The organism is Pseudoalteromonas sp. SR41-4 (genome assembly GCF_014163985.1).
In the GTDB taxonomy this organism is placed as follows: Bacteria; Pseudomonadota; Gammaproteobacteria; order Enterobacterales; family Alteromonadaceae; genus Pseudoalteromonas; species Pseudoalteromonas rhizosphaerae.
The window spans coordinates 115,344-167,342 of the sequence record NZ_JACJEI010000009.1 but is presented as its reverse complement, the minus strand read 5'-3'; the positions used below and the strand labels follow the sequence as shown (position 1 = coordinate 167,342).

At 40.6% G+C, this 51,999-nt stretch carries 42 protein-coding genes (1 of these 42 cut by a window edge); 14 read left to right on the top strand and 28 right to left on the bottom strand.

Annotation, left to right across the window (positions count from 1 at the left end; translation table 11 throughout):
* Positions 1–275: 275 nt before the first annotated feature.
* Positions 276–1,133: a tetratricopeptide repeat protein gene (locus tag H5180_RS09950; RefSeq protein ID WP_182758163.1), complete on the bottom strand. Its 858-nt coding sequence runs from the start codon at positions 1,131–1,133 to the stop codon at positions 276–278.
* A 100-nt stretch (positions 1,134–1,233) separates the two neighbouring features.
* On the opposite strand from H5180_RS09950, the gene H5180_RS09945 reads away from it, so the two are divergent.
* The gene (locus tag H5180_RS09945; RefSeq protein WP_182734636.1) at positions 1,234–2,544 is read left to right on the top strand and encodes a M20 family metallopeptidase; all 1,311 of its coding nucleotides are present in this window, start codon (positions 1,234–1,236) and stop codon (positions 2,542–2,544) included.
* Between the two features lie 16 nt (positions 2,545–2,560).
* Here H5180_RS09945 and H5180_RS09940 read toward each other — a convergent pair whose 3' ends face one another.
* The 4 genes from H5180_RS09940 to pomA form a co-directional block, all read right to left on the bottom strand.
* Positions 2,561–4,471 carry a DNA topoisomerase III gene (locus H5180_RS09940; RefSeq protein ID WP_145241111.1) on the bottom strand — a complete coding sequence of 637 codons (1,911 nt, stop codon included), beginning with the start codon at positions 4,469–4,471 and terminating at the stop codon, positions 2,561–2,563.
* Between the two features lie 72 nt (positions 4,472–4,543).
* Positions 4,544–5,026 (bottom strand): hypothetical protein, encoded by a 483-nt coding sequence (locus H5180_RS09935; RefSeq protein WP_145241113.1) that lies wholly within the window; start codon positions 5,024–5,026, stop codon positions 4,544–4,546.
* A gap of 138 nt (positions 5,027–5,164) precedes the next feature.
* Positions 5,165–6,085, bottom strand: coding sequence for a flagellar motor protein MotB (locus H5180_RS09930; RefSeq protein ID WP_145241115.1), 921 nt, complete (start codon positions 6,083–6,085; stop codon positions 5,165–5,167).
* Positions 6,086–6,087: 2 nt separating this feature from the next.
* Positions 6,088–6,855 (bottom strand): flagellar motor protein PomA, encoded by a 768-nt coding sequence (gene pomA, locus H5180_RS09925; protein ID WP_145241117.1) that lies wholly within the window; start codon positions 6,853–6,855, stop codon positions 6,088–6,090.
* A 301-nt stretch (positions 6,856–7,156) separates the two neighbouring features.
* Here pomA and H5180_RS09920 point away from each other — a divergent pair, with 301 nt between their 5' ends.
* The 4 genes from H5180_RS09920 (at position 7,157) to H5180_RS09905 (ending at position 12,820) form a co-directional block, all read left to right on the top strand.
* Entirely contained in the window at positions 7,157–7,399 is a 243-nt protein-coding gene (locus H5180_RS09920) for an exodeoxyribonuclease VII small subunit (RefSeq protein ID WP_145241119.1), read from the top strand.
* 3 nt (positions 7,400–7,402) lie between these two features.
* Complete coding sequence (gene ispA, locus H5180_RS09915; protein ID WP_182758162.1) at positions 7,403–8,290, top strand: (2E,6E)-farnesyl diphosphate synthase; 888 nt, start codon at positions 7,403–7,405, stop codon at positions 8,288–8,290.
* Between the two features lie 105 nt (positions 8,291–8,395).
* On the top strand, positions 8,396–10,261 hold the full coding sequence (gene dxs / locus H5180_RS09910) for a 1-deoxy-D-xylulose-5-phosphate synthase (RefSeq protein ID WP_182758161.1): 1,866 nt from the start codon (positions 8,396–8,398) through the stop codon (positions 10,259–10,261).
* Positions 10,262–10,657: 396 nt separating this feature from the next.
* Positions 10,658–12,820 (top strand): hypothetical protein, encoded by a 2,163-nt coding sequence (locus H5180_RS09905; RefSeq protein ID WP_179959160.1) that lies wholly within the window; start codon positions 10,658–10,660, stop codon positions 12,818–12,820.
* A gap of 124 nt (positions 12,821–12,944) precedes the next feature.
* Here H5180_RS09905 and H5180_RS09900 read toward each other — a convergent pair whose 3' ends face one another.
* The 14 genes from H5180_RS09900 to H5180_RS09835 form a co-directional block, all read right to left on the bottom strand.
* Entirely contained in the window at positions 12,945–16,031 is a 3,087-nt protein-coding gene (locus H5180_RS09900; RefSeq protein ID WP_182731835.1) for a ligand-binding sensor domain-containing diguanylate cyclase, read from the bottom strand.
* Between the two features lie 29 nt (positions 16,032–16,060).
* Positions 16,061–16,546, bottom strand: a complete 486-nt coding sequence (locus H5180_RS09895; RefSeq protein ID WP_145241127.1) for a phosphatidylglycerophosphatase A — start codon at positions 16,544–16,546, stop codon at positions 16,061–16,063.
* Positions 16,543–17,517, bottom strand: coding sequence for a thiamine-phosphate kinase (thiL, locus tag H5180_RS09890; protein WP_145241129.1), 975 nt, complete (start codon positions 17,515–17,517; stop codon positions 16,543–16,545). Before thiL ends, H5180_RS09895 begins: the two co-directional genes overlap by 4 nt.
* Before the next feature lie 44 nt (positions 17,518–17,561).
* Positions 17,562–17,972 (bottom strand): transcription antitermination factor NusB, encoded by a 411-nt coding sequence (gene nusB, locus H5180_RS09885; RefSeq protein WP_145241131.1) that lies wholly within the window; start codon positions 17,970–17,972, stop codon positions 17,562–17,564.
* 15 nt (positions 17,973–17,987) lie between these two features.
* Positions 17,988–18,452 (bottom strand): 6,7-dimethyl-8-ribityllumazine synthase, encoded by a 465-nt coding sequence (gene ribE / locus H5180_RS09880; RefSeq protein WP_145241133.1) that lies wholly within the window; start codon positions 18,450–18,452, stop codon positions 17,988–17,990.
* A 101-nt stretch (positions 18,453–18,553) separates the two neighbouring features.
* Positions 18,554–19,666 (bottom strand): bifunctional 3,4-dihydroxy-2-butanone-4-phosphate synthase/GTP cyclohydrolase II, encoded by a 1,113-nt coding sequence (ribBA, locus tag H5180_RS09875; protein ID WP_145241135.1) that lies wholly within the window; start codon positions 19,664–19,666, stop codon positions 18,554–18,556.
* 29 nt (positions 19,667–19,695) lie between these two features.
* Complete coding sequence (locus H5180_RS09870; RefSeq protein ID WP_145241136.1) at positions 19,696–20,349, bottom strand: riboflavin synthase; 654 nt, start codon at positions 20,347–20,349, stop codon at positions 19,696–19,698.
* A gap of 12 nt (positions 20,350–20,361) precedes the next feature.
* Positions 20,362–21,504, bottom strand: a complete 1,143-nt coding sequence (gene ribD / locus H5180_RS09865; RefSeq protein WP_182758160.1) for a bifunctional diaminohydroxyphosphoribosylaminopyrimidine deaminase/5-amino-6-(5-phosphoribosylamino)uracil reductase RibD — start codon at positions 21,502–21,504, stop codon at positions 20,362–20,364.
* A 1-nt stretch (position 21,505) separates the two neighbouring features.
* Complete coding sequence (nrdR, locus tag H5180_RS09860) at positions 21,506–21,955, bottom strand: transcriptional regulator NrdR (RefSeq protein WP_016708083.1); 450 nt, start codon at positions 21,953–21,955, stop codon at positions 21,506–21,508.
* A gap of 102 nt (positions 21,956–22,057) precedes the next feature.
* Positions 22,058–23,314, bottom strand: coding sequence for a serine hydroxymethyltransferase (glyA, locus tag H5180_RS09855; RefSeq protein ID WP_145241140.1), 1,257 nt, complete (start codon positions 23,312–23,314; stop codon positions 22,058–22,060).
* Between the two features lie 735 nt (positions 23,315–24,049).
* Positions 24,050–25,333, bottom strand: a complete 1,284-nt coding sequence (thrC, locus tag H5180_RS09850) for a threonine synthase (protein WP_182718314.1) — start codon at positions 25,331–25,333, stop codon at positions 24,050–24,052.
* Between the two features lie 18 nt (positions 25,334–25,351).
* Positions 25,352–26,278: a homoserine kinase gene (gene thrB, locus H5180_RS09845; RefSeq protein WP_145241144.1), complete on the bottom strand. Its 927-nt coding sequence runs from the start codon at positions 26,276–26,278 to the stop codon at positions 25,352–25,354.
* Positions 26,279–26,287: 9 nt separating this feature from the next.
* A complete protein-coding gene (thrA, locus tag H5180_RS09840) occupies positions 26,288–28,705 on the bottom strand; it encodes a bifunctional aspartate kinase/homoserine dehydrogenase I (protein WP_145241147.1) in 2,418 nt (805 codons plus the stop codon).
* Between the two features lie 230 nt (positions 28,706–28,935).
* A complete protein-coding gene (locus tag H5180_RS09835) occupies positions 28,936–29,301 on the bottom strand; it encodes a response regulator (protein WP_182731831.1) in 366 nt (121 codons plus the stop codon).
* A 283-nt stretch (positions 29,302–29,584) separates the two neighbouring features.
* Here H5180_RS09835 and H5180_RS09830 point away from each other — a divergent pair, with 283 nt between their 5' ends.
* Together H5180_RS09830 and rdgC are read left to right on the top strand one after the other, a co-directional pair.
* Positions 29,585–31,348, top strand: coding sequence for a HAMP domain-containing sensor histidine kinase (locus H5180_RS09830; RefSeq protein WP_145241149.1), 1,764 nt, complete (start codon positions 29,585–29,587; stop codon positions 31,346–31,348).
* Between the two features lie 121 nt (positions 31,349–31,469).
* A complete protein-coding gene (rdgC, locus tag H5180_RS09825) occupies positions 31,470–32,381 on the top strand; it encodes a recombination-associated protein RdgC (protein ID WP_182758159.1) in 912 nt (303 codons plus the stop codon).
* A 66-nt stretch (positions 32,382–32,447) separates the two neighbouring features.
* Here the strand turns inward: rdgC and H5180_RS09820 are convergent, their stop codons facing one another.
* Positions 32,448–33,287, bottom strand: a complete 840-nt coding sequence (locus H5180_RS09820; protein WP_145241153.1) for an HDOD domain-containing protein — start codon at positions 33,285–33,287, stop codon at positions 32,448–32,450.
* A 283-nt stretch (positions 33,288–33,570) separates the two neighbouring features.
* Here H5180_RS09820 and H5180_RS09815 point away from each other — a divergent pair, with 283 nt between their 5' ends.
* Positions 33,571–35,271: a dipeptidyl-peptidase 3 family protein gene (locus H5180_RS09815; protein WP_145241155.1), complete on the top strand. Its 1,701-nt coding sequence runs from the start codon at positions 33,571–33,573 to the stop codon at positions 35,269–35,271.
* A gap of 67 nt (positions 35,272–35,338) precedes the next feature.
* Here H5180_RS09815 and H5180_RS09810 read toward each other — a convergent pair whose 3' ends face one another.
* Together H5180_RS09810 and H5180_RS09805 are read right to left on the bottom strand one after the other, a co-directional pair.
* Positions 35,339–36,082, bottom strand: a complete 744-nt coding sequence (locus tag H5180_RS09810) for an ABC transporter substrate-binding protein (protein ID WP_182758158.1) — start codon at positions 36,080–36,082, stop codon at positions 35,339–35,341.
* A gap of 135 nt (positions 36,083–36,217) precedes the next feature.
* A complete protein-coding gene (locus H5180_RS09805; protein WP_145241160.1) occupies positions 36,218–36,613 on the bottom strand; it encodes an HIT domain-containing protein in 396 nt (131 codons plus the stop codon).
* A gap of 116 nt (positions 36,614–36,729) precedes the next feature.
* Here H5180_RS09805 and H5180_RS09800 point away from each other — a divergent pair, with 116 nt between their 5' ends.
* Complete coding sequence (locus H5180_RS09800) at positions 36,730–38,955, top strand: S9 family peptidase (protein ID WP_145241162.1); 2,226 nt, start codon at positions 36,730–36,732, stop codon at positions 38,953–38,955.
* 177 nt (positions 38,956–39,132) lie between these two features.
* Positions 39,133–40,770: a methyl-accepting chemotaxis protein gene (locus tag H5180_RS09795; protein WP_182734626.1), complete on the top strand. Its 1,638-nt coding sequence runs from the start codon at positions 39,133–39,135 to the stop codon at positions 40,768–40,770.
* A 70-nt stretch (positions 40,771–40,840) separates the two neighbouring features.
* On the opposite strand, the gene H5180_RS09790 is transcribed toward H5180_RS09795, so the two are convergent.
* The 3 genes from H5180_RS09790 to H5180_RS09780 form a co-directional block, all read right to left on the bottom strand.
* A complete protein-coding gene (locus H5180_RS09790; protein WP_182718306.1) occupies positions 40,841–42,364 on the bottom strand; it encodes a leucyl aminopeptidase family protein in 1,524 nt (507 codons plus the stop codon).
* 175 nt (positions 42,365–42,539) lie between these two features.
* A complete protein-coding gene (gene dinB / locus H5180_RS09785) occupies positions 42,540–43,592 on the bottom strand; it encodes a DNA polymerase IV (protein ID WP_182758157.1) in 1,053 nt (350 codons plus the stop codon).
* Positions 43,593–43,658: 66 nt separating this feature from the next.
* Positions 43,659–43,862, bottom strand: coding sequence for a hypothetical protein (locus tag H5180_RS09780; RefSeq protein ID WP_145241170.1), 204 nt, complete (start codon positions 43,860–43,862; stop codon positions 43,659–43,661).
* Between the two features lie 146 nt (positions 43,863–44,008).
* On the opposite strand from H5180_RS09780, the gene H5180_RS09775 reads away from it, so the two are divergent.
* The 3 genes from H5180_RS09775 (at position 44,009) to H5180_RS09765 (ending at position 46,659) form a co-directional block, all read left to right on the top strand.
* The gene (locus H5180_RS09775; RefSeq protein ID WP_145241172.1) at positions 44,009–44,440 is read left to right on the top strand and encodes a thioesterase family protein; all 432 of its coding nucleotides are present in this window, start codon (positions 44,009–44,011) and stop codon (positions 44,438–44,440) included.
* Positions 44,441–44,455: 15 nt separating this feature from the next.
* A complete protein-coding gene (locus H5180_RS09770) occupies positions 44,456–45,508 on the top strand; it encodes an aldo/keto reductase (protein WP_182758156.1) in 1,053 nt (350 codons plus the stop codon).
* 209 nt (positions 45,509–45,717) lie between these two features.
* Entirely contained in the window at positions 45,718–46,659 is a 942-nt protein-coding gene (locus H5180_RS09765; protein ID WP_182734622.1) for an ABC transporter substrate-binding protein, read from the top strand.
* Here the strand turns inward: H5180_RS09765 and H5180_RS09760 are convergent.
* The 3 genes from H5180_RS09760 to H5180_RS09750 form a co-directional block, all read right to left on the bottom strand.
* Positions 46,598–47,194, bottom strand: coding sequence for a fumarylacetoacetate hydrolase family protein (locus tag H5180_RS09760; RefSeq protein ID WP_149981213.1), 597 nt, complete (start codon positions 47,192–47,194; stop codon positions 46,598–46,600). The genes H5180_RS09765 and H5180_RS09760 overlap by 62 nt on opposite strands.
* A 121-nt stretch (positions 47,195–47,315) precedes the next feature.
* Positions 47,316–49,823 carry an exo 1,3/1,4-beta-D-glucan glucohydrolase gene (locus H5180_RS09755; RefSeq protein ID WP_182758155.1) on the bottom strand — a complete coding sequence of 836 codons (2,508 nt, stop codon included), beginning with the start codon at positions 49,821–49,823 and terminating at the stop codon, positions 47,316–47,318.
* Positions 49,824–49,839: 16 nt separating this feature from the next.
* The gene (locus H5180_RS09750) at positions 49,840–51,054 is read right to left on the bottom strand and encodes a sugar MFS transporter (RefSeq protein ID WP_259397251.1); all 1,215 of its coding nucleotides are present in this window, start codon (positions 51,052–51,054) and stop codon (positions 49,840–49,842) included.
* Between the two features lie 290 nt (positions 51,055–51,344).
* Here H5180_RS09750 and H5180_RS09745 point away from each other — a divergent pair, with 290 nt between their 5' ends.
* Positions 51,345–51,999, top strand: partial view of a GH1 family beta-glucosidase gene (locus H5180_RS09745; protein WP_145241184.1) — the start only. Its footprint extends 680 nt past the window's final position; only the first 655 of its 1,335 coding nucleotides appear in the window; its start codon is at positions 51,345–51,347; its stop codon lies off the right edge, out of view.

Here is a 51,999-nt window from a genome sequence, read left to right as displayed (position 1 = left end):
CTCGCTAAGCGTTGCTGTCTGCCGTCTCAGTGGGGTCGCATTATAGGGCGCGGCGAATTTTACGCAAGCGTTTTTTAAAGAAAACTTGAAATAAAGTGCTGTTCGTTCAATTTACGCGCTAAACACACTAAAACCCCTAGTCAACTGTACAAAATAACAACGACTTTTCCCTGAAAGGATCTTCAGTATTATCTATTATCGATATTTCGCAAGTTTTTGGCATAAAAAAAGCGCCATTAACTTCGGCGCTTTCCATAAAACAAAATAAAAACTTGTTAATAGAGGATACTGTAAAGCTTTCTTCTATATTTAGCCGCTAAACTATCACCATCCGATAAAGAGGCAATAATAGCTAAATAACTTACCTTGGCATCGGCAAAATTCAAATCTTTTTTCAACACTGTAAATAGTAACTCTAACGCTTGCTCTTTTTTGCCTGCTTGGTCGTATGCTGCACTTAGTTCAACTTTTAATTCAAGATCGTTAGGATACTTTTCAACTTTCGCTTGTAATGCTTTTAGCTCTGGCGATTCTTGTGCTTGAAGTGCTTGTGCGCACTTTGCTTGAATATTTGTAAAGTATGCATCTTGCTCATTTTCATTTACTGAAGCTAACAAAGCTTGCGCGTCATCCAGTTTATGAATTTGAATGCATATATCTGCCAATACTAATTTTATACGCGCATTTGTATTGTCTAATTCGTAAGCCTGCTTGGCAAAATTAAACGCTTGATTTAAATCCTGAGCGATCAGTGCTTGCTTGGCTTGTTCTAACAACATTTCATGAGGCTGCGGTAAATGTTTACTTAACGCTTCTCTGATTTGAGTTTCAGCTTGTGCACCGGCTAATACATCAACAGGTGCTGAATCTTTTAATAGCACTAAGGTTGGTAATGTTTGTAGTCCAACTTGCTGTGCTAGTTGTGCTGCGAGTGCTTGCTCTAAATCACAATCTAATGTGGCAACTAATATATAGTCACCATAATCTTTGGCTATTGTCTGTAAAATAGCTGCTTGAGATTGACACTCTGGACTTTGTGCTGAAAAGAAACTTAACAGGACTAGTTTTTGTTGTGATGTTTCACCCAGCACTTGTTGAAGATTTTGCGGATTAACATTTACCATATTATTCATTGCTATTGATTGCCATATCAGACTATTTAGGGTTTTATATGGAGGCAAACATAATAATTACAAGCCCAGAATCACAAGCGATAAATCAAAAAGGTCTTTTATGAAATTTCATAGTCTATACGCTGCACTTATACTGCTTAGTCCATTAGCAAGCTCAACAACCTTGGAGCTGAAGTTAGATAAAACGATGCCTGCCATTGAAAAGTTTTACTTAGATTTACACCAGTCCCCAGAACTTTCATACCATGAGCAAGAAACGGGAGAAAAGCTTGCCACCAAATTACGTGCGCTTGGCTATGAGGTGACCGACAATGTGGGTGGCTTTGGTGTAGTAGCCTTATATAAAAATGGTGATGGCCCGACAATAATGATCCGTACTGATACAGACGGCTTACCAATCATAGAACAAACTGGTAAATCATATGCTTCAACAGTCACTGTTATGAATGATGAAGGAGCAAACGTTGGTGTGATGCACGGATGTGGTCATGATATTCATATGAGTTCATTTATTGGTACTGCGCAACAATTAATGCTACATAAAGATGCATGGCAAGGAACCTTAATGATGGTGGCACAACCTGCAGAAGAGGTGGGAGGCGGTGCAAAAGCGATGCTCAAAGAAGGTTTATTTAGTAAATATCCGACTCCTGATCACGTTATCGCTTTGCATGTTAGTGCGAGTGTTCCTGCAGGACAAGTCAGTATGAAAAATGAGTACACCATGGCCAGTGTGGATTCAGTAGATATTACGGTTAAAGGTAAAGGTGGTCATGGTGCTTACCCGCATATGACTATTGATCCTGTTGTTATCGCATCACGGATCGTGTTGGCACTGCAAACAATTACCAGTCGCGAATTATCACCTCTTGAACCCTCAGTAATCACAGTGGGTTCAATTCACGGTGGAGCTAAACATAATGTAATTTCGAATGAAGTAAAGCTACAGCTGACACTTAGAAGTTATAATCCTAAAATTCGCGAGCAACAAATTGCAGCTATAAAACGTATAACTAAAGGCATTGCATTAAGTGCAGGATTGGATGAAAGCTTAATACCAGTGGTTTATGTACATGAAGATGAGTCAATCCCATCTACATATAACGACCCTGCACAAACTAATATTGTACGTAGTGCGATTAGCTCGGCGATTGGACAAAGTAATGTGCTTGAAACCGAAGCGGTTATGGCAGGGGAAGATTTTGGTTTATATGGCCGCACAGATAAAAACATCCCTATCACCTTATTTTGGTTAGGTGGTGTAGAGCAAGCTCAATATCAAGCGGCACAAACATCAGGGGCAACTTTACCTTCACTACATTCAAGTAAATTTGCACCTGACTATAAAGTTGCAATCCCCACAGGTATCACTGCGATGAGTAACGCTGCGGTGGCTTTGTTTAATCAATAATCTTAGCAATGGATGACTAAGCCGATTTTGTTTTTGGTTTAGTTTTTCTTGTAAAACGCCGCTTTTGCGGCGTTTTTGGTAATTGTGCAAATACGTTGCTATCACAATTTTTGGCAAGTTCCACAAAAGCCGCTAAATCCACTAATAAAGGATTTAAAAATTGTTGATAACTCATTTGTTGTTCTGCTATGTCGCCCAACGATGCTTCCCATTTTGCGGTTAGGTCTGGGCTGGCTAAACCATGCGGTAACGCACTGATCAATGCTTTACCTGTATCGGTTGCTAAAATGAGTTTACCTTGACGTCTTAAAAATTGTCTTCTAAATAATAACTCTAAAATACCCGCTCTGGTTGCTTCGGTTCCTAAGCCGTCTGTTTCTTTGAGTATTTTTTTGATTTCTGGATCTTTAACGTACCGACTAATACCTGTCATTGCACTTAGCAGCGTTGCATCATTGAAATGAGCTGGCGGGCTGGTCATTTTATCAATTACTTCGCCGCGTTCACACTGCAACTGTTGCCCTTTAATTAATGGCGGCAATATCTGCTCATCTTTTAATGCGGTTTTTCCCATTAACGCTTTAAAGCCTAAACTTACATCTTGTTTTGCGTTGGCTTTAAAGATACCACCATTAATTGTTATTTCAGCCTTTGTTTCATTGTAAATGTAGTCTGGATAAAACTGGATCAGATAATGACGGCTAATAAGACCATACACTTTACCTTCTTCAACGCTCAAACTTGCTGACTTTTGCTGCTTAGCGGTAGGAATAATGGCGTGATGCGCAGCCACCTTAGCATCGTTAAAACACTTACTGCGTTTACTCACATCTGCGCCTTGGCAATGAGTGTCATTTTGCCCGCCATTGATGGCAATTGCCTTTATTATACTGGCTGCTTCTTGGTGATGATCTTTGGGCAAGTAACGATTGTCTGAACGTGGATAGGTAATTAGCTTGTGACGCTCATATAAATTTTGACAAATATCCAATACCTTTTGTGCAGGCATTGAAAAAGCTTTCGCAGCATCAATTTGTAACGCTGACAAATTATACGGCAAAGGTGCTTGTTGCTTTTTCTGCTTTTGTTCAAGCGCAGTAACTTCACCTGATTGATTAGAAATTCGCGACGCAACATTCTCAGCAAGGCCTCGATGGAGCACTCGCCCCTCTTCATCTTGATAAGGTTCACACGCTTTGCTTGGTTGCCACTTTGCTGTAAACGGCTCTTTATTTTCGGTACTTAAATGAGCTAATACTTCATAAAAAGGTTTTGGCACAAAATTAGCAATCTCGTTATCACGCTGGACAACCAATCCTAATATCGGTGTTTGTACACGCCCTACTGATAATACATTACCAAACCCTGCTTTTTGACCTGCAAGCGTATAGGCGCGCGTTAAATTCATACCAAACAGCCAATCAGCTCGCGAACGCGCCAAAGCAGATACACTAAGTGGAATAAATTCACGGTTAGAGCGAACGTTTTGCAGCGACTTTTTAACCGCGCTAACATTCAAATCACTGATCAATAAACGTTGAATTTGCTGTTTTTTGGCTTGGCTAAGTTTAACTTGCTCAATCACCTCATCAACAAGTAATTGCCCTTCTCTGTCTGGATCACCAGCATGAACAAGTTGATCAGCTTGTTTGATTAACTTTTTAAGTACCGTAAGTTGCTTACGAGTTTTAGATTTTGCTTTTAACTGCCATTGCTGTGGGATAATCGGTAAGTCATCAAAGCGCCATTTTTTATATTGCTCATTATAATCATCAGGCTCTGCTTGCTCGAGCAAGTGACCTATACACCAAGAAACACAATCGCCATTAGCCACTTCAATATAGCCATCATGTTTTTTATGAGGCTTTGGTAGCGCATCGGCAATGGCACGACCTAAAGATGGCTTCTCGGCTATATAAAGTTTCATAGGGTACTATCAACAACTGGTTATTTAAACAGTAGTTTAGCACACGTAATTTAATCTACAAATAGTTAATGATTAGCTCTTTAAACTGCGATTTTTTCGCATAAATAAATACAACAGAGGAAGGTAGCACACAACGACAGTGCCAATATTGATTAACGGTAATAACGTTTTATATAGCATAGTGCTATACGATAAATCCCAAAGGTGGCGATCCACTAATCTAAATAATTGTAAGATAGGCGCACTAATTACAACCAATTGACCGATCACACTTTGCCAAAGATACACTTTATCTTTAATAGCCCAGTAAGCAATCAAAGCCATCCAAGCAATATCATTAAAAGCCCAAACTACATAACGCCAAATATAAGGGTCATCTAACTCTCTAAGGCTATTATGTATCAAGGTTCCATATAAGAAAAATAACCCAGTCACTAAAGTAAAACGCAAAGCGAGCCAGTCTTTGCGAAGATAAAAAACCAAAAAAGCTGGGCTTAAAAAAAACACCCAGCTTTTATTAAGTAATGATATAGCACCTAAAAACCAATCAGGCATGATTAGTCTGGCTTTTTATCATCGTCACCACTGCCATTACCCGGCATATAGCTATATTTATCAACGTTTTTCATCAGACACTCCGTTACACTTGTTAAAAAACTACTTTAAGCTAAATTAGGTACTTTGCCAAGCATCTTAACGCACATCTATCGGATCTGACTCCTTAGCCTTGCCTTGCATTATTGAAATTTCCACGCGGCGATTACGTCGTCTATCCGCATCAGAATCATTTGGAACAAGTGGTCGAGTTTCGGCATGACCGACAACAACCATTCTGGTTTTATCAAAGCCTTGCGCTTTTTGCATTTCAGTTGCAACCGCAACTGCACGCTTCGATGATAAGTCCCAGTTATTGGTATACAGCTCATTCGAAACTTGAAAATCATCAGTATGACCAGACACCGTAATTTCACCTGGCACATCTTTTAGTAACGCAGCTATATCACGAATGATTGGTTTAAACTTAGGTTGTAAAAATGCACTCCCAGATGGAAATGAACCATTTTCACGAATACGAATAATAATTTGCTGACCTAATGATTCCAACTCAACAGCACCATCCATGATTTGTTGTTCCAATTGCTGGGCTATCTTTTTAACTAACTCATTAACCTGCTCTTGATCAGCTGCAGAAATAGATTGTTCTGATGCTTGTTGTTGCGCTGTACTTTGTGACTCACCGCCACGCTTATTACCGCGTTGCTCTTGACGACCGCCAGCGGAGCTTTCATCACCAGCCTGAAACTCAAGCATTTGCTGGGTCATTTCGACAGTTTGCTGTTGAATGGTTTCGATTGGGGTAGGTTCAGGTTTACCTGGGGTGAACTCCATCGCGATAACGGATGTTCCTTTGGGAATATCTTTTACTTCTATTTTATTTTGTACACCAAAGGCAAACTTCATTGAGCCTGCGATTTGTTTAAATTTAAGTACATCCATTTCTGAAAACGCGAGTAAAAGTACAAAGAAGCACATCAATAGTGACATCAAATCCGCGAAGGTACCCATCCATGCTGGTAACCCGGGTGGTGGACACTTGCACTCTTGATCTGACATGCTTACTCCTCAGTATCCACTTTTCGTTTTGATTCAGCTAGGTAGTTTTTCAAAATACCTTCGATGACTTTTGGATTTTGGCCATCTTGTATACCTAATACCGCATCTAAAATTAGCCGCTGATTCATTGCTTCTTCGTCTTTACGCAATTCCAATTTTACTTGGATAGGAATTGCCACCACGTTTGCTAAAAACGCACCATATAATGTTGTTAAAAGCGCTACCGCCATCGCAGGACCAATCGCTTTAGGGTCATCCATATTCGACAACATCGCAACTAGACCAATCAAAGTACCGATCATCCCCATCGCAGGCGCAATATCGGCAAGCGCTTTAAACAAACCGGCCCCCGATTCATGACGAGTAGAAGTAAGAGAAATATCTTTTTGCAAGGTGGCACGAACAACATCAGCGTCATGACCGTCAACAAGCATATCAACCCCTTTACGCATAAACGCATTGGGTATTTCTGCTTCCTCTAGTGCTAAAAATCCGCCTTTACGGGCCGAGTCTGCAAGTTCAACTGCTTTTTCGATAAGCTCTTCAGGTGACTCTATTTTGAACATGAAGGCTTTAGCCGCGACTTTACCGATACCGAGGAATTGACTCATCGTATAGTTTGATAACACTATAAAAATCGAACCACCGAAAACAATAACCACCGATGGCGTGTTATAAAACATAGCCACTTCGCCGCCACTACTTAGTACCATTGACATAGCAATAAGACCAATAGCTCCGAGAATACCTATAATGGTTGCTAAATCCACTTACCCCTCCAGAGGAATCGATGCTTTGTTGCTACCAGCAACAAATTTTTATTATTAACAGCTTATCGGCAATCTATTGAATTACTTAAACCATTTAATGAAAAAAATGAAATGAAAGTTTTCAACCCTGTTTAGCATTTTAAGCTACCATTGATAACCTGCAAGGCTTAAGTAAAGGTATAAATAATTAAAAGTGGCAAGAAAACAATTAATTATTCAAAAAAAATGCATCACCCTTTGACCTAGTTTAGCATTCCCCCTAAAATTGGCCTCACATTTCTATCATCTAAGTTAAATCAGTATGGCGACGAAAAAACCAGAGAACCTAAGCTTCGAGCAAGCGCTTGATGAATTATCCTTAATCGTCACAGAAATGGAGCAAGGAGAGCTTTCCCTTGAGCAATCATTAAAACAGTTTGAACGCGGTATTGCTTTAGCCGGCGCATCTTCAAGTAAGTTACAACAAGCTGAACAAAAAGTAGCGATTTTAATGGGTAGTGATAGTCAGTCACCACTTACTAACTTTGATAATGATTTGGAATAACGGGTGTTAATAACAGAGCAAATAAAATGTGCTCAACAAGATGTTGAAGCCACTCTCAATCGGTATTTTGAGCAACCGCTCGATACCGAGCAAAGCATCAAACAAGCCACCCACTACAGCGTTTTAAATGGCGGTAAACGATTACGACCATTTTTAGTGTATGCCACGGGAAAAATGCTTGGCGCAAATAAACAAGATTTAGACGTGTTGGCTGCTGCTATTGAATGTATTCATAGTTATTCGTTAGTTCATGATGATTTACCCGCGATGGATGACGACGACCTGCGACGTGGTAGACCGACTTGCCATATTGTCTATGGCGAAGCTCATGCTATTTTAGCCGGTGATGCGCTGCAAACATTAGCGTTTGATTTAATTGCTAACCATTCATTTAACGTTCCTGCACAGCAACAGTTAAAAATGATTGCAGCACTTGCCAAAGCATCGGGTATTGAAGGTATGGTCAGTGGTCAAGCACTGGATATTGCAGCGACTGACAAATTAGTCAATTTAGCTGAGCTCGAACGTATCCATAAATTAAAAACAGGTGCTTTGTTAAATTGTGCAATTACTTTAGGTGCATTATGCGCAGCTGATACAAATCAACAAACATTATTACAATTAAAACAGTTTGGTGATGCAATTGGGCTGGCTTTTCAGGTGCAAGACGATATTCTTGATATCGAAGGTGATACCCAAGTCTTAGGTAAACCACAAGGCTCCGATGTTGCAGCAAATAAAGCGACCTACCCTGCTCTACTTGGGCTTACAGGTGCAAAACAAAAAGCACAATCATTACTAAAATGCGCACTCGATGCGTTAGCAGCAATAGATGCTGACACTTCTGAGCTAGAAAACTTGGCAAAATATATTGTTGAACGCGATTATTAATTCTAGGCTCTAGCTTGAGCAAGTAATGATGTACAAAATAACTAAAGAATCAGAGTAATATTACGCTATAATGACCTCTGGTTAGCGAAGGATGTATTAAAAATCATGACACTTGATAGTAGCAAGTATCCATTATTAGGTTTGGTTGACGAACCAGCCCAGTTGCGTGATTTAGCGCAAGACAAATTACCTGCTTTTAGTAATGAGTTACGTGATTACTTACTAAACTCAGTCTCGCAAAGTAGTGGTCACTTAGCATCAGGTTTAGGCACAGTTGAGCTTACTGTAGCGCTTCATTATGTATATAACACCCCTGAAGATCGCTTAGTATGGGATGTAGGCCATCAAGCATACCCACATAAAATTCTCACAGGGCGCCGTGATCAAATGCACACGATCCGCCAAAAAGACGGTTTACATCCGTTTCCATTTCGTGAAGAAAGCCACTACGACACTTTTAGTGTTGGCCATTCAAGCACCTCGATTTCTGCTGCTTTAGGCATGTCAATTGCGGCGCAAAAAGAAGGCAAAGGACGAAAAACAGTAGCGGTTATTGGTGATGGTGCGATTACCGCGGGCATGGCGTTTGAAGCAATGAATCACTTAGGTGATGTTAAATCTGACATGCTGATCATATTAAACGATAACGAAATGTCGATTTCTGAAAATGTCGGTGCACTAACTAATCATTTCGCTCGTATCTTATCAGGCAGTTTTTACACTAACATTCGTGAAGGTAGTAAAAAGCTGCTATCTGGCGTGCCACCAGTAAAAGAATTAGCCAGCCGCATGGAAGAGCACTTAAAAGGCATGGTTATCCCAGGCACCTTTTTTGAAGAGTTAGGCTTAAATTACATTGGCCCAATTGATGGTCATGATGTAAACATGTTGGTTGATACACTGCGCAATATGCGTAACCTAAAAGGGCCGCAGTTACTGCATATCAAAACCCAGAAAGGTAAAGGCTATAAACCAGCAGAAGCAGATCCAATAGGCTATCACGGCGTACCTAAGTTCGACCCTGCGATTTCCAGCCTACCAAAATCAAAACCAGGCGCTGCGACTTTTTCTAAAGTATTTGGCGATTGGTTGTGTGACATGGCAAGTCAAGATGAAAAGCTTATGGCAATCACCCCGGCTATGCGTGAAGGCTCAGGCATGGTGCGTTTTTCAAAAGAATACCCTGAGCAATATTTTGATGTTGCCATTGCCGAGCAACACGCGGTTACTTTAGCCGCAGGTTTTGCCTGCGAAGGCTTAAAACCAGTTGTCGCTATTTATTCAAGCTTTTTACAACGTGCCTACGATCAGCTTATTCACGATGTTGCTCTGCAAAACTTACCCGTGTTATTTGCAATTGACCGTGCTGGTATTGTTGGTGCTGATGGCGAAACTCATCAAGGCGCATACGATTTAAGCTTTATCCGTTGTATCCCCAATATGATTATCATGGCACCGAGTGATACTAATGAATGTCGGCAAATGCTGTACACTGGTTATCGTTGTAACAGCCCTGTTGCAGTTCGTTATCCTCGTGGTAGTGCTGGCACAACTGAAATCTGCGAGCAAATGACTGAGCTTGAAATTGGTAAAGGTCGTGTGATTAAACAAGGTGCTAAAATCGCAGTCTTATCCTTTGGTACTTTACTTGAAAACGCTCAACAGGCAGTCAATGAATTAAATGCCAGCCTCGTTGATATGCGTTTTGTTAAACCTCTTGATAGCGCACTAATCGACACTTTATTAGCCGATCATGACGTCATTGTAACCCTTGAAGATAACGCGATTGTTGGTGGTGCAGGCTCTGCTGTTAATGAATATTTAGCAGCTATCAAAGCAACAGTAAGCATCCTTAATTTAGGTATTCCTGATGAGTTCATCAAGCATGGAACACAAGAACAAATGCATGATGAAATGGGCTTAGGCTCACAAGGTATACTCGATAGCATAAAAAACTTTATTACTAAGTAACCAACGTTTAAGTTAATAAAATAACAAAGGAGCGTAGGCTCCTTTGTTATTTATTTTCAAACATTTAAAAAAATCTCACTTTTTTTCAACTTTCTTGCATCCAATTATTTCCCTGCCACGTTTATTCACTGAGGTTAGCTCGTGAGCAAAGTGTTCACGCTTTTATATAATATCAATCGACTTAAATATTTAGCCTTTCTAGCGTGCTAAATAAAGCGCTAACGGCGTTATGAATTTTTCATGTAGAACAACTACATATAAAAATTTATGCCTTGTTATCACTCTATTTATCCGTCGCTATAAATGACTAACAACTTAACACGATTGGTATAAGCTGTTTTAAGCCAAGCTCTTTGTATGTTCACATTTGATGGAATATTTAAGAAGGTACAAGTTATGAAAACGTTAAAATCAGGCGAAAGCACCAAATCTATTCACGCACAATTAATGACCAGTAAACTTTGTTTGTCTGCGCTTACTCTAGCAATTTTGATTGGCTTAACCGGCTGTAGTGGCGATGATGGAAAAGATGGCGCTGTAGGCCCGCAAGGTGAAATGGGCATGGACGGCGTCGATGGTAGTAATGGCGCTGATGGGACAAATGGTAGCGATGGCACGAATGGATCAGATGGTACTCCAGGATTTGCAGCAGCAACTTTTATTTTGGCTAATAATGGTGCTGATAATGCAGGCACCGTTGATTTGATTAATCAAAATGCTGCAAAGTTAAAAACATTTAATAGTGGGGCAAATGAAGGTGTTGCATTTGATAGCTTAGGTAATTTAATTCAAGCCAGCGATTCTGGTAATGGCGCTCTTAGCACCGTTTGCCAAGTATTAAGCCGTGCCGATGGGGGTATGTTTGACAGTAATCGTGATCGTACCATTACCGGCAGCAACACTACGTTAGTCAATCCCAAAGGTATTCATATATCAAATAAGCGCGGACTCATTTTTGCCGCTGACTTTAATGCCATGCAGATCACTGTCTTTGGTGCTACCGCCGCAGGAAATGCAGCGCCTTTAGCTAGTACAGTTACAGACGCAAAACCGTGGGATGTAACATACGATGATATAAACGATCGCTTATATGTGGCACTCACTAATGGTGATGTTGCAGTATACGATAATTATGTAGATGGTGGCTTTACCGCTATGGCAACTCGTACAATCACACCCAGTGATGCAAGCGGTAACAAAGTTTCCGTTAATATTCATGGTATCGTTTATGATGCTGATACAAATAAATTAGTACTTTCTGACGTCGGCAGTGCCAGTGATGCAACCGACGGCGCATTATTTGTGATCAACAACGCATCCCTTGCTACTGGCAATACCACGGTTGCTCGCAGTATCGCTGGCCCTGCTACTATGCTTGGTAACCCTGTGGATATCAGCCTGACTGGTAGCGACTTACGCGTTGCAGAAAAATCTAATGATGCAATTCTGGTATTTAGCAATATCTTTAATGGTGTCAGTGGTGACATTAGTCCAGATAGCGTCACCGCAACGATTAAGCCAGAGTCAATAACCGCAACAGTGATGCATAATGATATGCCTGATGTATCTGACAGTTATATGACTAATATGCCATTGATGGGTATTGCTGTAAGTAGTAATCCAAGCGCGGCAGGCCCTACAACAGGACAAATTTCACGTCTAAATGCACAGTTAACAAGTGAAATTGGCAGTTATAATGCAAGTCAAACAATCGAAAGTGTTGCCTTTGATAAAGCCGGTAACAGCTATGCGAGCTTTGATAACAGCACAACCTCTGTAGGTGGAATTGTTATTTCCAATAAAGTCGCGATGCACCGTGATGGCGAGGTATTTACACTAAGCCAAGATTCTATCATCAGCGGCAGTAATACCGGCCTAATCTCGCCAAAAGGTATTGATGTAGCATCAGACAGTGGGATGATTTTTGTCGCTGAAAACAATGCCACAACACCGGGAATATTAATATTCTCAACATGTACTACGGGTGATGTAACGCCCCTTTTGACGCTCACAGCAAGCGGTGGTGCACGTCCATGGGATGTTGACTATGATGTCACTACTGATAGAGCATTTGTGGCATTAACCAATGGGACTATTGCTGTTTTTGATGAAGTTAAAAGCAAGCTAATGGCGGGTATGAGCACTGTAACCGGGGAAGATCGCTTAATTACACCCGCAACAGCAGGAGTCGCATTCCCAGCCCCTACCAATATACATGGCATTGATTACGATCCACTAAGTGACTCATTAATTGTCTCAGATGTAGGCAGTGCCGCTGACGCCACTGATGGTAAATTGTTTGTATTAAATAATGCAGGAACCGGATCAGGTTTGAACAATGTCAGTGTCAATATCGCCGGACCTGCAACCATGCTCGGTAATCCTGTCGATATTATGTTTACCGGCAATCATTTATACGTAGCCGAAAAATCAAATGGCTTAGTCATGCGGTTTGATAATATTCTCAATAGCCCCAGCGGTGATATTGCAGCCAGCGTAAGCTACTCATTCACAGCTCCTGAGTCTGTTGCTATTTTACCAAGCTGGCTAAATCGCTAACCATCAAGGACAGTTAAATTAACTGCCTTTAGTTGGCCTCCCAATGCCTTAACTTTTCGAGTTAAGGCATTTCTTATCTTTAACTAACAGCAGTCTTAGAATAAGCAAACGCATAATTAGCCAATTAGCGCATCCACACTTTGATATCTGCTAAACCATTGGCTTGTAATACGCTCAGTTGTTGCTCAACATTATTGGTTTGCTCAAATTCAAAGGCATCTAACTGTTCATCAAAGGTGATGTTTGCAATACCATCGCCACCGCGCTTTTTAACTTGATGTAGCGCGATATCCGCTAAGTTGACAGAGGTTTCCCAACCAATAACCTGACCACCTAATAATGGTAATGGGTAAAATGAAAAGCCAATCGATGCAGTCAAGTTTATACTGTCACCACTGGGCAACTTAAATGTGTGATCAGCAATTACTTTACACAGCTGTGCAACATAACTGTCGATTGCAGTGCGTTTAAAGTCACGTAGCAGTAACAAGAATTCATCACCACTCCAACGGGCAACATAATCGGATCCTTGCGTACGAGAGTTAAGCAATGCAGCCATTTGCTGCAAACAACTATCACCACCAATCGGTCCATAAGCGTCATTAATGCGGCTAAAATTATCAAAATTAATGATTAGCAACACCAAGGATTTCCCCTGCGCTTGTAATGATTGTGAGTTACGCTGGAAGTGCTCTATATCTTTTGGTAGTTGATCAAATAAGAAGCGGCGGCTTCTCAGCCCAGTAAGTTCATCAGAGTGACTCATAAGCTTTAGCTGAGAGTTAACTTGATTAAGCTTATCATTAGCTTGGCGCAGCTCCCCGGTGCGTTCTGTGATTAAACTTTCAAGCGCGGTTTGCTTACGGCGTTCTTGCTTTCTAAATACCCAAAACACTAAATAAAATAATAAAATAAAACTACCAGTGATCAACAGCCGAAAATAAATTGTTTCATCAAACCGTCTTGGTACTACAAATGAATATTCCGTACTTTGCGCTTTTTGCCAACCTTCACCTTGTCGTTTAGCCTCAAGTTGAAACAAAAATGCACCAGGCGGTAAATTGGTATAAATAGCTTCACGGCGGGTATTAGCATAACGCCAATCGCTGTCTAAACCAGTTAAACGATAGCGAAACTCAATACTGGTCGGTGCATAATAGTCTATCGCAGTGTATTTAAGGGTGATATCACGCTCATCGATTTCTAATTCAGGATTACGCCCTAATGCAGCTGTTGCAAGTTTACGTATCCCAGTATTTAAACTCTCAACCTTTGGCTGTAATGGTTTAACGCCAAACAGCTCAATATCTTTAGGGATCTCCACGACCCCCTGTAGGCTCGGATACCACATTGAATTGCCTAACTCCGCCACAGCATCATGGCCAAGGCCGGTACAACACTGGCTGGCCTTACCGTCTAGTTGACGATCGTATGACGAAATAACCTGCTCTACTTTTAAGCTTTCAATATCGTTACTAAACTGCTCAACCGGCATTCGGTAGACACCTTTCATGGTACTAACCCATATGCGCTTGAGCTTTTCATCATAACGTAAACTAAAAATAGAACCGTAAGGTAAGCCATTGGTAGCATCTAACTGACGCCAATGCCCTTGTGTGCTTCGATAAAATAAACCATCATTTAATGAGCCGATTAATATACCAACTCCATCAATGTTTAAGATGCTTGTAACATAAGCACTTTCAAGACTCGTTTGATCGCCAATTTTTTCAATACCACGATCAGTAAAGTAGTAAGCGCCTTTGCTAGTGCCAATTAAACCAAAATTAGCTTCATCAACGACATAAGTAATAAACTTACTGCCTAAAAATGCGTTATAAGCAAATGGGGTTAAACCACCGTAACTAAGCCGATACATACCCCGGCCAGTACCAAGCCAAAAGCCTCCTTTGCTGGAGCGACTAATCGCAAACACCGGGTTATCTTTTAAAGCACGTCCAGGGACAGTGAACAAGGTGTTGTTTTCATAAATATACACACCACGTCCAGTGGCGATATATAACCGTGAGCCATCAAACTGTAAATCATGCACGGCTGCACGTCCGTATTGATTACTTGGGATTTGATTGATAAAGTTTTTATCTAAATCAAAGTAGCCTACACCACTGCGGTTAGCGACCCACAATCTCCCATCGGGCGCTTGGCTAATGGCCATAACCGCTTCGGTCATTTGTGATATAGCTGAGTGACGTTCTATTCTGCCTTCGTGCGCAAGCCATAATCCTTCACTAAAACTCGCAAGCCAAATATTATTATCATTATCGCGATATAAATCAGCAAACCAAATACTTTGGTCAAGTTGGCTCGGCTCAACCCATTGCCAATCGCCGGAGTTGTCTCGAAACAGTAAGCGCCCATAGGTCGAAATCCACAGTGCTCCATTTGAGTCACTCATAAATTTATAAACCGCTGAGTTATTCGCATTGGGAAGTGGAAAAGGCCTTAACTCGTCATCTAAATCTAAAAAGTAAGCACCGAGCTCTGACGCTAAATATAAGTTTCCTTCCAGCCATGCTAAATCGTGAATAATCGTTTGTGCTAAACGCTCAGGTATCGATACCTTAGCAGTTAGTTCTAAGCGTAACTTTGCAAAATCAGAGGAGGAATTAGTTAACCGTAGCAAGTATCGTTCATTCACCAGCCAGATCCCTTCTGGCGATAATGCCAGCTGACTGACAGTACCAACAATCTGCTTTACTGAACTGGCACTCATCACAGGGACTAGTAAGTCATGCACTGCGCTGACATTGATCTGATTGCGAGATACAAAGTACAGGCCATTCGCTGCTATCCAAATACTGCCTTTCGCATCTTCGATAACATCGCGTACAGGGCCTTTTACACTAAACTCTTGCGCTGCCATAGTGGTGGGATCGATGACCACAATACCATCTTTAGTACCAATCCATAAATAGCCTTCGCTATCGACAAGTAATTTATTAATGCCGTTACTGGGTAAAAAATTACTATTTAAGGTATTGTAATTAGTGAATGTATTGCCATCAAAGCGACTGAGGCCAAACTGAGTTCCCAGCCACATATAGCCTTGCTTATCTTGCACGACACTTTTAAGTGACTGCGATGGTAAGCCATTTTGCATATTCCATTGTTTTACAACATAGTCGGTAATTGACGCCTTACTTGGCATACTGCAGAACAGCACAATAATAACCAATAAAAATCGCATCATAACGTCAATACCTCGTTGCAAAACTAAGGTTAAAAGGGCAAATAACCCATTTTAAACAATGCCTGAACACAAATTAAAGAAAATATACCAGCTAAAACATCATCCGCCATAATACCTACACCACCATGAACCCGCTTATCAAGAAAGCGAATAGGACCTGGTTTAGCGATATCAAAAAAACGAAATAACAAAAAACCCACTAACAAAGACTGCCAACTTAATGCAGCTCCGATCATGGTAATGTAAAATCCGGCAACTTCATCCCATACAATCGCGGGATGATCATGTACGCCCAGATCATCAGCGGTTTTGCCACATGCCCATATACCAAAAATACTAATAACCACCGCAAATACAATTTGTAACCACAGCGGGAAATACATAGTAGTAAAAATAAACGGTAGCGCAGCAAAGGTACCAAACGTACCCGGCGCTTTAGGCGCTAACCCTAAACCAAAGCCCAAACCAAAAAATTGATGAGGGCGCTTTAAATTAAATAATGCAGGTTTATTCAAACCGACTCCTTGGTGAAGTGTTCAAAACCAGCATCATCATATGCTAATTTTTCGCCATCGAGCATCAGCTCAACTTCGCCTTCACCACTTTTTATTTGTCCAATGCAGGCTGCATCTACACCATATTGGCGCAATTTCATTTCCAGCATACTTTTATTGCTATCAGGTACCGTAAATAACAACTCATAGTCATCGCCATAATTGAGGATAAACGGCAGTTGTTGATCTCGTTCTAAAGTAGCACGCAATGCATCCGAGGTTGGTATTTTATTCACATCAATACAAGCGCTAACTTGCGACAGAGCTAAAATATGTCCAAGATCTGCCAATAGACCATCTGAGATATCAATCGCTGATGATGCTAAACCGCGTAATACTTGCCCCGCAGCAACACGCGGAGTTGGGTAATCAAATCGTTGATTAACGTACCTTAAGTGCTCTGGAGCAATCTTAATATCTTGCTTACGAGCTTCAATCGCAAGCCCGGCATCACCTAGCGGCCCTGTAACATAAACCCAGTCACCTACTTTAGCACCGCTTCGGCGCAGTGCTTTACCTGCAGGCACTGTACCTTTAGCACAAATAGTAATTGTTAACGGCCCTTGCGTGGTATCGCCACCAATGATTTGCACATTAAAATACTCTGCGATTTCATGCATGCCTTCGGTGAATTCTTCCAGCCACTCAACATCAATATTTGGCAACGTTAAAGCAACCGAAACCCACGTAGGCTCAGCCCCCATAGCAGCTAAATCACTTAAGTTTACGGCAAGAGCACGATGGCCTAATGCACGCGGATCGATGTCATCAAAAAAATGTACGCCTGCTACCAGTGTATCGGTGGTAATCGCTAACTGACAATTTTCAGGAACAGTAACCAATGCACAATCGTCACCAATCCCTAAATTAACATCGCGACGAGTTATGCCACGACCTTTAAAGTAGCGATTTATTAATTCAAATTCCTTCATACACAAAAAAGCCGGCCTATGCCGGCTCTCCTTTTACGGTCGCATTACTTACGTAAATGCTTTACCGCTTTATCAAGTACACCATTAACAAATTTATGGCTGTCTTCAGCGCCAAATATCTTAGCAAGCTCAATACCTTCGTTGATAGCAACCTTATAAGGTACATCTTCACGGAATTTCAGCTCATAGCTGCTTAAACGTAAAATAGCGCGTTCAACTTGGTCTAACTCGTTAAATGGACGAGTTAAATGTGGCGATACTGCTTCGTCTAGTTGCTTATGATTTATAGCAACACCACGCGAAAGATCTTTAAAGTATTCAACATCAATTTTAGTCACATCGTTTTCGATCAACATTTGTTGTTCGATATCGGCAATGGCATTGCCACTTAATTGCCAAGAATAAACGGCTTGAAGTGCTAAAATACGTGCTTTACGTCTTGCTGCTGGTTTCACAAAAATTCCTTAAACTTAAATTTTATCTAACACATTAACCATTTCAAGTGCGCCTAAAGCAGCTTCGCCGCCTTTGTTGCCCATCTTAGTGCCAGCGCGTTCAATCGCTTGCTCAATGCTTTCAGTGGTTAATACGCCAAATGCAATCGGGATATCATACTCAAGCGACACTTGCGCTAAGCCTTTATTTGATTCGCCAGCGACAAGATCAAAATGTGGTGTACCACCTCTGATCACAACGCCTAAAGCGATGATTGCATCATACTCTTTTTTTGCTGCAACGCGTTTCGCCGCTAAAGGTAATTCTACCGCACCTGGTACATAAACTACGGTAATATCATCATCAGATACACCACCAGTACGTTTTAATTCATCAACAGCACCAGCTAATAGACTACTACCAATAAAGTCATTAAAACGAGAAATAACGATAGCGAATTTCTTGCCAGGAGCGTATTTATTACCTTCAATAATTTTCATTCGATAACCCTAAAAAATAAGTTCAAGCGGTTGCGATTGCGCAAAAATTGCTGCGCATCATACCATATAAATAAAATAATAGCCTAGTTTAAGCGTTGTGCTTATTGTGGCTCTACGTAGTCAACCACTTCTAAGTGAAAGCCCGATAACGCATGGTACTTTTTAGGTAAGCTCATCAAACGCATTTTTTCAATGCCCAAGTCAGCTAAAATTTGTGACCCTACGCCTACGGTGCGTGAAGTACCTTGGAATTTACGATGCGCGACCGTCTCACCAGCATCTTCTGCAGCAAACGCTTTGACTGTCGCTTCTAGTTCTTCGGTGCATTCTTGCTTACCTAGAATAACTAACACACCTTGATGCTTTGCAATATAAGCCATGGCATCTGACAAGCCCCAGCTTCTATCGGCACTGCGATCAGATAACAAAATATCATTGAAGGTACTTTTTAAATGAACCCGTACTAAGGTTGGTTCATTAGTTTTAACCTCACCATTTAACAGCGCATAATGTAACTGGCCGTCAATGGTATCTTTATAAGTAACTAAATCAAACTCACCATGTACGGTTGGCAACTTACATTTTGCCACTTGCTCAATGGTGGTTTCATTCATGTTACGGTATTCAATTAAATCAGCAATAGTGCCAATTTTGATATTATGTTGCTCAGCAAATACTTCTAAATCAGGACGACGCGCCATGGTGCCATCAGCATTAAGAATTTCCACAATTACTGATGAAGGCTCTAAACCGGCTAAGCGGGCTAAATCACAACCGGCTTCAGTGTGACCGGCACGCGTTAATACGCCACCTGGTTGTGCCATAATAGGAAAGATATGCCCAGGTTGAACGATATCACTTGGTACAGCACCTTTGGCAATCGCAGCTTGCACAGTACGAGCGCGATCAGCAGCAGAAATCCCCGTAGTCACACCTTTCGATGCTTCAATCGACATCGTAAAGTTAGTCGAAAATGCCGCACCATTGTTTTTTACCATTAATGGTAAGTCAAGTTGCTCACAGCGCTCTTGAGTCATTGTTAGGCAAATTAAACCACGACCATGAGTGGCCATAAAATTGATCGCTTCAGCACTAATGTGCTCGGCTGCGATAATTAAATCGCCTTCATTTTCTCTGTCTTCATCATCCATTAAAATAACCATTTTACCGGCTTTAATGTCATCAATAATTTCTTGTGCGCTGTGTAAATTCATAATCTGCTCGTGTAAGTTGTGGAGTGCGTTTATTTAATAAAACCGGCTTGGGCGAGTAAACTCATTGAAATATCTGAACTAGCTGGCTGCTCTGCCCCTTTGATCAAACGCTCTAAATAACGCGCGATTTGATCTACTTCTAAGTTCACTTGCGTGCCTACTTTAAAATCAGCAATAGTTGTTTGCTCACTAGTGTGCGGCACAATTGTCAGTTTAAATTTATTATCAGCTACTGCATTTACTGTTAGGCTAATACCATCAATGCATACCGAGCCTTTATAAGGAATATATTTCATTAGTTGTACATCGGTGCTTAACCAGTACTCAACGGCACGCGCATTAGGCGTAATTGCGGTAATAGTCGCGATGCCATCAACATGCCCTGAAACTAAGTGACCACCTAAACGAGATACTGGCTGCATGGCTTTCTCAAGGTTTACAGTTTGCCCTTGTTTATAGTGAGCAAATCCCGTTAAACTAATCGTCTCATTTGATAAGTCAGCGCTAAATCCATCACTGTGCTTGGCCACAACCGTTAAGCAAACCCCATTAGTTGCAATGCTATCGCCTAAATTTACATCGGCCATATCAAGGTTATTACTTTTAATGCGGATAGCTAAATCGCCTTGCTTTTGTTGTAACTCGCTAATAGTGCCCGTTGCTTCGATGATCCCAGTAAACATAGTGGTTACTCTTTAGTTATTTGGTTTAGATGAGGCTTTGCGTGGTGTCGCCGTGATACGAATATCGTCACCGATACACACACACTCATTAATTGATAAATTAACAACGTCCTGCATACTTGTCAGCTCTGTAAAGTTTAGTAAGCTTTTGCCGTCATTCCCTAACAACTTCGGCGCCAGATAAACAATATATTCATCAATTAAATTACATTCAGTCATTTGGCCCGCTAAGGTTGCCCCTGCCTCTAACCAAATATGATTAAACTGTTGCTGCGCTAAAAGTTTCATGGCAGCCACTAAATCAACTTTATTATTTTTTTCTGGTACTACAATATGGCTTACGTAATGAGGCCATTGCTGTGATTTATCAAGTTCAGTGGTAAGAATAATTACTTCACTGGCAATGCTAAATAATGCTTGCTCAGGTGTTAAACGATTTTGTGAATCAATAATAATACGTACAGGTTGGCGTACAGGTAATTGCGTTGGTAACGGCTCTGGCAGCTCATCAACACGAACATTGAGTTTTGCATTATCAACTAATACTGTGTCCGCGCCGGTTAAAATAGCGCAGCTTTGTGCGCGCTGTAGTTGCACATCTTGGCGAGCCTTAGGGCCCGTTATCCACTTACTTTGACCGTTTTTAAGTGCCGTTTTACCATCAAGGCTTGCGGCCATTTTGCAGGTAATAAATGGCATACCTTGCTCCATGCGCTTTAAAAAGCCACGGTTTAACAGCCTTGCTTGTTGTTCTAACAAACCTGACGCAACCTCAATGCCCGCGTCCGCTAAAATAGCTAAACCTTTACCGGCTACCTGCGGGTTTGGATCAACCATAGCAGCAATTACTTTTACTACGCCAGCAGCTTTTAAACCTTCGGCACACGGCGGTGTGCGACCAAAATGGCTACAAGGTTCAAGCGTGACATAAGCAGTTGCACCAAAGGCTTGGCTACCCGCCATTGCTAATGCATTCACTTCAGCATGGCCTTGGCCGGCAACTTGATGAAAACCTTCACCAACAATAACGTCATTTTTTACTAATACACAGCCAACGTTTGGGTTTGGGGTGGTAGTAAAGCGTCCTTGTTTGGCAAGCTCAATCGCTCGGGTCATATAAGAGAAATCTTGTTCGCTAAACTGATATTGGTTCATATCACTCTCCCAAACGGGCAATTTCTTCACCAAATTCACGAATATCTTCGAATGAACGGTATACCGATGCAAATCTGACGTAAGCGACTTTATCGAGTTTTTTCAACGCTTCCATAATGCATTCGCCAATCAAGTGACTGGAAATCTCACGCTCGCCGGTGGCACGTAATTGCGATTTAATAATATTGACCACTTCATCAACTTGCTCGGTACTGACGGGGCGTTTTTCTAATGCGCGGTGTAGACCATTAAGGAGTTTATCTTCATTGAAAGGTTCACGGCTACCGTCTTGTTTGATCACCCGAGGCATTACAAGTTCTGCGCCTTCAAAGGTAGTAAAGCGTTCATGACATTCATTGCATTCACGGCGTCGCCTTACTTGGTGGCCACCTCCCACTAAACGCGAGTCAATCACTTTGGTATCTTTTGCGGTGCAAAATGGACAATGCATAGGTATCAGCTTCCGTTAAAAACAAAAAAGGCCGCTTTTAGGCGGCCTTTATAATAGCAAAAAACTAAGCTATTGTGATCTAAATTACTGTTTGTAACTCAATTAAGCGTAAACAGGTAATTTTTTACAGATTGCTTTAACTTTCTCTTTTACTTGTGCTTGTACTGACTCATCGTTGATGTTGTCTAGTACGTCACAGATCCAGCCAGCAAGCTCTTTAGACTCAGCTTCTTTAAAACCACGGCGTGTGATTGCCGGTGAACCAATACGTAAACCAGACGTTACAAACGGTGAACGTGGGTCATTTGGTACTGAGTTTTTATTTACGGTGATATTAGCATTACCTAAAGCCGCATCTGCGTCTTTACCAGTGATGTCTTTATCAATTAGATCAAGTAAGAACAAGTGGTTTTCTGTTTTATCAGATACGATCTTATAACCGCGCTCTTGCATTACTGCAACCATAGCTTTAGCATTTTTCACAACTTGAGTTTGGTATACTTTAAACTCTGGTTGTAATGCTTCTTTAAATGCCACTGCTTTGGCAGCGATAATGTGACATAAAGGACCACCTTGGCCACCAGGGAATACTGCACTGTTAAGCTTTTTATAAATAGCTTCGTCGCCACAAGCAGAAATAATCAAACCACCACGTGGGCCGGCTAATGTCTTATGCGTAGTTGTAGTAACAACATGTGCATGTGGTACTGGGCTTGGGTAAACACCAGCAGCAATAAGGCCTGCAACGTGAGCCATATCAACAAACAAGTAAGCGCCTACTTTGTCAGCGATTTCACGGAATTTAGCCCAATCAACAATACCTGAGTATGCTGAGAAACCACCGATGATCATTTTTGGTTTGTGCTCAAGTGCAAGTGCTTCAACTTGTGCGTAATCAATCTCGCCAGTCGCTTCGTCAAGTCCGTATTGGATTGCGTTATAAAGCTTACCAGAGAAGCTTACATGTGAACCATGCGTTAAGTGACCACCATGAGCTAAGCTCATACCTAACACTGTATCGCCAGCATCTAATAAAGCTAAGAACACAGCAGCATTTGCTTGTGAACCTGCGTGAGGCTGAACGTTAGCATAATCTGAACCAAACAATTCGTTTGCACGGTCAATCGCTAGTTGTTCAACCACGTCAACATGCTCACAACCACCGTAGTAACGCTTGCCCGGATAACCTTCAGCATATTTGTTTGTTAGCTGTGAACCCTGCGCTTCTAGTACGCGTGGGCTACAGTAGTTCTCAGATGCGATAAGCTCGATGTGTTCTTCTTGGCGAGCAGTCTCTTTAGTGATTGCTTCAAATAACTCTGGATCGAAATCCGAAATATTCATGCTACGTTCTAACATGGGGGCTCCTAGGGCAACGTGTATGGTATTTTGAAGGCTGAATTATACGCTGAAAACGTCAATTTGCCTATGGTGTAAAGATGAACATATTTAAACAGGGATTGAATTTAATTCACAGTGTTTTTGTAATGATATTTTTTTATTAAAGCATCAGAAATTTTAATGAATAAAAGCAAATAACATTTACATTATTTATACCTCAATCTGTTGCATTCGCGATTGTTTACACTATTATGATACCAATGTAATCATGGATGATGAACTAATTTACTATGCTAGCTAAACCTATTTACGAATCAATTCCTTATTGTTATGTCATTGTTGGCGGACTTTGCATTTTACTTTTCAGCACTGTTTTACCAACAGCCATTGGTATTTTTTTATTCTTCAATGGTGCCAACATTTGGCGATTACGCTCAAATTCACGGCGTAAAGATCATAAAGTAAATCGCATTAAAGTTAACAAACACTTTTATTATTATGAATTTAAACCATTTATTTTATTTATGTGCGGATTACTCCTAATCCATTGGGTAGCGAATGAATTAGTTATACTTGCAGGGATTATGATCTGCCTTATAGCCATTTTAATTTTTTGTTTACGAGTGCTAAACCGCCGTTCACGTTCAATAGTTTAATTTTCCATTACTGCTATTAAGTACAATTTAAAGCAATAAAAAACGACATTGCTTTCACATATGCCGTTTATTTTTAGTTTTACTGAGCGGGTAAAAACTAACCTAGTTTAGCTAATAATATTTCACGCAGGATATCGTAATCATCTGCGATATCCTCGGCTAAGCATGGTTTAGCTAATGCATCAGCTAGTGGTTTTGGCATTTCAAGTTCAATATTTAAAATCTCTTCAACACTTTCTTTAAACTTAGCCGGATGCGCTGTTGCCAGAAAAATACCAGCAGAATCAGTTGCTAAGTTAGCTTTTAGGCCCTGGTAAGCAATCGCTGTATGTGGTTCTGCAACATAGCCTGTTTGATGAATTTTTTTCATCACTGCTTGGGTATCATTTTCATCAACACTAGTTGAATAAAAATCATCATAACTAAACCATTTGTTATCAAGCATGGTTTGTACACGTGGCCAATTATTAGGTTTACTCACATCCATGGCATTAGACAATGACTCGATTGTGGCATTAGGCGCCCAGTTTTTATCAAGGATAAAGCGCGGTACAGTGTCATTTTGATTGGTTGTAGCGCTAAGTTTAGCGACCGGTAAACCAATCACCGCACCGATCATCGCCGCACATACATTACCAAAGTTACCACTAGGTATTGAGATATGTGCTTTGGCGCGCTGCTCTTTTGGTAATTGCGCTATTGCTTCAAAGTAATAACATACTTGTGCAACAAGGCGACTTATATTGATAGAATTAGCTGAATTTAAACCTAAACGAGATTTAACTTCATCATCTAAAAAGGCATTTTTAACCATCGCTTGGCAATCATCAAAGCTACCATCTACAGCGTAGCAATGGATATTATTACCCAAAGTAGTAAACAATTTTTGCTGTGCTAATGAGATTTTACCTTTTGGATACAGGATAACCACATCAATATTTGGCTTGTTATAGAACGCATGCGCAACAGCTGCCCCAGTGTCCCCTGAGGTTGCTGTGAGTATTGTGGTTTTTTCACCTTGGCTAAATTGTGCCAAGCACTCAGCCATAAAGCGACCGCCAAAGTCTTTGAATGCAAGCGTTGGCCCATGGAACAACTCTAAACAATAAATATTGTCTTCAACTTCAACTAATTTAACAGGAAAGTTAAAGGCATTTTGCACCATTTGTGCAACCGTATCAGCAGGTAATTCATCACCAATCAAATGCGATAAAATCTTACTGCTACGAGTAACAAAGTCCATATCGAGTAAACTATCAACATCAGCTAAAGGCGCGAGCGATTCAGGGAAAAATACTCCTTGATTACGTCCTAAACCTGTTTTAACTGCTTCAACAAACGACACTTTTTGAGAATCATCTTTTAAATTATGTAATTGCATTATTAGTTCCTTAAATTCTTATAGCTGACGCGTGCCGGCGTTATCGAGTTTACAAATGTGACAGAAGCCTTGCTCATTAATATAGTTTTGTTCAAGCCACTGTGCGCATTGCTGTGCAGCTTCAAGCGTTTTGCACACGGTAAATAATGTAGGACCAGCACCTGAGATACTGACAATCTCAGCACCAAACTCTGGCAGCGCCGCTTTAGCTTCACTAAAACCATTGATCAGTGGCGCACGATGCGGCTCCGCTATTTCATCACTCATGATGGAGAGTGCTTCATCAAATCGGCTAGTTAACAATAAAGTACTAAACGCTGATAAGCGCTGCGCAAATTCAACGCTCGCATGCATACTTAGCTGTTTTGGTAACACTGAACGCGCTTTAGCGGTATTAAGTGAAAAACCAGGAAAAGCCGCTACGTAATACCAACGCTCATCAACCGGTAAAGCAATTGATTTATTTGGAATTAAATCACCAGTAAGCTGCAAACCACCCAAGTAACACGGAGTGATATTGTCGTAATGACGACCGCCACTGACAATCGCTTCAAAATCAGCCATTAATTCAATTAACTGCACTTGGCTCAGTGCAGTACCTGCAAACTGATCCAGCGCCGCAAATGTGGCTACTACAGAGCAAGCACTTGAACCAAGACCCGAGCCAATTGGTAAGTTCTTTTTTAATTCCAGTTTAACGCTTGGCATGGTTGGCGCTACATGTTCACGAAAATGCACTAAACACTGATACGCTAAATTTTCACTGGCATCGCTTGGTAGTTTATCTGCGTAATCCCCAGAGCATATAAATTCGTCAAGCTCGCTAGAACTTACCGCAACAACATCACCTAATAACGTGCCATCAATAGGAGCAAGCGCAGCACCTAAGGCATCAAAACCAACTGCAAAATTACCGATTGAGGCTGGAGCATATACTTCGATCATTATACTCTCCTAGCGCGATAACGTTTTTAAAATGTCAGCAAATACCCCGGCCGCAGTCACTGCTGAGCCGGCACCATAACCACGAATAACAAATGGACGTGGTTGATAGTATGCACTCAAAATTGCTAAGGCATTTTCGCCGTCACGAATAACAGCCAGAGCATGCTTTTCATCTACCGCTTCAATACCTACTTTGCAGTGGCCTTGTTTGATAGTACCAACATAACGCAACACTTTGCCTTCACTTGCAGCACTTTGAATACGGTCATTAAACGCAGCATCTAAACTTGGCAATTTAGCCATAAATTCGTCAACGTTATCACCTTGGGCAAAACCCAAAGGAAGCACTGATTCAACTTCGATATCGCTCAACTCTAATTTCATACCTGCTTCGCGGGCAATAATTAATAACTTACGCGCGACATCAGTGCCCGATAAATCATCACGTGGATCTGGCTCAGTAAAACCACTCTCTTTTGCTTTAATGGTTGCCTCAGACAGTGATAAACCATCTTGCAATGCGCCAAACATATATGACAATGAACCGGATAAAATTCCGCTAAATTCAAGTAACTCATCGCCAGCACCAAACAGTGACTGTAAGTTATCGATTACTGGAAGACCTGCACCGACATTTGTTTCGTATAAAAACTTACGATTATTTTTTTGCGTTGCTGTAATTAAATCTTGGTAATAAGCATATGAACTTGTATTGGCTTTTTTATTTGCAGCCACAACGTGGAAACCGGCATTCAAAAAGTCTACATACTGAGCCGCTAAAGCATCTGAAGACGTACAATCAACCAGCACTGGATTGATTAAATGATTTTGCCTAACAAATTGTTCAACCAGTTTGAGGTCAAACGGTTGTTCTGATGCTGCCAACTTTTGCTGCCAATCGTCAAAAGCAATTCCTTCGCTATCAAGATGTAATTGACGTGAATTAGCAACACCATACAAGTTTAGTTTGATATTACGTTTTTCAAGCCATGCTTGCTGACGCTCTAACTGCTTAATAAGTTCTTGGCCAACTAAACCACAGCCTAATAAAAATACATCAATTGATGGGATATGAGTGAAGAAGTTTTCGTGACACACTTTTACAGCATCATTACACAGCTCGCCGTCAATCACTGCTGAAATTGCACTTTCAGTTGAATCCTGGGCAATAGCGACAATGTTAACTTGTGCTTGGGCAAGTGATGCGAAAAATTTAGCAGCTAAGCCTTTATGAGCGCGCATATTATCACCCACTAAAGTAACGATTGCTAAATTACGCTGCACTTGTACAGGTTCAATTAGTCCCGCCTGTGATTCAAGCTCAAACGCAGTTTGCAATGCCTCAAGAGCCAATGGCAAATCTGATTCATGGACACAGAAGCTGATACTAAATTCACATGACGATTGAGTGATCAGTACAATCGAAACATTATCGTGAGCAAGGGCATTAAAAACTTTTGATGCCATGCCTACTTTACCTTTCATGCCGGGGCCTGAAACCGTTAGCATCGCAAGATTTTGTAAACTAGATAACGCTTTTACCGGCTCCGATGACACATTATCATTACTGATCAGTGATCCTTGTGCATCCGGATTATGGGTATTTTTAATTTCACACGGCACGCCAGCTTTAGCGCACGGTAGAATTGTTTTAGGATGGAGAACTTTGGCACCAAAGTAAGAAAGCTCCATAGCTTCTTTATATGATAAAAAATCAACTTTAGTGGCTTTTTTGATATAACGCGGATCAGCACTGTACACACCATCAACGTCAGTCCAAATTTGACATACTTCAGCTTCTAAACACGCTGCGGCAATTGCGGCTGAATAATCTGAGCCATTACGTCCCAGTGTAGTTAGCTGGCCTTGTTCGTTGCTAGCTGTAAAGCCAGGCATAATATAAATAGTCGCAGGATTAGCTTTTAAAGCCGTTTGAAAACGAATTTTACTCGCCACTAGATCAGCTTCTGCATCAATATGACCATTAGTTGATGCAATACAATCGGTTGCTTCGAGGTAGTGGGCGTTATGTGAGCTTAATAGACACTGCATCAGTGATACACTGATGCGCTCACCAAAACTAATAACATAAGCACGCACTTGATCTGGACAACATTGGATGAGTTTGACACCCGCTAGCTTATTTTGCAGTTCGTTTAAATCAGGCCAGTTTTGAACACTACCATATTCAGCTTCAACGGCTGCTTTTAAGCTTTGGCAACGCTCAATTAATGCGTGCCACTGTGTATCATAATCAAGTCCTTGTTCAGCAGCGCTTGCCAGTGCAACCAATGAATCGGTCATGCCACCTGGAGCCGATAGCACCAATAACATTTCGTCTTTTAATTGTGCTTTAACTAACTGTGCTACCTGTTGTAGGCAGGCAAAGTCAGCAAGTGACGACCCACCAAATTTTAATACTCGCATTTTTTATGTTTCCTCATCCCATAAAACGAAAAAAGGCCTGTGTTCGTTGTGAACACAGGCCTTTAAATTTGTTGCACCGACCTATGCCACTATCCAGTAAGAATGGTGGTTGTAATAATAATGGTCAATGCGTGATTATTTGTTTTCATAGCCCTTAGACTGCCTTAAACAGGGCTATTCTGTCAACCCCAAATAAAAAGATAAATTATGCCTTTTGATTATAAAGAAATCTAATGAATGCCAAATTTATGCAGTATTTCATTTAATCTTGTTTTATCTATCGGCTTATCAACGAAGGCTATAGCTCCCAACTTAGCGACGCGTTGTTTCATTTCAAGTTGAATATCTGCCGAAATTACCAGCACAAAGCATTCAATTTTTTGTGCTTTAATACCTTCAAGAACTTGTACTCCATCAACTTCGGGCATAGTTAAGTCAAGACACAGTAAATCGAAGTTATGTATATGCATTAACTCTAACGCTTCACGGCCATTTTTTGCTTGCATAATATCTGCTGAGATACACTCATTTAAACAGCGTATAACTTGTTTGCGTGCTACTGTTGAATCATCACACACCAGTACGGAAAAATTCATAATATAGACAACTAAAAATACGGATAATAGATTACTGAGCAGACAACTTATCACTCAATAAATAACGATGTTGTAGTAATGTTGTGATTTTATAACACAAAAATTTAACAGCGATAAGCTTAAGTTTTTGCTAAAAAAAGAAAAATTAACAATGTTTGTACTGTTAAATAAGATTATTTTATTTATTTTTAAACATTTATTAGCTAACTTTAATACTGAGTGTACTCGTTGCTAGGGTATTAATTAAGCTTTGTAAAAAAAATAAAGGAGCTATAGGCCACCGATGCTACAAAAAAGCCTATCAAAAAAGCTACTTACCAGCGTGTTATCCGTCTACTTTTTATTAACTTTTGTAGTCACGTGCGGGCAAGTTATTGCAGAATATGTAAACACGAAAGATTATATACGTGACGAACTGACGACCTTACAAAAAACATTTAGTCGTAGTTTAACCCGTGCTATTTGGGAGCTAAACACTAAACAAACCATCACCACAGCAGAAGGCTTATTAGCAATTCCAATGATTGAAGGTATTATTGTACGTGATGATAGCGGCGAGATAATCTCACAATTAGGTCGCTCACTCGATATTCGCGAGCTATATAGCCAACAATTAGTACAAGAAGAAGCGATTATCGAAGATACTCCATCTGGCTTATTCGGTTATACCTTTCCATTGATCTTTGAATTTTCTGGCCGCGCCACCCAAGTTGGTGATGTCACGCTATTTTCGAGCCGAGAAGTGGTATTTAGTCGCATTATGATCTCAATTTATTTTTTAATTGGCAATGCGATGATCAAAACTACATTTTTAATCATCTTATTCTTAATGGCATTTAGAAAACTACTCACTGAACCTCTAGCACAACTAACAGAGCAAATTGAAGATCTTCAATTAGATGACCTCGAAGGTCAACATATCGAAATTGAAACAACTGAGCACAACGAATTAAAAGTAATGGAACAATCATTCAATAAGTTGATCGATAAAGTTGTGCAATACCGCAAAGAGCTTGAACAAACTCAAAAAGCATTGATAATAAGTAACGAAAAGCTCGATCAGCAAAATCTACAACTTGAACAAGAAGTGGCACGTAAAACATCAAATTTAAGTCAAGCTATGATGGATTTACAGCAACAAAAATACGAGTTGGAAAAACAAAAACTAACGCTCACCGAAGAAGTTGATTTGCGTCGCCATACTGAGCAAGAGCTACTAACTAAACAAACTGAAATGCAACGTTATGTTGATGAACTCAATATGGCGCAAGAGCGTTTAGTCAGCTCAGAAAAAATGGCCGCTTTGGGTGGTTTAGTTGCCGGTATTACCCACGATATCAATACCCCGGTCGGTATAGGGGTTACTGCCACATCCTTTTTGCAAGAGCGTTTAATACAAATTGAAAACGCTTACAAAGAGAAAACACTCTCGCCTAAAGCACTTGAGGAGTTTATTAATGATGCCAAACAAAGTACTAGCCTATTAACCACTAACCTAGACCGTGCTTCAGAGCTGGTTGCCAGCTTTAAGCAAATTGCGGTTGATCAAGCCAGTGAAGCTGTGCGCACTATCAACCTAAAAGAATATCTAGGTGAAATTATTCGCTCATTACACCCTAAGATAAAAAATACCAGTCATCATATTAATTTAGATTGCCCGGTAGATTTAACCTTAAATCTACCTGCTGGTGCTATCAGTCAAATTTTTACCAATTTGATTATGAATTCATTGATCCACGGATTCGATGGTGTCAGCAATGGCATTATAGACATTGCTATTAAAGATGAAGATGACCAAGTGATTATCGACTTTAAAGATAATGGCAATGGCGTTACCGAACAGCAACTTGAAAAACTGTTTGATCCGTTTTTTACGACTAAACGCGATCAAGGCGGCAGTGGTCTGGGCACACACATTACTTTCAATTTGGTCAAGCAAACCTTGAGCGGCGAAATCGATGCGACAAGCTCACCGGGGAACGGCTTGCATTATCATATTAGTTTCCCTAAAGACATGCCAAAACCTTTGTCTATATTTAATAACTAATGCGCCGAGACTGTTTGCCTAACACTTTGCTTAATTGCTAAACGTTTGGCCAATCAGTCATTTGCGCATCAGCTTTTTATTGTTATGATTGGGTAAATTTACCGAATGGATCAATCTCCCTATGTGGTTTAGTAACCTTATTTGTTACCGCTTTAAGCAAGACGTGTCGTACACCCAAGAAGACTTTGAGAAAGCCTTAGAGCAAGATTTATTTCGCCCTTGCGGTAGTCAAGATTTAAGTACATTTGGCTGGACCAAAGCCTTTGGTAAACATGGTGATACCCTTTCCCATTTCTCGCAAAAGAGTATTTTGGTTTGTGCTAAACGTGAAGAAAAAGTACTTCCTGCATCCGTTATCAACGATATGGTTGCTGAAAAAATAGAACTTATCGAAGCAGAAGAAAATCGCCCTGTTAAGAAAAAAGAAAAAGACGAGCTCAAAGAAAATATCCTCCATAGCTTATTACCGCAAGCCTTTAAAAAGTCGAGTTTACAGTTTGCCTTTATTGACCAAGAAAATGGCTGGGTAATCGTCAACAGTGGTAGCTTTAATAAAGCAGAAGAGTTACTAGCACTACTTCGCAAATCACTAGGTACATTGCCGGTAGTTCCTGCATTTGCAAACTATGACTTAGATGTGTTTTTAACGGACTGGTTAACTAACTTCAGTACACCTGAGGGCTTTGCTATTGGCTCTGACGCAGAGCTTGAAGAAGCAGACGATAGCGGTGCTCAAGTTAAGCTTAAAGGCCATGATTTAGCCTGTGATGAAGTTAAATCGCACCTTGAAAGCGGTAAGCGAGTAACAAAACTTGCACTAGATTGGCAAGAGCGCCTGAAGTTCATGCTGCAAAATGATGGCTCTATTAAGCGCTTAAGCTACTCTGAAACATTAAAAGAAGAAAACGCCGACATCCCTAAAGAAGATATGTTGGTCAAACTTGATGCTGACTTTATTCTCGCCTCTGAAGAAATTAAACTAATGCTAGAAGAACTTACGGCTGGTTTAGGTGACGTGGAAGATTTAGCCTAAATTTTGACTAAGTTTTAAATACTAAAAAAGCGCCCTATTGGCGCTTTTTTTAACTGACGAATTAACTTAACTAAATACCGATTTCACATCATCGAGCATATCGTTATATTCATCACTTGAGAAGATATCAAGTGATGGGATCACACCTTTATCAATATAAGTTTGTAATGCTGCAGACTTATCTGAAACTTGTAAAATACCTTCCATAATCGCGCCAATACGAATGAAATCAACATAGCTAATATGCTCTGGGCGATAGTTAGGATTGGCCCAGCTTTCTGCTACTTCAACAAATTCATCAGTAAACTCCCAAGCACGCATGATGGCTCCCCCTACTTTACCGCTAAGCTTTTGAATCGCATGCGCTAAAAAGCTTGGATTGGCAAATACTTCCGGGTGACGTTCCGCTTCAGTCAAAATAGGCAATACACCAATATTATAAACTAGTGATGCCAGTGTAATGGTGTCACGATTCAATGAGGTCTGCTTGTTTTTCTTAAGGAAAAACTCCATCACAGTAATTGAGTGACATGCTACTTTTAAGGTCTTCTGCCATGCCTTATCCATGTAACCTTTGATCAGCTCATTATTTGAAACAAACAGTTGCTCCATCGCCATTGCTGTTGCGATATTTTTGATTTGACGCAGACCAATACGCGTTACCGCTTGATTTATATTAGAAACTTTAACTGTTCGCCCCATAAAAGCACTATTTGCGACTTTTATCATCCGTGCTGCTAATGCCGGATCATGAGAGATCACATCAGCCATTTGCGCTAAGTTTACATCTGGATTATCGGCAGCTTGACGTACACGAACCGCAACCTCAGGCAAGGTGGGTAAAACTAACGTGTCATTATTTATACGATCAACCAAAATGGTCAGTAGTGCGTTTTCTGTTGACATAAATGTGCCATCCTTTTGTATTGATTTGTTAATACACCCAAACCATGGAATGTTTATTTTTTATAAATACAGTATTGTCTAAGTTACCGCTAAAGTTAAGAAAATTACAGAAATTATATTAGTTTATTTTTCTACTACACTTTATATCCCTTCGCTAAGACCATCACAACACAGGAAACTTGCTATTTACGCATAAGATTTGCTTTAATGCTGGCATAACAAGGAAGCGAAATACCCTCTCAAGGGTATCTATAATTAAACTTACTTTTTAACAGGCAATATAATGACTCTCAATAAAATTAGCCAAGCACTTATTCTCACCGGTGCCGTTTTTCTTAGTGCATGTTCAGACCAAGCCAGCGCACCTAAAGCGTCAACTGACGCAGCAGCCTCAATTAAGCAAGTACAAGATAGCGGCCCACAACTTGTTAACGCTGACACTAGTCGCCTTGATATCTATACCGATTTTAGTTTAACGACTGATTTATCACATTTAAGCGACAACCAAAAAGCGTTAATAGCAAAACTTATTGATGCGTCTAAAATTATGGATGATCTATTCTGGCGCCAAGCATTTGGTGAAGATAAAGCGGCATTTTTAGCCAAAATCAATGATCCTAAAGTACAAAAATTTGCCGATATTAACTATGGACCATGGGATAGATTAAATGGCGATCAAGTCTTTTTGTCAGGCTATGAAGATAAAACAGCCGGAGCTCAATTTTATCCAGCCGATATCACTAAAGAAGAGCTAAACAAGGCTGACGTAGCAGATAAAAATGGCCTGTATTCAGTCATTAAGCGAGATGAGCAAGGCAAGCTATATAGCGTTGCCTATTCGGTTGAATATGCTCAAGCCCTTGAAAAAGCGGCTAACTTATTACGTGAGGCGAGCAAGCTTGCCGATGATAAAGAGTTTGCTAGTTACCTGAATTTACGTGCAGATGCACTACAAAACGATGATTATCAAGCATCAGACTTTGCTTGGATGGACATGAAGAACAACCCCATCGATATCGTTATTGGTCCAATCGAAACCTATGAAGATCAATTGTTCGGCTCTCGCGCAGCCTTCGAATCGTATGTATTAGTGAAAGATTTAGCATGGTCAGAGCGCCTTGCTAAATTTGCAGCATTTTTACCAGAGCTACAAAAAGGCCTCCCTGTTGATGGCAAATACAAACAAGAAGTGCCAGGCTCTGATGCGGACTTAAATGCATATGATGTTGTTTACTACGCAGGCCATTCTAATGCTGGCAGTAAAACTATTGCTATTAACTTACCAAATGACGAACAAGTACAACTTGAAAAAGGCACTCGCCGTTTACAACTGAAAAATGCTATGCGCGCTAAGTTTGATAAAATATTGGTGCCAATCGCTGAGCAGTTAATTGTTCCTGAGCAACGTAAACACATTACTTTCGATGCATTTTTTGCCAATACCATGTTCCATGAAGTCGCTCATGGTTTAGGGATAAAAAATACTATCACAGGTAAAGGCACTGTTCGTCAGTCTTTACAAGAACATGCCAGTGCTTTAGAAGAAGGCAAAGCCGATATCTTAGGCTTGTACATGGTTGAGCAGTTACTCAAAAAAGGTGAGATCACAGAGGGAACACTTGAAGATTATTACATCACTTTTATGGCCGGTATTTTCCGCTCAGTGCGTTTTGGCGCATCAAGTGCCCATGGTAAAGCAAATATGATCCGCTTTAACTTTTTCGCAGAAGAAGGTGCATTCTCTAAAAATGAGCAAGGCCTTTACAGCGTAAATATGGAAAAAATGGGCCAAGCAATGGCCAAGCTATCTGGTTTGATCTTAACCTTACAAGGTGATGGTGATTATGAGAAAGTTGATCAACTGATTGCCACACATGGTGATATCAAAGTGGAACTTGCTAAAGATTTAGAAAAACTAAGCCAAGCTAATATCCCTGTAGATGTCACATTTAAACAAGGTAAGAAAGAGTTAGGTTTAGAATAATATAATTAATACTAAAAAGGCGTTTTAGGGGCTCACCTAAAACGCCTTTTTTAATTCAATATTGCTATTACGGGAATGCTAAACCATATTTTTCACTCATTTTTTTTACTTCACCATTAGCAATCATATTATTTAATTCTTTATCGAATAAGGTAATAAACTCATTTAAATTACGTTTTTTTGAAAAACCAAAATAGCCTTTATTAACAATTAATGCCGGTTGTAACTGTTTAACTTGATTAGCTAAACTTAACTGCTTAATAACGGGCTGTGCGGCTCTTGGATGAGTCACTATAATATCGACACGGTCATGAATTAATTGCAAAAAACTGGCTTCTACAGTACCCACTTCAGAAACCTCCAACTGACTTTTATATTGCTCAAAATCGTCACCATAGTTCCAACCTCTTGTTAATCCTACCGATAACTCTTTTAATGTCTCTAAATTATTATGCCACTGGAATTCATTACTATTTTTGACATAAAAAACCAGCGGATCTTGATAGAAAGCAGCCTCACTATAAACCATATATTGCTCTCTAATAGCCGACTTATAAGGGCCTATAAATGCATCAGCTTTGCCAAGTTCAATCATTTTTAGCGCCCGTTTAAATGGCAAAATATCAATTTTAATTTGGCAACCTAAACGCAGGCAAATCTCACCTGCGATGTCGGCGCCTAAGCCTTCTATTTGACCTTGTTCATTTTTTTCAAGTACCGACGGAAAGGTGGTACCAACAAAGTAAAATGTATTTGCTGCACTGTGATGCGAAAATACAATTAACAAGGTAAACAATACAAAAGCTTTCATCCGTTAGTTTGCAATCCTTATATACTGAATGTAATAAACAGCCACGACTTAGTGACCCTAAGCATAGTCTATTTTCACCCAACTAAAAGTCATAATTCCATGATAAAATTCTGTTATATAAACACTCAACCACGATTAAAAATGTGTTTTTAAACGTGCCAATTGCTCTTCACTGTAAGGCACGGCGGGATACTTCCCCCATACTGGCGCAGGCCATGCGACATCGGTTTTATAGCGGGCAATATGATGAATATGTAACTGTGGAACCATGTTACCAAGCGCTGCGACATTAAGTTTATCTGGGTTAAGTACCTCCTTGAGGAGCCGACTTAACTTCGCTGACTCTTGCATTAGCAATAGCTGTTCAGACTCGCTTAGATCAATGCTCTCTTTTAAATTCGCTTTACGAGGCACTAAAATAAACCACGGGTATTGACTATCATTCATAAGTAACACTTTGCATAATGGCCAATCGGCCAGTTCAATACAATCACGTGCAAGTTCTGGGGCTAAAGAGAATTCAACGGTCATTTTTATTCCTTACAAATTAAGTGCATTACATTTTCGCTACTTTATAGCATTTAGTTGCAGTTGCCCACGCTTGGCTTTACCATCGTTGCAGTTTTTATTCGAGCGAAGGTAAACACGTGTTAAAAAAAATTAAACACCTCTCATACTTGCTACCTTTGGTGGCAACAGCCATCACAGTGCAAGCTAAGCCTCTTACTTTAGAACGTATTTTTGATGATCCAAGTTTAGCGGGTAAAGCACCTGTACAGCTTAAGTTTTCACCAGACGGTAGCCGAGTTACCTACCTGCAAGGTAAAAGCGACGATTACAACCGTTATGATTTATGGGAATATAATTTAAAAGATAACAAAAATCGTATTTTAGTCGACTCTGCCAAACTTTTTTCAGGCCCCGAAAACCTCTCAGACGAAGAAAAAGCACGCCGTGAGCGCCAACGTATTTTTGGTAAAGGTATTTTAGAATACAAATGGTCTAAAGACGGTAAAGCCTTGTTATTTCCACTTAATGGTGACCTCTATTATTACGAGCTAGGAGCAGGAAAAAGCCGTAAACTGACCGATACTGAGGCATTTGAAACCGACGCACGCTTTTCACCAAAAGGAAACTTTGTCTCGTTTGTCCGTGAACAAAATCTTTATGCGCTAAATCTTAAATCAGGTAAAGAAATTCAGCTGAGTAAAGATGGCGGCGGTGTGATCAAAAACGCCATGGCGGAGTTTGTCGCGCAAGAAGAAATGGGCCGAATGACAGGTTATTGGTGGTCTGGTGATGAATCAAAAATAGCCTTCACTCGCATTGACGAAAGCCCAGTTAAAGAAGCTATCCGCAATGAAATTTACGCTGATGAAGTGAAACTGTTTAACCAACGCTACCCATTTACCGGCACTAATAATGTAAAAATTCAACTTGGTGTGGTTAAGCTCGATAATCAAAAAACTGATTGGGTTGATTTAGGTAAAGACGAAGACATTTACATTGCCCGTGCAAAATGGTTAGAAGATGACAAAACCCTATCATATCAGTGGCAAAACCGCTCACAGCACAACTTAGAATTGCGCTTTTATAACAGCGAAACAACAGAGCAAAAAGTCGCCTTAACAGAAACTAGTGATACCTGGATCAACTTACATTTTGATCTACAGTTTTTGAAAGACAAAAAACATTTTGTTTGGGCCTCTGAGCGCAATGGCTTTAAGCATTTATATCTATATCGTACCAATGGTAAGTTAGTGCGTCAGATCACCGATGGTGACTGGGTGGTTGATAGCTTAAAAGGTATTGATGAGAAAAAAGGCATTGTCTACTTTGCCGGACGCAAAGACACGCCTTTGGAAAGCCAGCTATACAGTGTTCCACTGTTTAAAAAGGGAGATATTAAACGTATCACTGAGCAAGGTGCTTATCACAATGTGGTAATGGCAAAAGACAGTAAAACTTTTATTGATAACAGTTCATCGGTCAACAAGCCAAACTCAGCTGCACTGCGTAAAGTAAACGGTGAATTTGTTACTTGGTTAGAACAAAATAAACTTGATGAAAACCATCCTCTTACCCCTTATCTTGCTGATCTAGCTGAGCCTGAATATGGCACTTTGACTGCTGATGATGGTCAAGTGATGCACTATCGTTTATTTAAACCTGCAACGGTAAATGATGGTAAAAAACACCCTGTTCTTGTCAATGTCTATGGCGGCCCGCACGCACAACGCGTAACCAATAGTTGGCGCAGCAAAAACTTATATTTCCAATATATGGCACAGCAAGGTTATGTAGTGTTCCAATTAGATAACCGTGGTTCGTATAATCGTGGTAAAAAGTTTGAAGATGCCATTTACAAACATTTAGGTGTGGTTGAAGTGGCTGATCAAATAAAAGGCGTCGAATTTTTACGTACGCTTGATTATGTTGACCCACAACGTATTGGTATTTATGGTCACAGTTACGGTGGCTATATGGCATTAATGACCATGTTTAAAGCTGGTGATTATTTTCAAGCAGGCGTATCTGGAGCGCCAGTGACTGATTGGGCACTGTATGATACTCACTATACCGAGCGTTATTTAGGACATCCTGATACAAATGCCAAAGGCTATGCAGACAGTGCGGTATTTCCATACGCAGATGGCTTGAAAGGGCCATTAATGATCTACCATGGTATGGCCGACGATAACGTATTGTTTACCCATGCCACTAAGTTATTTAAACAATTGCAAGATAACGAAAAGCAATTTGAAATGATGACTTATCCTGGTTCCAAGCACAGCTTACGGGGTAAACAAGTGCAAACTCACTTGCATCAAACAATCACTAACTTCTTTAATCGTCATTTTGATGTAGAGTAAATCAGTAATGACCGCATAACGGCTGATTGAAAAATCAGCCTTTTTTTTGACTTAATGATAATCCTATTTATTTAAAAACTTTAGACCAAAACAAGGGACTGTTAACTAGATTTTAAAGTAATATTTACTACGCTTAATATATGCGCGCCTTCTGCGAGCACTTCTAAAGGATTTTTTATGTCGTACCTACGCCGTTTTACTATTTTTCAGCGCTTAGCTATTTTGGTAAGTTTGGTCGTTGTTGGTTTACTTTTTTTAAGTATTACTAGTTTAACTCAGCAATATGGTTCACTCAAAGCAGGCCAATATACGAAAACTAAAAATCTGGTTGAAGCTGCTTATAGCGTTATTACCCATTATCATTCATTACAACAAAGCGGCGAACTCACCGAGCAACAAGCCCAACAAGGTGCTCTAGCTACAATAGCTAGTATTCGCTATGACAATGACAATTACTTCTGGATCAATAATTTTCAGCCAGCCATGGTTATGCATCCTTTTAAACCAGAATTAAACGGTAAATCACTCAGCAACAGTAAAGACCCAGATGGCGTACCGTTATTTGTTGAAATGGTTAAAATAGTTAAGCAAAGTGGTGAAGGTTTTATCCCTTACAAATGGCCTAAACCAGGTAAAGATCAACCAGTTGATAAAATAGCCTATGTGAAAGGTTTTACCCCGTGGCAATGGATAGTCGGTTCAGGTGTTTATATTGATACTATTGATAACGCTTTTGCCAGCTTACGGAATTTAGTTATTCTCAATGCCGCAGTGATTATTTTGCTGTTAATTAGTTTAAGTTACTTAATCGCCAGAAGTATTTTACTGCCAACTCGGCTTGCTGCAAATATGATGAAAAGTATCTCTCAAGGTGAAGGGGATTTAACCCAAACCTTAGATGAAAATGGTAATGATGAGGTATCACGATTATCTCGCCACTTTAATTTATTTACTACCAAAATGCGTGAGTCACTTAAACAAGTGGCAAATAATGCCAATGATGTTAACCAGCATGCCCAAACAGTGGATGATGCGAGTAAAACCAATCATTCTTTTATTGAACTGCAAAACGATAGCTCAACGCAAGTCGCTGCAGCAATGGAGCAAATGACCCACCAAATTCATGATGTAAGTCGCAATGCCGAAGCGGCTGAACAAGCCGCTAACCAAGCCGCGGTGAATGCATCTGAAGGTAAAGAAGTCGTTGCTAAAACAATTCAATCCATAGAAACACTGTCCAAAAACATTGAAACTGTGAGTCAAGTTACCGCTGATTTAGCTCAAGAAAGTAATAATATAGGATCGGTACTAGACGTGATCCGCGGTATTGCGGAGCAAACCAATTTACTGGCACTCAATGCTGCAATCGAAGCGGCACGTGCTGGCGAACAAGGCCGAGGGTTTGCCGTTGTAGCTGATGAAGTACGCACTCTTGCAAGTCGCACAGGCAAGAGCACAGACGAAATTCAGGCAATGATAGCCAAATTACAAAAAGGCGCACAGGCGGCTGTAGAGGCGGTGACAGCTAGCCAACAATTATCCACCAGCACAGTACAACAAGCTGGCTCTGCCAATACCTCATTAACTGAAATTGAACGTCTGGTGTCGGTGATCACCGATATGAATGGTCAAATAGCCCGTGCGACTGAGCAACAATCAAGTGCTGCGGATGAAGTCAATTTGCGAATTAATGAACTATCGCAATCAACCGAACAGTCTCTGGCCAATACATCACAACTTTCTGGTGCAAGCGATAATCTTAAACACAGTAGCCAACAGCTAACTGATGTGGTTAATCGCTTTAAATTAGATTAATTAACAAAAACAAATTACAAAAAAGCCCCGTCATTTTATATGACGGGGCTGTTGTATTTAATACTGCTTATTATAAGCAGTAACGAGCAAATAAACTGCTTAAGCCTGCTGCAGTTGGTTTACCGTGCTGCCAATCACCACCTTCAACACCACTACCGGCAATATCCATATGCACATAAGGTAAAGGCTGTGCTGACTCACAACCATGCTTATCAAGGCCACCAACAATAGCTAAAAATGCCATAGGGAACTGATGACCACGTGCGGTAACTGCTGATGCTGCATTGTTACTTGATAATACGTCATCAGCTAAAGTACGCGGTTTAATAAAATCATAGTCTTCGCGACGGCTGCGAGAAACTTCTGCACCATCAGCCCATAAGTCACCACTATCAGCCAGCTTACGAGAAATATTAGCCGCACGTGCAGGGCCATTTTCAACGTATGCACTGTAAGGTCCCATTGCACGAGCTGCATGTCCGGTTAACGTTGCGACCGTAAAGATTTCAGGATTAACTTCTCCTTTTGCTAAATCTTTCATCTCGCTGAGTAAATCCCCCATAGCTAAGCGCCCTTCTGCATCCGTATTACCGATGCGAACACGTACGCCCTCACGGCTAGTAATAATTTCATCTGGTACAAAACAATCAGAACCAATTGAATTACGAACTACCGCTAAGTAAGCAATAACTTTAACGCCTTGTGGTTGAAAGTCTGCCACTGATTTCATAAAACCAGCAACAGAGGCTGCGCCGCCTTTATCACGGCTCATACCGGCCATATGCCCGCCCACTTTTAAATCGGCACCACCGGTGTCATAAACTAAGCCTTTACCGACAAACATTAAGGTACGTGTTACTTCGCCCTCTGGTACATATTCAAGTTTTACAACACGAGGGTGATGACGCTCAACCGCATATGAAGCGCGAGCCACGGTACTCATCATCGGGTACTCTTTATCAATCGTGGCAATATCTGCAATCACTGCAACATTGACCTTGCTGCCTTTAAATAAATCTACACAGTAATCAGCAAAACGTGGTGGCGCCATACGCTCAGGCTCAGTGCCACATAAATCACGAGCAGCATACTGCCCTGCGGCAATGGCATTTACTGCTTTAATTGTTTGCTCATTAGCACCAAACAAGGCTATTTGAGTGATCGGTTCAATGCTTTCACCATGAAACTCGCGCGCCTCAAGCGGCTGCCACAACGCTTGGCAAGCACCAAGATAAGCAACTTCTAAGGCATACTGATAACGGCTATCTTGGCTTGCTTGTGGTAAGTAAATAGCAGGTTTTGTACTGCCTGATGCTTTAGCTTCATTGATAGCCAATTTAGCTGCATCAAAATAACGACGTACATCGTCATAATCACGATTTAATGGACCTGTCGGCGCTAAAATTACCCTTTTAGAATCAACAACAAGCAGCGTGACTTGCTTACCAATACGTGCATCAACCGCCATTTGCGCTTTAATAGCTTGGCTTAGATTCGGGTCGTCTAACTCAGAAAAGTTATCGGCAATAATAATAAGCGCATCATGTTTTGCGTTATCTAATTGCGGGGCTGCAACTGCGTGAGGATATGCCATAAAAAAAGGTCCTGTTGTCAAAATACGTAGGAACTTATTATCATTGATTTAAATAGCTATTGCCAGCAATGTACGACGAGCTAACATAACGCTGGCAACTTGGAGTTACAGTGTAAAATACAGCAGTTACTCACTGCCCACTTATCATTTATTGAAGCAAATAGCGCGCAGTATCTTAATCTAATATACTCAGCTGTACATGTTGCTGCGGTTCATTTTTAACACCGACCCCTACACCGAGTAACCGCACTGGCTGCTGCAAGCCACGTTGATATGCTTTGCTCAGCAGCTCAGCCAAGATAGTTTCATCAAGTCGGTGGCAAGTTTGATCGGCCGATGTCACCACAAAATTAGCAAACTTCACTTTGACACTGAGTTTATTTATGCGTTGCTCTAATTGCTGTTTTGTTAATCGACGTTGAAGCTCAGCCAATAATATTGGCAATTGATCTAAACACGCTTGTAAGCTGGTTTTATTATATTCATAGGTATGCTCAACACTGAGCGATTTACGGGTACGTTCTGTGGATACTTTACCAATATGTAAACCGGCACATTTTTGATACAGCGAGACCCCAAAGTTACCAACGTGTTGCTGCATCCAATTAACCCCTTTAGCGCGCACATCAGCACCGGTGTATAAGCCTTTTAAATTGAGTTTTTCAAGGGTAACCTTACCGACCCCGGGTATTTTACCCAAAAGTAATTGCGCTAAAAAGTCATCCACTTGCTCAGGCAATACTACAAATTGACCATTCGGTTTATTTTCATCACTGGCAATTTTGGCAATAAATTTTATCGGCGCAATTCCAGCCGAAGCAGTTAAACCGGTGGCTGCAAAAATATCGGCGCGGATCTGCTCTGCCATTAAGGTCGCACTACCATGACATGCATTACTTTCAGTCACATCAAGGTAAGCTTCATCTAAAGAAAGAGGCTCTATAAGGTCGGTATAGCGCTGGAATACAGCACGAATTTGCGAAGAGGCTTGTTTATAAACTTGCATACGCCCTGGTACAATCACTAAATCTGGGCATAATTGTTTAGCACGGTAGTTAGACATCGCAGAACGCACACCGTATTCGCGGGCGATGTAATTTGCTGTAGAGAGCACTCCACGGCGACTATTGCCACCAATTGCCAAAGGTACATTAGCAAGCGCGGGGTTATCGCGCATTTCGACGGCTGCGTAAAAGCAATCCATGTCAATATGAATAAACTTTTTCATTCCTCAAACCAAGCACTGTACAAATGAACAGTTATTATTCATTAAGTTTGATTTATTAGCAAGTCATCAGCTCGATGATTCTTGCTGTGAAGACTTTTTACGATTAAATAACCTCGCACCGAATAACCAAAAAGCACCTTCTAAAATAAAACCAACTACGATTAGTATCACCATCCCAGAAGCATTGCCCATCGCATAACAAACGAATGCCAAACAGATCACCACCAGTAGCGCTAAGCGTTTCATTATTTTTGCTGTCACTGTATTCATAATTAGCTCCTTTAAATCAGATTAAAGTATTCATTTACGTAACCGTGAACTACTAAAACTAGCACATTTTCACTGTTTTCCTAATTTTCTTGAGCTAAACAGCACCAATTGCTAATCTACGTTTTTACTTTAAAGAGCTGTAGAATATGCAATCATTTATAGAACAACATCCTATCCATACAGCAATTAATGTTGCTTGGGGAGAAATGGATGCCTTACAACATGTCAATAATGTGGTGTATTTTCGTTATTTCGAAACTGCTCGAATTGATTTTTTTAATCAAATAAATTTACTCGAAGATTTACAAACAACAGGTATTGGTCCTGTGATTAGTGAAAATAACGCGCGTTATAAACGCCCAGTCACATTTCCTGATACAGTGTTGGTAGGCGTTACCATCAGTGATATTCAAAAAGACCGTTTTATGATGCACTACAGCGTATTTAGCCAAGCGCAAAATGCCTTGACTACATTAGGGTCATCGCAAGTGGTGATGTTTAATTTTAAAACGGGTAAGAAAGCACAATTAAGTGAGCCATTATTGGCTGCATTACATAAGTACAGCCGAGAATCATAAAAGTAAGGAATCATTATGCGTTACAACCCACTTGGTAGCAGTGGTCTAAATGTGTCTCGTGTATGCTTAGGCAGCATGACGTGGGGCGTACAAAATAATCAAGCAGATGCTGATGAGCAAATTGCTTATGCCTTAGAGCATGGCGTAAACTTCATTGATACTGCAGAAATGTATGCCATACCTCCCACTCCTGATACGTACGGAAAGACAGAGCAAATTATCGGTAATTGGTTAGCGCGTAATCCAGGTAAGCGAGACGATATTGTGCTCGCCACTAAAATTGCTGGCAATGGCCTAGCTTGGATACGCGATGGCGGCGATATTACTCGTCAAGCAGTCGTTCATGCCGTTGACGAGTCATTAAAACGCCTACAAACCGATGTAATTGATTTATACCAACTGCATTGGCCGAATCGTCAATCACCGCACTTTAGCAAACATTGGCCAGGTATGATCCGTTTTAGTGACGCTAATACAGAGCAACACACAGCGGGTATGCTCGATATTCTTGAAGGTTTAAACGACTGTGTTAAAGCTGGTAAAATTAAATATTGTGGTCTCTCTGACGACACGCCATGGGGTATTAGCCAATTTTTACGGTTAAGTGAACAACATAATTTAACGCGCATGGTCTCTATTCAAAATGAATTTAGTTTATTACACGCTAAAGATTGGCCTTATCTAATAGAGCAATGTATTCACGAAGATATTGCTTATTTACCTTGGTCACCCTTAGCAGGCGGTATGTTAAGTGGTAAATATTTAAATAGCGCACGTCCCGATGGTAGCCGCTGGACACTGGTGCAGCGTAATGGTTTATTCCGTGACACAGCGCAATCTCAACAAGCAATCAGCCACTATGTTGAAATTGCCCAGCAATACCAAATAACCCCAGCACAATTGGCGCTTGCATGGTGTGACCAAGTTGATGGCGTTACTTCTTCAATTATTGGTGCAACCAGCTTGGTACAACTAAAAGATGACATTGCCGCGTTCAACATCGAATTAAGTGAACAAGCTCTAACTGATATCGGTAATGTATTTAAGCAATACCCAATGCCATTTTAATCAATAAAGCCCAATCATTATCAATGCTTGGGCTTTCCACCGGATTAAAATACTTGAAAAACGACTTCTCACAAATAGTGAATCAAAAAAAACACCACTAAAGTATTAAAAAATTAACTTACCGTAATAACTTACCAGTCTTTAGTAGCGCAAAATATTAGTTATTGTATACTCGATTTAAATTGTTAGCGGATAAAGTAAATATAGCTATGCGTATTGTCTATTACATCGTTGCATTATTCTCTTTTTTTTCAAGCGTCTATGTACTTGCTAATACTACCGATGAAGTAACCCATATAACTTGGCTACAAAGCAATACAGCCCCTTTTCATCTGGCCAAAACAGCACAAACTCCCGATGGTGGCTTATGTGATTACTTAGTCGAACAGCTCATCAGTGAATTACCCGATATAAAGCATACCCGCCTCATGTTGCCGCAAAAACGTATAGGTAAGTACCTCGATGAAGGTCAACAAGCATGTTTCCCTTGTATGATCCATCGTAAAGTTAACACCCCGCGAGTGTTCTACTCGGTGCCAACTACAGTGTACCCACCATTTGCTATCATTGCCTCAGCTAAAACAGCGAAAGTAATTAGCCAACAACACAGTTCACCGATAAATTTAGTTAAACTACTGACAGATAATAAATTTATTTTTGGTCAATCCGCTGCGCGTAAATTTACTCCAGAGTTAAATACCATCGCTCGAAATACTAAAAGCGACCAACATACATCATTAAGTTGGAACAGTGAAAACGAAAGCAGCTCGGTGATCAATCGGCTCAATCATGGGTATATTGATTACACTATCGACTATCCTTTTTTAGCCGATTACTACAACCGCTTCAGCGAATTTGATAATGTAGTAACCTTACCTATTGCCGATCACGCCGATAAGCTGGTTTTAGGTGCGATTGGCTGCTCAACCAATGCCCCTAATAATTTTGCTAATAATGCTTTAAAAAAAATAAATCGAGTGCTAACAAATAGCATACTGCCGTCTGCAAAGTACCAGCAAACACAGCGTGTATTGCTTGAAAATACCTTTGCAGAGTTTGATCAACAATATCAACAACAGATATTAAAACTTACTCAGCCAACCACTCTTGCTGAACCAATAAGTCTGAGCCCAAGTGTAACTGAGCAATAAATTTACTTCCTGCGTTCACAGCTCCTACCCCTGCAGGTGTGCCAGTCATAATAATATCGCCATCAATTAAAGTCATAAACTCACTAACTTGGGCTGAAATAACCGCAGGTTTATAAAGCATTAACTCAACGCCGCCTTGTTGTCGCACCTTATTATCTATCAGTAAGGTTAAGCTTAAATGCTCAATAGCTTGTTCGTCTATTTGTACAAACTCACTAAACAATGCAGAGCCATCAAAGGCTTTCGCGCGTTCCCACGGTAAACCGCTGGCTTTTAATTTACTCTGTAAATCTCGCTTAGTTAAATCCAGTCCCACCGCCACAGCAGCTAAACAGCCATTGTTAACTTGAAAACAAATTTCAGTCTCAAAATGTAATTGCTCATCCTTATGAGTACACATTAAGGTATTTGTTATCGCGCTTGGCGGCTTTAAAAACACCACCATTTCGTCTGCCTCTTGATTACCAAGCTCAGCAATATGCGCAGCATAGTTACGACCAATACAAATGACTTTTGATGGATTCACTGGTTTCATTTCGATCTTTCCTATTCAATAAAAAGCAGCCTAGACTACTTTTTATGACGTTTATTGGCAATTAACTTCGTATTGCTATTTATCTAGATCGATGTCACTGGTATTAAGATCAACAAAGGCATTACTGGCATGAAATAACCTCAGTAGATACATGCTCGCTGGTGATGTTGAGTTTCGCAATCGATACCTGCCATGGCGCAGCTGTACTTAACTGCCAAGGTGAAAATACTTGACCTAAATTAACACCTTGCTGTGCAAAACACCGTAAATCAATGTTTAAAGTCTGCCATTCGTTGGTTGCATTTAGCTGCTTAGCAATATCCAATTTACCTTGGCAATCATCACCACATTGCATACCAAGCCAAAGCGGGGCATCGGCACTTTGCTCAACCTTAATTTGCATTTGTAATTGCCCTGCTTTTTCAACAAACGAACGTAAATCAGATGGGAATGCCGCACTTAAACGCACTGCTGCTAGTTCATCGCCGCTGAAGGTAATTGCACGCGCATCTTCTTGAACGTCTTTATCAAAGGTTTTAACGCTAACAGCTCCGATTGATTCGCGACTACTTGCCATCACTTTTTGCTGCTCACCACTTTGTAAATGCAGACTCCATGGCGCTTTAACCGCGCGCTCAAACAATACTAAATCATCAAGCTGCTGTGATATTCCTGTTTGCTTAACAAGATCATCTTGCAAGGTGTTTTTATCTGAATAAGTTAAGCCAAAACCATACGGTAATAATGGCGAATAATCTTTATCACCACGATTTTCGTTATCAACTGGGTTATTCGGCCAAGAAAACGACAGCTTGCCTTTAAAATCATGATTTACTGAGCCATCTACATTTGCAAATAACACATCGCTAATTGCATCCCCTTCGCTACCTGGCAACCACGTCGCGACAAACGCATCACTGGCATTAAGTTCTGCGTTTACCCACATTGGGCGGCCGCTAATAAATAATGATACAACGGGAATACCGGCTTGCTTTAATTTTCGCAGTAGCGCTAAATCCGTTTTATTACCCCGCTGATATTCAAGATTATCTAAATCCCCATTGCCTTCTGCGTAAGGTTGCTCACCAAATACTACAATAGCGACATCTGGACGAGTATTGAACTCACCGTTTAAGTCATGCTGAACTTGCCCGCCCGCTTGCTTAACAGTGTGTTCAATACCATCCAAAATCGACGTGCCACCTGGGAAATCGCTATTTTGATTCCCCGTACCTTGCCAAGTAATGCTCCAACCGCCAGATTGCATACCGATATTATCAGCACCTAGACCAGCTACTAACACATTTGCTTTTGGCGAAAGCGGCAGTAACTGTTGTTTGTTTTTTAGGAGTATTAAAGATTCGCGAACTGCTTGTTTTGCGATTTTACGATGTTCAGCACTACCAATGACCTCTGTTTTTCCTGAAAGTGGACGATTTGCAGGACTTGGTTTATCAAATAAACCCGCACGCATTTTTACTCTCAGAATACGCGTTACCGCATCATCAATTCGTGATTGCGCAATTGTGCCATTGTTAACTTGTGCGATAAGGTTTTCATAAAGTGGCTTCCATGCATCAGTAGGCACCATGTATACATCAAGGCCGGCATTAGCGGCTTGTGCACAGTTTCCATTGGTACAACCAGGAATTTGTCCATGACCATTCCAATCACCCACAACAAAGCCATCAAAACCCATTTTGCCTTTTAGCACATCAGTTAAGAGATATTTACTGCCATGGATTTTTTCGCCATGCCAGCTATTAAACGACGCCATAACTGTTTGTGCTCCAGCACCTAAGCCTCCCACATAACCTTGCGCATGAATGGTAAATAACTCTGCTTCGCTGGTAATATTATTACCTTGGTCATCACCGCCTTGTGTACCACCATCACCAATAAAATGCTTAACCGTACTGATCACCCGTTTATCTGATAAAAAGTCTTGATCAACTGCGCCTTGTAAGCCTTTTACTATTGCGGCTGAATAATCTCTAACAATTTGTGGATCTTCTGAATACCCTTCATAAGTGCGGCCCCAGCGGTCATCTCGTACTACTGCAACAGTAGGTGCAAACACCCAATCAATACCGGTTACCATCACTTCTTGCGCGGTCGCTGCAGCAATTTTTTCAATCAACTGTGGATTGTTAGCCGCACCTAAACCGATATTGTGCGGAAATAACGTCGCACCAATAACATTATTATGACCATGAACTGCATCGGTTCCCCACATAGTTGGGATACGGCTACCATCAAGGGAATCATCTACTGATGCTTGGTACATTTTTTCGGCTAGTTCAATCCAATCAGCAGCCGTGGCATGTTTATTATTATTAGGAAAAGCCCCACCGCCATTAAGGTAAGAACCAAAACCATATTGACGCATATCTTCCACTGTAATATCGCGAATTTCAGGTTGGATCATCTGGGCTATTTTTTGTTCTAAGCTCATTGAGCCGAGCAAGTCAGCAATTTTTTGCTCCATATTGGCATCGTCTTTAACACCGCTTTTGATCATCGGCCAAATATCATTGGTCGCTGCTGTTTGTTCTGATTGCGAACAGCCATTCATCGCCATTGCTGCAATCATCATTACCAAAAGAGTACGTGGTTTTGTTATTGTCATATTGTCCACCTAGTTATCAATGACGAGTTGAGGTTGTTACTTTTGAGCCAAATAGCGCAAAGTAAGTAATATATAAATAGCAGCCGATCGGCAGTAATAGTGCTAATTGCACACCAAAATTGTCAGCTAGGACACCTTGTAATAATGGAATAATTGCACCACCGACAATGGCTAAGCATAAAATACCTGAACCCTGAGAGGTATATTTGCCAAGGCCTTGTAGGGCTAAACTGAAGATGGTTGGGAACATAATTGAGTTACATAATCCGACCAACAAAATAGCCCACATTGCTAATGCCCCTTGTCCTGTCATCGCCATTAACACCAGTACCATGGCAAGTAGTGCATGACATGCCAATACCTTACCTGCATTGAGTTTTTGCATGATGGCAGCACCAATAAAGCGACCTATCATGGCGCCAGCGAAGTAATAACTAATATAATGTGCTGCTTGCTGCTCAGTAAAACCCGCAATATGATCTAAGGTTAAAAAGCCTACTAAAAAGCTGCCGATTGCGACTTCAGCACCGACATAAACAAAAATGCCAATGGCTCCTAAAATTAAATGGCGATACTGCCAAACACTACCTAAATCAATAAAGTTCTCAACATATTGATTTTCACTCTCAGCATCTGCTGCTTTGCCAAGTTTAGGTAATTTTAAAAAAGCAAAAATAACCGCAAGTACCAGCAAGCTTGCTGAAAGCATTAGATAAGGAAGTTTAACTTGCTCTGCGGTTGCTTGGCTGACTTCGGTTAGAATAAGCCAGCCACCAAAGATTGGCGCAACCGTAGTACCTAACGAATTAAATGCTTGGGTCATGGTTAAACGCGACGACGCTGTTTTTGCAGCGCCAAGTACGCTTACGTATGGATTGGCTGACACTTGTAAGATGGTAATCCCCGAGGCCAGTACAAATAGCGCCAATAAAAACAGCTCATAAACATGCGCTACGGCTGCGGGATAGAATAATGCACAACCAACCGCTGCCACCACCAAGCCCACCACAATACCAAATTGATAACCTATTTTACTCACCAACTTACCAGCGGGTATCGACATCACAAAATAAGCCCCAAAGAAACAAAATTGGATTAGCATCGCTTGGGTATAATTGAGTGAAAACATCCCTTTTAAATAGGGGATCAGAATATCGTTTAGACACGTAATAAACCCCCACATAAAAAATAAGGTGGTCAACGACGTTAAAGCAAACGTTTGTTTGCCCATTGGTTGTAGGCTATGTTCATTCGTTGCCAAATTGTGTGTGACGTTTGCCATATTAAACTCTCTAATTATTTTAATTATCAGTTCGTTACGTTTATTAAAGTACTTTTTCATTACTTAAAAAAAGCAAATAATAGTTGCAACATAAAATGTAAGCGCTTACATTTATATCATATAAATCGAAATTAGCAATTTATTTACAAATATTCTGTAAGCGCTTCCATTTTAATAACTATGCTGTGCTTAATGTAAAAGTAATTGCCAAAACTGAATGTTAAAGGATGCACCTAATCGTGTTTAAAACTATTTCTCTGCCGCCTAGCTCTGCGCTACTTAAACCTCAGTTTACCTTTGGTGTAGCCACAGCCTCATTTCAAATTGAGGGAGCTCGCAACGCACGCCTGACATCTATTTGGGATACTTTTTGTGACCAACCTGGGGCTATCACCGACAATAGCAATGGCGATACAGCCTGTAACCATGTTGAACTATGGCAACAAGATATCGCAATGATTGCTGACTTAGCCGTTGATGCGTACCGGTTATCAATTTCATGGCCGCGCGTATTGCATCAAGATGGCAGTATTAATCAGCAAGGCATTGGCTTTTATCGTGATTTATTAACGGCTTTAAAAGCACGCAATATCAAGACCTATGTCACCTTATATCACTGGGATCTACCCCAACACTTGGAAGATAACGGTGGCTGGTTAAACCGTGACACCGCCTATGCATTTGCTCACTATACTGATTTAGTTACCAAGCAGTTGACAGGTTTAGTTGACTCTTATGCGACTTTAAATGAACCTTTTTGCAGTGCCTATTTAGGCTATGAAGTGGGTGTACATGCACCCGGTATTAAAAGTCAACAAGCAGGTCGTCAAGCGGCTCATCATTTATTGTTAGCCCATGGTCTTGCCATGCAAGTACTGCGCGCCAATTGCCCTA

Bases quoted from the DNA above. Each gene is read 5' to 3' on its own strand.
- H5180_RS09750 (WP_259397251.1), bottom strand. From the start codon at position 51,054: ATGGGCAAACAAACGTTTGCTTTAACGTCGTTGACCACCTTATTTTTT.
- dinB (WP_182758157.1), bottom strand. From the start codon at position 43,592: ATGAAAAAGTTTATTCATATTGACATGGATTGCTTTTACGCAGCCGTC.
- H5180_RS09870 (WP_145241136.1), bottom strand. From the start codon at position 20,349: ATGTTTACTGGGATCATCGAAGCAACGGGCACTATTAGCGAGTTACAA.
- thrC (WP_182718314.1), bottom strand. From the start codon at position 25,333: ATGCAATTACATAATTTAAAAGATGATTCTCAAAAAGTGTCGTTTGTT.
- H5180_RS09795 (WP_182734626.1), top strand. From the start codon at position 39,133: ATGTCGTACCTACGCCGTTTTACTATTTTTCAGCGCTTAGCTATTTTG.
- ribBA (WP_145241135.1), bottom strand. From the start codon at position 19,666: ATGAATTTACACAGCGCACAAGAAATTATTGATGACATTAAAGCCGGT.
- H5180_RS09790 (WP_182718306.1), bottom strand. From the start codon at position 42,364: ATGGCATATCCTCACGCAGTTGCAGCCCCGCAATTAGATAACGCAAAA.
- H5180_RS09950 (WP_182758163.1), bottom strand. From the start codon at position 1,133: ATGAATAATATGGTAAATGTTAATCCGCAAAATCTTCAACAAGTGCTG.
- H5180_RS09830 (WP_145241149.1), top strand. From the start codon at position 29,585: ATGCTACAAAAAAGCCTATCAAAAAAGCTACTTACCAGCGTGTTATCC.
- H5180_RS09835 (WP_182731831.1), bottom strand. From the start codon at position 29,301: ATGAATTTTTCCGTACTGGTGTGTGATGATTCAACAGTAGCACGCAAA.
- H5180_RS09760 (WP_149981213.1), bottom strand. From the start codon at position 47,194: ATGAAACCAGTGAATCCATCAAAAGTCATTTGTATTGGTCGTAACTAT.
- H5180_RS09805 (WP_145241160.1), bottom strand. From the start codon at position 36,613: ATGACCGTTGAATTCTCTTTAGCCCCAGAACTTGCACGTGATTGTATT.
- ribE (WP_145241133.1), bottom strand. From the start codon at position 18,452: ATGAAAATTATTGAAGGTAATAAATACGCTCCTGGCAAGAAATTCGCT.
- thrB (WP_145241144.1), bottom strand. From the start codon at position 26,278: ATGATCGAAGTATATGCTCCAGCCTCAATCGGTAATTTTGCAGTTGGT.
- H5180_RS09820 (WP_145241153.1), bottom strand. From the start codon at position 33,287: ATGTCAACAGAAAACGCACTACTGACCATTTTGGTTGATCGTATAAAT.
- rdgC (WP_182758159.1), top strand. From the start codon at position 31,470: ATGTGGTTTAGTAACCTTATTTGTTACCGCTTTAAGCAAGACGTGTCG.
- nrdR (WP_016708083.1), bottom strand. From the start codon at position 21,955: ATGCATTGTCCATTTTGCACCGCAAAAGATACCAAAGTGATTGACTCG.
- H5180_RS09780 (WP_145241170.1), bottom strand. From the start codon at position 43,862: ATGAATACAGTGACAGCAAAAATAATGAAACGCTTAGCGCTACTGGTG.
- H5180_RS09810 (WP_182758158.1), bottom strand. From the start codon at position 36,082: ATGAAAGCTTTTGTATTGTTTACCTTGTTAATTGTATTTTCGCATCAC.
- H5180_RS09930 (WP_145241115.1), bottom strand. From the start codon at position 6,085: ATGTCAGATCAAGAGTGCAAGTGTCCACCACCCGGGTTACCAGCATGG.
- H5180_RS09905 (WP_179959160.1), top strand. From the start codon at position 10,658: ATGAAAACGTTAAAATCAGGCGAAAGCACCAAATCTATTCACGCACAA.
- H5180_RS09765 (WP_182734622.1), top strand. From the start codon at position 45,718: ATGCGTATTGTCTATTACATCGTTGCATTATTCTCTTTTTTTTCAAGC.
- glyA (WP_145241140.1), bottom strand. From the start codon at position 23,314: ATGTTAGAACGTAGCATGAATATTTCGGATTTCGATCCAGAGTTATTT.
- ribD (WP_182758160.1), bottom strand. From the start codon at position 21,504: ATGAACCAATATCAGTTTAGCGAACAAGATTTCTCTTATATGACCCGA.
- H5180_RS09940 (WP_145241111.1), bottom strand. From the start codon at position 4,471: ATGAAACTTTATATAGCCGAGAAGCCATCTTTAGGTCGTGCCATTGCC.
- H5180_RS09900 (WP_182731835.1), bottom strand. From the start codon at position 16,031: ATGATGCGATTTTTATTGGTTATTATTGTGCTGTTCTGCAGTATGCCA.
- thrA (WP_145241147.1), bottom strand. From the start codon at position 28,705: ATGCGAGTATTAAAATTTGGTGGGTCGTCACTTGCTGACTTTGCCTGC.
- thiL (WP_145241129.1), bottom strand. From the start codon at position 17,517: ATGAAGGAATTTGAATTAATAAATCGCTACTTTAAAGGTCGTGGCATA.
- H5180_RS09935 (WP_145241113.1), bottom strand. From the start codon at position 5,026: ATGCCTGATTGGTTTTTAGGTGCTATATCATTACTTAATAAAAGCTGG.
- H5180_RS09815 (WP_145241155.1), top strand. From the start codon at position 33,571: ATGACTCTCAATAAAATTAGCCAAGCACTTATTCTCACCGGTGCCGTT.
- H5180_RS09770 (WP_182758156.1), top strand. From the start codon at position 44,456: ATGCGTTACAACCCACTTGGTAGCAGTGGTCTAAATGTGTCTCGTGTA.
- H5180_RS09755 (WP_182758155.1), bottom strand. From the start codon at position 49,823: ATGACAATAACAAAACCACGTACTCTTTTGGTAATGATGATTGCAGCA.
- H5180_RS09945 (WP_182734636.1), top strand. From the start codon at position 1,234: ATGAAATTTCATAGTCTATACGCTGCACTTATACTGCTTAGTCCATTA.
- H5180_RS09920 (WP_145241119.1), top strand. From the start codon at position 7,157: ATGGCGACGAAAAAACCAGAGAACCTAAGCTTCGAGCAAGCGCTTGAT.
- dxs (WP_182758161.1), top strand. From the start codon at position 8,396: ATGACACTTGATAGTAGCAAGTATCCATTATTAGGTTTGGTTGACGAA.
- H5180_RS09775 (WP_145241172.1), top strand. From the start codon at position 44,009: ATGCAATCATTTATAGAACAACATCCTATCCATACAGCAATTAATGTT.